This is a genomic window from Escherichia sp. MOD1-EC6021, from assembly GCF_002965245.1.
Classification (GTDB): domain Bacteria; phylum Pseudomonadota; class Gammaproteobacteria; order Enterobacterales; family Enterobacteriaceae; genus Escherichia; species Escherichia coli_F.
This window is the reverse complement of record NZ_PTRU01000032.1, coordinates 1-40628: the sequence shown is the minus strand read 5'-3', so window position 1 is coordinate 40628 and position 40628 is coordinate 1. Positions and strand designations below refer to the sequence as shown.

General features: G+C 49.3%; 39 protein-coding genes, 2 tRNA genes and 1 pseudogene. 27 read left to right on the top strand and 15 right to left on the bottom strand.

The genetic code is table 11. The features are described from left to right. From BEB54_RS23615 to BEB54_RS23595, 5 genes and pseudogenes are all read right to left on the bottom strand, one after another. Nucleotides 1–1094: AIDA repeat-containing protein (locus BEB54_RS23615; protein ID WP_172953788.1), on the bottom strand; the 1094-nt coding region annotated here is incomplete at its 3' end. A 91-nt stretch (nucleotides 1095–1185) separates the two neighbouring features. After that, entirely contained in the window at nucleotides 1186–1278 is a 93-nt protein-coding gene (locus tag BEB54_RS23610) for an ATPase (protein WP_072000982.1), read from the bottom strand. A gap of 265 nt (nucleotides 1279–1543) precedes the next feature. Beyond that, nucleotides 1544–1708, bottom strand: a pseudogene (locus tag BEB54_RS23605) (recombinase family protein); the annotation flags it as partial. Between the two features lie 321 nt (nucleotides 1709–2029). Then, on the bottom strand, nucleotides 2030–3484 hold the full coding sequence (gene ypjCB / locus BEB54_RS23600) for a YpjCB family protein (RefSeq protein WP_105277770.1): 1455 nt from the start codon (nucleotides 3482–3484) through the stop codon (nucleotides 2030–2032). Nucleotides 3485–4235: 751 nt separating this feature from the next. Continuing rightward, a tRNA-Ile gene (locus BEB54_RS23595) sits at nucleotides 4236–4311 on the bottom strand. A gap of 559 nt (nucleotides 4312–4870) precedes the next feature. Between BEB54_RS23595 and BEB54_RS23590 the strand changes: the two genes are divergently transcribed. From BEB54_RS23590 to csiR, 7 genes are all read left to right on the top strand, one after another. Continuing rightward, complete coding sequence (locus BEB54_RS23590; protein WP_105277769.1) at nucleotides 4871–7123, top strand: alpha amylase C-terminal domain-containing protein; 2253 nt, start codon at nucleotides 4871–4873, stop codon at nucleotides 7121–7123. Between the two features lie 334 nt (nucleotides 7124–7457). Beyond that, nucleotides 7458–8435: a glutarate dioxygenase GlaH gene (gene glaH / locus BEB54_RS23585; protein WP_105282300.1), complete on the top strand. Its 978-nt coding sequence runs from the start codon at nucleotides 7458–7460 to the stop codon at nucleotides 8433–8435. Between the two features lie 19 nt (nucleotides 8436–8454). After that, nucleotides 8455–9723, top strand: coding sequence for an L-2-hydroxyglutarate oxidase (gene lhgO, locus BEB54_RS23580; protein WP_105272289.1), 1269 nt, complete (start codon nucleotides 8455–8457; stop codon nucleotides 9721–9723). Between the two features lie 22 nt (nucleotides 9724–9745). Then, nucleotides 9746–11194, top strand: a complete 1449-nt coding sequence (gabD, locus tag BEB54_RS23575) for an NADP-dependent succinate-semialdehyde dehydrogenase (protein WP_046081156.1) — start codon at nucleotides 9746–9748, stop codon at nucleotides 11192–11194. A gap of 13 nt (nucleotides 11195–11207) precedes the next feature. After that, the gene (gabT, locus tag BEB54_RS23570) at nucleotides 11208–12488 is read left to right on the top strand and encodes a 4-aminobutyrate--2-oxoglutarate transaminase (protein WP_105277767.1); all 1281 of its coding nucleotides are present in this window, start codon (nucleotides 11208–11210) and stop codon (nucleotides 12486–12488) included. Between the two features lie 326 nt (nucleotides 12489–12814). Continuing rightward, the gene (gabP, locus tag BEB54_RS23565) at nucleotides 12815–14215 is read left to right on the top strand and encodes a GABA permease (protein ID WP_001295173.1); all 1401 of its coding nucleotides are present in this window, start codon (nucleotides 12815–12817) and stop codon (nucleotides 14213–14215) included. Between the two features lie 20 nt (nucleotides 14216–14235). After that, entirely contained in the window at nucleotides 14236–14898 is a 663-nt protein-coding gene (gene csiR / locus BEB54_RS23560; protein ID WP_000156814.1) for a DNA-binding transcriptional regulator CsiR, read from the top strand. Here csiR and kbp read toward each other — a convergent pair whose 3' ends face one another. Then, the gene (gene kbp / locus BEB54_RS23555; RefSeq protein ID WP_000522415.1) at nucleotides 14899–15348 is read right to left on the bottom strand and encodes a potassium binding protein Kbp; all 450 of its coding nucleotides are present in this window, start codon (nucleotides 15346–15348) and stop codon (nucleotides 14899–14901) included. It abuts the gene before it with no gap. A gap of 83 nt (nucleotides 15349–15431) precedes the next feature. After that, the gene (locus BEB54_RS23550; RefSeq protein WP_000508177.1) at nucleotides 15432–15590 is read right to left on the bottom strand and encodes a YqaE/Pmp3 family membrane protein; all 159 of its coding nucleotides are present in this window, start codon (nucleotides 15588–15590) and stop codon (nucleotides 15432–15434) included. 182 nt (nucleotides 15591–15772) lie between these two features. Between BEB54_RS23550 and BEB54_RS23545 the strand changes: the two genes are divergently transcribed. Continuing rightward, a complete protein-coding gene (locus BEB54_RS23545; RefSeq protein ID WP_000137280.1) occupies nucleotides 15773–16072 on the top strand; it encodes an ArsR/SmtB family transcription factor in 300 nt (99 codons plus the stop codon). 9 nt (nucleotides 16073–16081) lie between these two features. Beyond that, on the top strand, nucleotides 16082–16606 hold the full coding sequence (gene ygaP / locus BEB54_RS23540) for a thiosulfate sulfurtransferase YgaP (protein ID WP_001229453.1): 525 nt from the start codon (nucleotides 16082–16084) through the stop codon (nucleotides 16604–16606). A 46-nt stretch (nucleotides 16607–16652) separates the two neighbouring features. Here the strand turns inward: ygaP and stpA are convergent, their stop codons facing one another. Next, the gene (stpA, locus tag BEB54_RS23535) at nucleotides 16653–17057 is read right to left on the bottom strand and encodes a DNA-binding protein StpA (RefSeq protein ID WP_000115383.1); all 405 of its coding nucleotides are present in this window, start codon (nucleotides 17055–17057) and stop codon (nucleotides 16653–16655) included. Nucleotides 17058–17723: 666 nt separating this feature from the next. Here stpA and alaE point away from each other — a divergent pair. Further along, a complete protein-coding gene (gene alaE, locus BEB54_RS23530; protein WP_000492661.1) occupies nucleotides 17724–18173 on the top strand; it encodes an L-alanine exporter AlaE in 450 nt (149 codons plus the stop codon). 36 nt (nucleotides 18174–18209) lie between these two features. On the opposite strand, the gene BEB54_RS23525 is transcribed toward alaE, so the two are convergent. Then, nucleotides 18210–18554: a DUF2002 family protein gene (locus BEB54_RS23525; RefSeq protein ID WP_000281320.1), complete on the bottom strand. Its 345-nt coding sequence runs from the start codon at nucleotides 18552–18554 to the stop codon at nucleotides 18210–18212. A gap of 151 nt (nucleotides 18555–18705) precedes the next feature. Here BEB54_RS23525 and BEB54_RS23520 point away from each other — a divergent pair, with 151 nt between their 5' ends. Further along, nucleotides 18706–19035: a DUF883 domain-containing protein gene (locus tag BEB54_RS23520; RefSeq protein ID WP_001295174.1), complete on the top strand. Its 330-nt coding sequence runs from the start codon at nucleotides 18706–18708 to the stop codon at nucleotides 19033–19035. 55 nt (nucleotides 19036–19090) lie between these two features. Here BEB54_RS23520 and pdxR read toward each other — a convergent pair whose 3' ends face one another. Further along, nucleotides 19091–20425: a MocR-like pyridoxine biosynthesis transcription factor PdxR gene (gene pdxR / locus BEB54_RS23515; protein WP_105282299.1), complete on the bottom strand. Its 1335-nt coding sequence runs from the start codon at nucleotides 20423–20425 to the stop codon at nucleotides 19091–19093. An 87-nt stretch (nucleotides 20426–20512) separates the two neighbouring features. Here pdxR and BEB54_RS23510 point away from each other — a divergent pair, with 87 nt between their 5' ends. The 16 genes from BEB54_RS23510 to BEB54_RS23425 all read left to right on the top strand — a co-directional run bounded on the left by BEB54_RS23510 (nucleotide 20513) and on the right by BEB54_RS23425 (nucleotide 36667). Then, nucleotides 20513–20944, top strand: a complete 432-nt coding sequence (locus tag BEB54_RS23510; protein ID WP_105282298.1) for a carboxymuconolactone decarboxylase family protein — start codon at nucleotides 20513–20515, stop codon at nucleotides 20942–20944. A gap of 208 nt (nucleotides 20945–21152) precedes the next feature. Beyond that, nucleotides 21153–21398 (top strand): glutaredoxin-like protein NrdH, encoded by a 246-nt coding sequence (gene nrdH, locus BEB54_RS23500; RefSeq protein ID WP_001223227.1) that lies wholly within the window; start codon nucleotides 21153–21155, stop codon nucleotides 21396–21398. Continuing rightward, complete coding sequence (nrdI, locus tag BEB54_RS23495; RefSeq protein WP_000080947.1) at nucleotides 21395–21805, top strand: class Ib ribonucleoside-diphosphate reductase assembly flavoprotein NrdI; 411 nt, start codon at nucleotides 21395–21397, stop codon at nucleotides 21803–21805. Before nrdH ends, nrdI begins: the two co-directional genes overlap by 4 nt. Further along, nucleotides 21778–23922, top strand: a complete 2145-nt coding sequence (nrdE, locus tag BEB54_RS23490; protein ID WP_105277764.1) for a class 1b ribonucleoside-diphosphate reductase subunit alpha — start codon at nucleotides 21778–21780, stop codon at nucleotides 23920–23922. Before nrdI ends, nrdE begins: the two co-directional genes overlap by 28 nt. Nucleotides 23923–23931: 9 nt before the next feature. Then, nucleotides 23932–24891, top strand: a complete 960-nt coding sequence (gene nrdF / locus BEB54_RS23485) for a class 1b ribonucleoside-diphosphate reductase subunit beta (protein ID WP_105277763.1) — start codon at nucleotides 23932–23934, stop codon at nucleotides 24889–24891. A 355-nt stretch (nucleotides 24892–25246) separates the two neighbouring features. Continuing rightward, nucleotides 25247–26449, top strand: coding sequence for a glycine betaine/L-proline ABC transporter ATP-binding protein ProV (gene proV, locus BEB54_RS23475; protein ID WP_000985494.1), 1203 nt, complete (start codon nucleotides 25247–25249; stop codon nucleotides 26447–26449). Next, a complete protein-coding gene (gene proW / locus BEB54_RS23470) occupies nucleotides 26442–27506 on the top strand; it encodes a glycine betaine/L-proline ABC transporter permease ProW (protein WP_000774978.1) in 1065 nt (354 codons plus the stop codon). The genes proV and proW overlap by 8 nt, the downstream gene beginning before the upstream one ends. Before the next feature lie 57 nt (nucleotides 27507–27563). Beyond that, nucleotides 27564–28556, top strand: a complete 993-nt coding sequence (gene proX, locus BEB54_RS23465; protein ID WP_001216531.1) for a glycine betaine/L-proline ABC transporter substrate-binding protein ProX — start codon at nucleotides 27564–27566, stop codon at nucleotides 28554–28556. Nucleotides 28557–28747: 191 nt separating this feature from the next. Continuing rightward, the gene (locus BEB54_RS23460) at nucleotides 28748–29932 is read left to right on the top strand and encodes an MFS transporter (protein WP_105277762.1); all 1185 of its coding nucleotides are present in this window, start codon (nucleotides 28748–28750) and stop codon (nucleotides 29930–29932) included. A gap of 123 nt (nucleotides 29933–30055) precedes the next feature. Next, the gene (ygaZ, locus tag BEB54_RS23455; RefSeq protein WP_000445658.1) at nucleotides 30056–30793 is read left to right on the top strand and encodes an L-valine exporter subunit YgaZ; all 738 of its coding nucleotides are present in this window, start codon (nucleotides 30056–30058) and stop codon (nucleotides 30791–30793) included. Further along, nucleotides 30783–31118, top strand: coding sequence for an L-valine transporter subunit YgaH (gene ygaH / locus BEB54_RS23450; protein ID WP_000119745.1), 336 nt, complete (start codon nucleotides 30783–30785; stop codon nucleotides 31116–31118). Before ygaZ ends, ygaH begins: the two co-directional genes overlap by 11 nt. 90 nt (nucleotides 31119–31208) lie before the next feature. Continuing rightward, nucleotides 31209–31739, top strand: a complete 531-nt coding sequence (gene emrR, locus BEB54_RS23445) for a multidrug efflux transporter EmrAB transcriptional repressor EmrR (RefSeq protein WP_000378442.1) — start codon at nucleotides 31209–31211, stop codon at nucleotides 31737–31739. Between the two features lie 126 nt (nucleotides 31740–31865). Next, nucleotides 31866–33038 carry a multidrug efflux MFS transporter periplasmic adaptor subunit EmrA gene (emrA, locus tag BEB54_RS23440; protein WP_001295175.1) on the top strand — a complete coding sequence of 391 codons (1173 nt, stop codon included), beginning with the start codon at nucleotides 31866–31868 and terminating at the stop codon, nucleotides 33036–33038. A 16-nt stretch (nucleotides 33039–33054) separates the two neighbouring features. Continuing rightward, complete coding sequence (emrB, locus tag BEB54_RS23435) at nucleotides 33055–34593, top strand: multidrug efflux MFS transporter permease subunit EmrB (protein WP_012599898.1); 1539 nt, start codon at nucleotides 33055–33057, stop codon at nucleotides 34591–34593. 257 nt (nucleotides 34594–34850) lie between these two features. Further along, complete coding sequence (locus BEB54_RS23430; protein WP_088542227.1) at nucleotides 34851–35558, top strand: RNA ligase family protein; 708 nt, start codon at nucleotides 34851–34853, stop codon at nucleotides 35556–35558. Next, the gene (locus BEB54_RS23425; RefSeq protein ID WP_105282297.1) at nucleotides 35555–36667 is read left to right on the top strand and encodes an AAA family ATPase; all 1113 of its coding nucleotides are present in this window, start codon (nucleotides 35555–35557) and stop codon (nucleotides 36665–36667) included. Before BEB54_RS23430 ends, BEB54_RS23425 begins: the two co-directional genes overlap by 4 nt. A gap of 44 nt (nucleotides 36668–36711) precedes the next feature. Here the strand turns inward: BEB54_RS23425 and luxS are convergent, their stop codons facing one another. The 5 genes from luxS to BEB54_RS23395 form a co-directional block, all read right to left on the bottom strand. Next, nucleotides 36712–37227, bottom strand: coding sequence for an S-ribosylhomocysteine lyase (luxS, locus tag BEB54_RS23420; protein WP_001130208.1), 516 nt, complete (start codon nucleotides 37225–37227; stop codon nucleotides 36712–36714). A gap of 149 nt (nucleotides 37228–37376) precedes the next feature. Continuing rightward, a complete protein-coding gene (gene gshA, locus BEB54_RS23415; RefSeq protein WP_000611789.1) occupies nucleotides 37377–38933 on the bottom strand; it encodes a glutamate--cysteine ligase in 1557 nt (518 codons plus the stop codon). A 72-nt stretch (nucleotides 38934–39005) separates the two neighbouring features. Beyond that, nucleotides 39006–39434 (bottom strand): YqaA family protein, encoded by a 429-nt coding sequence (locus BEB54_RS23410; RefSeq protein WP_001287462.1) that lies wholly within the window; start codon nucleotides 39432–39434, stop codon nucleotides 39006–39008. Next, a complete protein-coding gene (yqaB, locus tag BEB54_RS23405) occupies nucleotides 39431–39997 on the bottom strand; it encodes a fructose-1-phosphate/6-phosphogluconate phosphatase (RefSeq protein ID WP_032184973.1) in 567 nt (188 codons plus the stop codon). Before yqaB ends, BEB54_RS23410 begins: the two co-directional genes overlap by 4 nt. Before the next feature lie 280 nt (nucleotides 39998–40277). Further along, nucleotides 40278–40354: transfer RNA gene (locus BEB54_RS23395), tRNA-Arg, on the bottom strand. Nucleotides 40355–40628 lie beyond the last annotated feature (274 nt).

Genomic DNA, 40628 nt, shown 5'->3' with positions numbered 1-40628 from the left:
GCCGAACCATATACGTCTAAATGACCACCGTTTTCCAGCAACACATTGTCTGCCACGTTATTGTGAATAGAGAATGCACCTTCACTATTCGTACCGCTCACCGTCGACCAGTCAGTCATTGCTTTTAAAGCCGCGCCATCGTGCTGAGTAACATTTGTTGCCATACCACCTCTAACATCAAGCACGCCACCGGAATAAATTTCAATAACATCCGAGGTGCTGGTGTTATCAACAATTTGCGTACCACCAGAATAGATCTGAGTATTTTTTGCCGTTGACTTACTATTCAGAGACTGAGTTCCGCCTTCAATCGTGGTGAACATAGCCTGGCTGTTATTTAATTGTTGCGTTCCTCCACTCTTAATGGTGGTTATTTCTGCGGTACTTGAATCGACAACCTGTAGACCACCATCTATTGTGGTGTTCAGCGCATGGCTCTTAACTGTTCTTTGCTCGCCTCCATTCTTAATGGTAGTATTTTCTACACTGCTTGAGTCCACATACTGCCACCCCCCATCTATTGTTGTGTTCGTTGCCAGACTTCCTTGCGTAATCTCCTGATACCCGGACATATTTATCGTCGTACCGTCAACACGCCCCTGACTCGATACTGACTGGCTCCCACCATTAATTATTGTTCCATTCGCAGTTCCCCCCATTACTGTTGAACGACCGCTTATTATCGTTGTTGCATTACTGGTACCACCTACATAAACATACTGACTGCCACTCTGGATTATCGTCCCTGTGGAAATTCCCCCGTCCAGAATTGTCTGGCTGCCACCGTTAATGACTGTATTATTGGCCTGCCCCTGATGAGTACCATTGGCTGATACATATTGACGGCCACCAGATTCAATAATACTTCCATTAGATACCCCGCCATAAACATCCTGATAACCGTGGTTGATAATATGAGTGTTATTTGTTGTACCTCGTTCATCCACTCTTTGGACGCCATCTACAGTCTCATCGTTTACCACGCCAATAACGGTTGAAGTAAAAGCTGCCATCCCTGGTGGGGCATATATCAAAGCAGATATCAATAAGGAAAGTACTGAGCGGCGAAAATAATAGGGACTGGTCCTGTTCATAAATTTCATCCTCTGAAAAGTGAATACTGAGTAGCGTTTAAGCAACCTTAGCTCTGCTGCAACATCAGCCCATAGGCACCAGACCAGGGGATTAATCCTGAAGAGACAGCGCAAGTGTATTGTGTTCACCGCTCATCAAAGACATCATGATGAAATGATGATATTCCGCATAAGAAAGAGGCATTTTTTAAACGCAGTGCGCTGAAGTGTGGTTGGATAAAAAAGTCAATCTATTCAGGAAATACGGGCGTATTCTTTTCTTTCGACATTGAAGCCGTCGGAAAAATAAAATGATTTACATAATCGTTTCTGATGAATATCTTCTGCTCACATAAAAATCACGCAATAATATTGAGATTGCAGATTGTTTTACTTTTACAGCTTTCGTCCACCCATTGTTGGGCAAATATTGGTAGAGTCAGAGCACGAAAGTTAATACCACGTTCTCACAGCTCCTCCAACAGCACGGCAAGATGCCGCATACTGTGCCCCAGTCGGTTTAGTTTACAGACTACCAGTACGTCCCCTACCGATAATGTCCTGAGCCGTTTGTTCTGTCCGGGCCTGCTGCCACGGTTATGCGCTGAAGTGGTAACTCTGAGCACGCAGTTCATCAGTCAGGCGTGGTGCACCGTCACCCTATTATTGCTGGGTAAGATCAAAAAACTTTCAAGCGGCTAAGGAAAGTTGAACCAGACATTAGATGAAATATTTCAACCAATTACAGCACCAGTTCAGACACCGCCAACTCATCAAATAAATCAAGGGGTTACGTGAAAGTGTAGCCCCTTTTACTTTGGTAGTGACAGCAAAATGGATGCAGTGTGAAGAATAATCCCGTTTACTCAATCAATAATACATATTATTTCAATCTACGTTATTATCTCTTTGTAAAAATCGCCATTTATTTATCATTGAAAACTGCTTTTAGAACTTTATACAAGGGGCCTAGTCACAACAGGGCTATTCTCAACGGGCTCATCCTCAGAGGAACTATCATCAAAGTCATCATCCATAGATGAAATACCATCGAATGGTGCCACGCCCGTGATCATTTTTATTTTTTTATTACGATCAGATAAGACTCCATTTAAACCGTTTTCGCTCACAGGCTTTAATGATTTTTCATAACTCTCATTGTTAGCAGGCGTATTAAAAATACACGGAGTATCAACATCAAACAATGACGTCCCCCAGTTCACATATTTAATATCATAGTTACTGAAGTTCTGTCCAGAAAAGAAGCACCCCTTAAAGTCCAATCCACCTAAATTATATAAACCCCCCTCTTCTTTTGGGAGAGTAATTTTAATTCTGGCTATCTCCCAGACAAAATTGCCATTTTTGTATTTGAATACCGTTTCAAGATCTCCTCCAGACAGCTTGACTTCTGGAAATAATTTGAAATTAAACCCTACATTATTATGTGTGAACGTAGATGAACAAAAGATGGAAAAAGCTTGCAGTGCTGAATTATAGCTATCGATTTTATCTTGAGGCTGCGCTCTTGGTAAAAACTTATAGCAACACTCATAAAAATTAAGTAGAAACTCTGATGACCTTCCATTTTTATCAAATAATACCCGCTGAAAATGCTGCACAAACTTATTCGTTTTTTCTTGAATATCTATGGTGTGTTCCTTTGACTCTAACAAAGATGAATCCTGTTGAAGTGCATTGCTCATCTGGTTGAGGAACAACTGCATTTCTTTCAACTTATCTCCATAGTGACCTTTAACTTGCTGAGAATTTTTAGTTACAGTTGAAACCTTATCTGTGTGGTTTTCATATAAATTAGGTGATTCCATACAGTCATTTGGCGGCGTTTCTGAAATAACACTACGCGTTCTACCTGGCTGAAGTGAAGCAACATGAAAATCACTTTTTCTTATATTGTCGAATAGGGTCTGTTCATTTCTCTTAGCGCATTCAATAAACTGATCAACATTATTTTTATTAGATGACAGGTTAATTTCAGAAACCGCATTTTCTTTGTTCTCCAGCTTTAGTTTAACGAGAAAGTCTTCCCACACCGTTTTTTTTAAAAATACTACGTCAGGCTCACCATCAGCAACTAACTCTTGATTATTATCAAAGTGTACGTTGTATACTTTTAATTTATTTTCATTAGCATCATATTTAATACGTTTTAATTGTTCTCCGGATCCCATAATGACAAAAGCATTGCCTTCATGATATTTACATTCAGACATCATTTTTTGTAAAATTTCAAGAGCACCGTTATACGTCCCTGAGGCAGCTTCTTTACAAATTAATTTTATAATACTATAAGCTAGTAACTCCATGGATTTAGAAGATTTTCTTTCATTACAATTTCCACTATTTATAAATGTGCTAGTGTTAATTTCGTTGCTTTTACTAACTAACATTGTCTTTTCCTCAGTTAATGTCTACATGACTATTTTTAATGTTATTATTGTTTGTCACTATAAAAAATCGCTCATTTGAGACAATTGCTGGCATTAACAGCTTCATATGCTATACATGGTACTTTTAATTAATTTAGCACAGGAATGTTAAATTTAATAAACAAAAGGTTATTTCGCTGTATGATGAAAACCACCCGTTATAATTTATTTGTGAAAATCGTTTTTCGAGTATTAGAAATTTATATCTAAATAGCGTTGATTAATGAGCAAAGCAAGACTCCTGTAACGCTCACAAGACCCTTCTGCATGCGACGGCGGTTCTAGTCAGTAGTAGATGTTTAAGGCGTGGCAGAGACATTTCATCCTTACTCTACGGCATTGTTCTACATACATTGGTCGTGGTACTCACTCAGCATAAGTGAGCGAACAGAGAATAGTTCAGTGATTTGAGTAATTAACCTGATTAAATGAATGGGTATAATAAATGATAATACTCTGGCTTTATCGTTAATTACTTAATTCCACATGTAAGCAATTTGCCCGCTTGGCATAGCGGGCATTTTTTCCAGGTACTTTTGAATGAGTACTGATGGATAAATACATTGCAGTGGCGTGCCACGTACCAAAACACCAGCCCTCATTCGAAACCACCCACCACACTTCTTCCTTGAAATGGCGTTAGTCGTGAAATATAGACCGCCATCGAGTACCCCTTGTACCCTTAACTCTTCCTGATACGTGAATGCTGATATGGTGGCCCTTGCTGGACTTGAACCAGCGACCAAGCGATTATGAGTCGCCTGCTCTAACCACTGAGCTAAAGGGCCTTGAGTATGCAATAACAATACTTATAAACCACGCAATAAACATGATGATCTTATGATGTAAATAACAGATTTTTATGCGTTCTCATTCATCCTGGGTCGTCATTACCTGCGACATAAAACCCGACACCGCTTCCATTCACAAAGTCGATACTCTCAGTCAACAAGCAGATGCTAATACTTAGCACTATTTATAGTTACCATCGATTCAATGATAGTTTGTAATGATTTTGTATCTAATAATATAACTTTATTACATTAGCTGAAGAGTTTTCGCATCATTATGATATCTGTTACTTTTCACCCCATAAAAATAAACTTCATATAGCAATATATTCTTTCATAGATCTTATTCTGCTAATCATTAGTTTCGTATGAGCGATTTTTGACAGTTGCCTCTCCAGACCACATCGATAATTAAAAAAACAGATTTAAGCATTATCCTTTTCCATATAAATATTGGATAAAAGTAGGACATCTGTTTGCAATTACTTTCACAACAATTAAACATTTTTATGTTTCCGTATACACCATATTACTCTACCATTAGAGGAACTTTATTATGTTTTCTATAAAACCAGGACCAAGAAATTTACCTATCGACAACCCCACATTGTTATCATGGAACATTACTGACGGGGATCTAAATTCCAAATTAAATACATTAGAATATCTAAACTGTATAACAAATATTATTAATTCTTGTGGAGTTTATCCTCAGGATTTAAAAGACAGAGAAATTATATCAACTTTTCACGCAGAAAAAATCATTAATGATCTGTTAAAAAACGATTATAAAATTTCCCTTTTTCCAGATACAACTTACCGAGAGTTGAATAAAGCAGCACAGCGTAGCATTACAGCGCCAGACAGGATAGGAGAAGGAAAAACATGGGTTTATCAACGAGATACAATGATTGAAAGAGGTGATAACAGCGGTGTTCATCAGTATGGTCCAGCTGAACATTTCACTCACATTATATCTGACAAACCGTCTCCAAAAGATAAGTATGTTGCATATGCTATTAACATTCCTGACTATGAACTGGCAGCTGATGTATATAATATTAACGTAACGTCACCTTCCGGCCAGCAAGAAACATTTAAAATATTAATCAATCCAGAACATCTACGGCAAACACTTGAGCGTAAATCTCTTACTGCTGATCAGAAATCACAATGTGAAATCATCACACCCAAAAAACCTGGCGAGGCGATTCTTCATGCTTTTAATGCCACCTACCAGCAAATCAGGAAAAATATGGCCGAGTTTGCACGTTGCCATTATGGTTATATACAAATCCCTCCCGTAACAACTTTCCGCGCCGACGGACCAGAAACACCTGAAGAAGAAAAAGGTTACTGGTATCACGCTTATCAACCCGAAGATCTTTGTACCATCCATAATCCAATGGGAGATTTGCAGGATTTTATCGCATTGGTTAAAGATGCCAAAAAATTTGGCATCGATATCATTCCTGATTATACATTTAACTTTATGGGAATCGGGGGTAGTGGTAAAAATGATCTGGATTATCCCTCTGCCGATATACGAGCGAAGATTAGTAAAGATATAGAAAGTGGTATCCCTGGCTATTGGCAAGGTCAGGTCTTGATTCCCTTTATTATAGATCCAGTAACAAAAGAACGTGACCAAATCCATCCAGAAGATATACATCTCACTGCAAAAGACTTCGAAGCAAGTAAAGATAATATTTCTAAGGATGAATGGGAAAACCTCCATGCATTAAAAGAAAAGCGTTTAAATGGAATGCCTAAAACAACACCCAAAAGTGACCAGGTTATTATGTTGCAAAATCAATACGTTCGTGAAATGCGAAAATATGGCGTACGAGGTTTACGTTATGATGCAGCAAAACACTCAAAACATGAACAAATAGAGAGGTCGATAACCCCACCGCTTAAAAATTATAATGAGCGGTTGCACAATACAAATTTATTTAATCCAAAATATCAAAAAAAAGCTGTTATGAATTACATGGAATACCTGGTAACTTGTCCGTTAGATGAACAACAAATGTCATCGCTGCTTTATGAAAGAGATGATTTAAGCGCCATTGATTTTTCATTGCTCATGAAGACGATACAAGCCTTTTCATTCGGTGGAGATCTCCAAACCCTTGCATCAAAACCGGGTTCCGCAATCTCAAGCATCCCATCAGAAAGACGGATATTGATTAACATCAACCACGATTTCCCTAACAATGGTAATCTTTTCAATGACTTTTTATTTAACCATCAGCAAGATGAACAATTAGCAATGGCATATATGGCCGCTCTCCCGTTCAGCAGGCCTTTAGTTTACTGGGATGGTCAGGTATTAAAATCAACGACTGAGATTAAAAATGATGATGGGTCCACTCGTGTCGGCGGTGAGGCGTGGCTTAATAAAGGTTGCTCTACCTATCAGCAGCTCTACAATGAATTCCACGCATTATATATAGATAAAGAAGGAATATGGAGCGCATTTGAGGGTGTATTTGCAACTAAAAATGTTCTGGCCTTTAGTCGTGGGGATTCTGTGAACATTAATCACTCTCCTCATGATGGACTAGTTATAATAAATAAAGGAAACGAAGAAGTTGAAGGTACCTGGCCTAACAAATTGCAACCAGGAATATATAAAAACATGGGGAGTAATAGCATTACCATTAATAATAATAATACACGCAAAAGTATTCCCCCTGGTAAAGTATTTACGCTTAGAGGCGGAGCTCTAAATATCAATATTCCTGGGCGCAGCGCTCTTCTTTTAGGGAAAACAGGAGAACCGCCGAACTATTTCTATTTGTAATTTAATGTTATATCTGCCCCGCTAAAACGGGGCAGATGATATGTTTAGTTTACTAACGGTCATTTTGCAGTGAAGCCATTTACTGTTTTTTATCGACCAGATAATCTGTTCTCTGATGGTAGCTCTCCCTAACCTGTTGCTTTAGTTATTCATTTCCTGTCTCCTTTGCCTTAATACCCTACATTAAATGTTACTAATTTGTTGCTTTTGATCACAATAAGAAAACAATATGTCGCTTTTGTGCGCATTTTTCAGAAATGTAGATATTTTTAGATTATGGCTACGAAATGAGCATCGCCATGTCACCCTACATCTCATAAGAGGATCGCTTCTGATGAATGCACTGACCGCCGTACAAAATAACGCTGTCGATTCAGGCAAGGACTATAGCGGATTCACTCTCATCCCGTCGGCGCAATCCCCGCGTCTGCTGGAACTCACCTTCACCGAACAGACGACCAAACAGTTTCTCGAGCAGGTTGCCGAATGGCCCGTGCAGGCGCTGGAGTACAAATCGTTTCTGCGCTTTCGGGTAGGCAAAATTCTTGATGATTTGTGTGCGAATCAGCTGCAACCGTTGCTGTTGAAGACGCTGCTAAACCGTGCTGAAGGTGCGCTGTTAATTAATGCGCTAGGTGTCGATGATGTCGCGCAGGCAGATGAGATGGTGAAGCTCGCAACGGCGGTGGCGCATCTGATTGGTCGCTCAAATTTCGACGCCATGAGCGGTCAGTATTACGCGCGTTTTGTAGTGAAAAATGTCGATAACTCAGACAGCTATCTGCGTCAGCCGCATCGTGTGATGGAGCTGCACAACGACGGCACCTACGTCGAAGAAATCACTGATTACGTGCTGATGATGAAAATCGACGAGCAAAACATGCAGGGCGGAAATTCGCTGCTGCTGCATCTCGATGACTGGGAACATCTGGAGCACTATTTCCGCCACCCGCTGGCGCGTCGCCCAATGCGTTTCGCCGCGCCGCCGAGCAAAAACGTCAGCAAAGATGTTTTCCATCCGGTGTTCGACGTCGATCAGCAGGGCCGCCCGGTGATGCGCTATATCGACCAGTTCGTCCAGCCGAAGGATTTCGAGGAAGGCGTGTGGTTGAGCGAGCTTTCAGACGCCATTGAAACCAGCAAAGGCATTTTGTCTGTACCCGTTCCCGTTGGCAAATTCCTGTTGATAAACAATCTGTTCTGGCTACATGGACGCGACCGCTTTACTCCGCATCCGGATCTGCGTCGCGAACTGATGCGCCAGAGCGGCTATTTCGCTTACGCCACTCACCACTACCAGACGCATCAGTAAGCGCAAAGGAATCGAGCGGATGTATGATTTTGTGATTATTGGCGGCGGCATCATTGGCATGTCGACCGCCATGCAACTGATTGATGTCTATCCGGATGCACGCATTGCGTTGCTGGAAAAAGAGTCCGGCCCGGCCTGTCACCAGACGGGCCACAACAGCGGCGTGATCCATGCCGGGGTCTATTACACGCCCGGCAGCCTGAAGGCGCAGTTTTGCCTGGCGGGAAACCGCGCCACCAAAGCCTTTTGCGATCAAAACGGCATTCGCTACGACAACTGCGGCAAGATGCTGGTCGCCACGTCCGATCTCGAAATGGAGCGGATGCGGGCGTTATGGGAACGCACAGCGGCGAACGGTATTGAGCGCGAGTGGTTAAACGCCGAGGAGCTACGCGAGCGCGAACCGAATATCACCGGACTGGGCGGCATTTTTGTGCCGTCCAGCGGTATTGTCAGCTACCGCGAAGTGACAGCGGCAATGGCAAAAATCTTCCAGGCCAGAGGCGGTGAGATTATTTATAACGCCGAAGTCAGCGCCCTCAGTGAGCATAAAAACGGCGTGGTGATACGGACCCGTCAGGGCGGTGAATATGAAGCATCGACGCTGATTAGCTGTTCCGGGCTGATGGCTGACCGGCTGGTGAAAATGCTCGGCCTCGAGCCGGGCTTTATCATTTGCCCGTTCCGTGGCGAATATTTCCGCCTTGGCCCGGCGCATAACCAGATTGTTAACCACCTGATTTACCCCATTCCCGACCCGGCAATGCCATTTTTAGGCGTTCATCTCACCCGGATGATCGACGGCAGCGTGACCGTCGGGCCAAACGCGGTGCTGGCGTTCAAACGCGAAGGCTATCGCAAGCGCGACTTCTCATTTAGCGACACGCTGGAGATTTTGGGCTCGTCGGGGATTCGCCGGGTGCTGCAAAACCATCTACGCTCAGGACTGGGCGAGATGAAAAACTCGCTGTGCAAAAGCGGCTATCTGCGGCTGGTGCAAAAGTATTGTCCCGGGCTTTCGTTAAGCGATCTCCAGCCCTGGCCCGCCGGTGTGCGGGCGCAGGCAGTATCGCCGGACGGCAAGCTGATTGACGATTTTCTGTTTGTCACCACCCCGCGCACGATCCACACCTGCAATGCGCCCTCCCCAGCAGCGACATCAGCAATTCCTATTGGTGCGCATATTGTCAGCAAGGTACAAACGCTGTTGGCAAGCCAGAGTAACCCCGGACGCACGCTGCGAGCGGCACGTAGTGTGGATGCCTTACACGCCGCCTTTAATCAATAACCTTTGAAAACAGGATGTAGCGATGAAACTGAACGACAGTAACTTATTCCGCCAGCAGGCGTTAATTAACGGGGAGTGGCTGGACGCCAACAATGGCGAAGTCATCGAGGTCACTAATCCGGCAAACGGCGACAAGCTGGGTAGCGTACCCAAAATGGGCGCAGATGAAACCCGCGCCGCTATCGACGCCGCCAACCGCGCCCTGCCCGCCTGGCGTGCCCTTACCGCCAAAGAACGCGCCAACATTCTGCGCAACTGGTTCAATTTGATGATGGAGCATCAGGACGATTTAGCGCGCCTGATGACCCTCGAACAGGGCAAACCGCTGGCGGAAGCGAAAGGCGAAATCAGCTACGCCGCCTCCTTTATTGAGTGGTTTGCCGAAGAAGGCAAGCGTATTTATGGCGACACCATTCCCGGTCATCAGGCCGATAAACGCCTGATTGTTATCAAGCAGCCGATTGGCGTTACCGCCGCTATCACGCCGTGGAACTTCCCGGCGGCGATGATTACCCGTAAAGCCGGTCCGGCGTTGGCGGCAGGCTGCACGATGGTGCTGAAGCCCGCCAGTCAGACGCCGTTCTCTGCGCTGGCGCTGGCAGAGCTGGCGATTCGCGCGGGCATTCCGGCTGGCGTATTTAACGTGGTCACCGGTTCGGCGGGCGCGGTCGGTAACGAACTGACCAGCAATCCGCTGGTGCGCAAGCTGTCGTTTACCGGCTCGACCGAAATTGGCCGTCAGTTAATGGAACAGTGCGCGAAAGACATCAAAAAAGTGTCGCTGGAGCTGGGCGGCAACGCACCGTTTATTGTCTTTGACGATGCCGATCTCGATAAAGCCGTGGAAGGCGCGCTGGCCTCGAAATTCCGTAACGCCGGGCAAACCTGCGTCTGCGCCAACCGCCTGTATGTGCAGGACGGCGTGTATGACCGCTTTGCCGAAAAATTGCAGCAGGCGGTGAGCAAACTGCACATCGGTGATGGGCTGGAAAAAGGCGTCACCATTGGGCCACTGATCGATGAAAAAGCGGTAGCAAAAGTGGAAGAGCATATCGCCGATGCGCTGGAGAAAGGCGCGCGCGTGGTTTGCGGAGGCAAAGCGCATGAACGCGGCGGCAACTTCTTCCAGCCGACCATTCTGGTGGATGTTCCGGCCAACGCCAAAGTGTCGAAAGAAGAGACGTTCGGCCCCCTCGCCCCGCTGTTCCGCTTTAAAGATGAAACCGATGTGATTGCGCAGGCCAATGACACCGAGTTTGGCCTTGCCGCCTATTTTTACGCCCGTGATTTAAGCCGCGTCTTCCGCGTGGGCGAGGCGCTGGAATACGGCATCGTCGGTATCAATACCGGCATTATTTCCAATGAAGTGGCCCCGTTCGGCGGCATAAAAGCCTCGGGGCTGGGTCGTGAAGGTTCGAAGTATGGCATCGAAGATTATTTAGAAATCAAATACATGTGCATCGGTCTTTAACTGGAGAACGCGAATGAGCAGCAATAAAGAGTTAATGCAACGCCGCAGTCAGGCGATTCCCCGTGGCGTTGGGCAAATTCACCCGATTTTCGCTGACCGCGCGGAAAACTGCCGGGTGTGGGACGTTGAAGGCCGTGAGTATCTTGATTTCGCGGGCGGGATTGCGGTGCTCAATACCGGGCACCTGCATCCGAAAGTGGTTGCGGCGGTGGAAGCGCAGTTGAAAAAACTGTCGCACACCTGCTTCCAGGTGCTGGCCTACGAGCCGTATCTGGAGCTGTGCGAGATTATGAATCAGAAGGTGCCAGGCGATTTTGCCAAAAAAACGCTGCTGGTGACGACTGGTTCCGAAGCGGTGGAAAACGCGGTGAAAATCGCCCGCGCCGCCACCAAACGTAGCGGCACCATCGCCTTTAGCGGCGCGTATCACGGGCGCACGCACTATACGCTGGCGCTGACTGGCAAGGTGAATCCGTACTCTGCTGGGATGGGCCTGATGCCGGGCCATGTTTATCGCGCGCTTTATCCTTGCCCGCTCCACGGGATCAGTGAAGATGACGCTATCGCAAGTATTCACCGAATTTTTAAAAATGACGCGGCGCCGGAAGATATCGCCGCCATCGTGATTGAGCCGGTTCAGGGCGAAGGCGGTTTCTACGCCGCGACGCCAGCCTTTATGCAGCGTTTACGTGCGCTGTGTGACGAGCACGGGATCATGTTGATTGCCGATGAAGTGCAAAGCGGCGCGGGGCGTACCGGCACGCTGTTTGCGATGGAACAAATGGGCGTGGCACCTGATCTCACCACCTTTGCGAAATCGATCGCAGGCGGTTTCCCGCTGGCGGGCGTCACCGGGCGCGCCGAAGTGATGGACGCTGTCGCTCCGGGCGGCTTAGGCGGCACTTATGCGGGTAACCCGATTGCCTGCGTCGCGGCGCTGGAAGTGTTGAAGGTGTTTGAACAGGAAAATCTGCTGCAAAAAGCCAACGATCTGGGGCAAAAGCTGAAAGACGGATTGCTGGCGATCGCCGAAAAACACACTGAGGTAGGCGACGTTCGCGGGCTGGGGGCGATGATTGCTATCGAGCTGTTTGAAGGTGGCGATCACAGTAAACCGGACGCCAAACTCACCGCCGACATCGTGGCGCGCGCCCGCGATAAAGGCCTGATTCTTCTCTCCTGCGGCCCGTATTACAACGTGCTGCGCATCCTTGTCCCGCTCACTATTGAAGATGCTCAGATCCGTCAGGGTCTGGAGATCATCAGCCAGTGTTTTGATGAGGCGAAGCAGTAGCACCGCACCCATGCCGGAGGCGACGCTTTGCGTCTTGTCCGGCCTACGGAAATGTAGGTCGGATAAGGCGTTTACGCCGCATCCGACATTCGGCGCACCATGCCGGAGGCGACGCTTCGCGTCTTGTCCGGCCTACGAGAATCCAAGTCGGATAAGGCGTTTACGCCGCATCCGACAATCTGTACGTGAACAGGAATAAATCTATGTCGGCCGGATAAGGCGGAGCCGCTCTCCGGCAAAAAGAACCAATAACAATTACACGCGTGACCCGACGCGGGAAATGTCGGGGCGCTCTCCCAAGTGACACACTTTCGAGAGGATTCAGGATGGGGCAATCATCGCAACCACATGAGTTAGGCGGCGGGCTGAAGTCACGCCACGTCACCATGTTGTCTATTGCCGGTGTTATCGGCGCAAGTCTGTTTGTCGGTTCCAGCGTCGCCATCGCCGAAGCGGGTCCAGCGGTATTACTGGCCTATCTGTTCGCCGGATTACTGGTGGTTATGATTATGCGAATGCTGGCGGAAATGGCGGTTGCCACGCCCGACACGGGTTCGTTTTCCACCTATGCCGATAAAGCTATTGGTCGTTGGGCGGGTTATACCATCGGCTGGCTGTACTGGTGGTTTTGGGTACTGGTTATCCCGCTGGAAGCCAATATCGCCGCCATGATCCTGCACTCGTGGGTTCCAGGCATTCCTATCTGGTTGTTTTCCCTCGTCATTACCCTCGCCTTAACTGGCAGTAATTTATTAAGCGTTAAAAACTACGGCGAATTTGAGTTCTGGCTGGCGCTGTGCAAAGTCATTGCCATTCTGGCATTTATATTCCTTGGTGCAGTCGCAATTAGCGGTTTTTACCCGTATGCCGAAGTGAGCGGGATCTCAAGATTGTGGGATAGCGGCGGCTTTATGCCCAATGGCTTCGGTGCGGTATTAAGCGCGATGTTGATCACCATGTTCTCGTTTATGGGCGCAGAAATTGTCACCATTGCCGCCGCGGAATCCGACACGCCGGAAAAACATATTGTCCGCGCCACCAACTCGGTTATCTGGCGTATTTCTATCTTCTATTTGTGCTCTATTTTTGTCGTCGTGGCATTAATACCGTGGAATATGCCGGGACTGAAAGCCGTTGGATCTTATCGCTCGGTTCTGGAATTGCTCAATATTCCTCATGCGAAATTAATCATGGACTGCGTGATATTACTTTCCGTAACCAGTTGCCTGAACTCGGCGCTGTATACCGCGTCAAGGATGCTCTACTCCTTAAGCCGTCGCGGTGATGCACCCGCGGTAATGGGCAAAATTAACCGCAGTAAAACCCCGTACGTGGCGGTGTTACTCTCCACCGGCGCGGCGTTTTTAACGGTGGTGGTTAACTATTACGCACCGGCGAAAGTGTTTAAATTTCTGATCGACAGCTCCGGCGCTATCGCCCTGCTGGTTTATTTAGTCATCGCCGTTTCGCAATTACGAATGCGCAAAATCCTGCGAGCAGAAGGAAGCGAAATTCGCCTGCGAATGTGGCTTTACCCGTGGCTCACCTGGCTGGTAATCGGCTTTATTACCTTTGTGTTGGTAGTGATGCTATTCCGCCCGGCGCAACAGTTAGAAGTGATCTCCACCGGTTTATTAGCGATAGGGATAATCTGTACCGTGCCGATTATGGCGCGCTGGAAAAAACTGGTATTGTGGCAAAAAACACCCGTTCATAATACGCGCTAATAATGATCAGGAGTCACACCATGACCATTACGTCTCTGGATGGCTATCGCTGGCTGAAGAACGATATTATTCGCGGTAATTTTCAACCGGATGAAAAATTACGGATGAGTTTGCTGACATCGCGTTATGCACTTGGCGTTGGGCCGTTGCGGGAAGCGCTTTCGCAACTGGTAGCAGAACGACTGGTCACGGTGGTGAATCAAAAAGGGTATCGGGTGGCGTCTATGTCAGAGCAGGAGCTGCTCGATATTTTCGACGCCCGCGCCAATATGGAAGCGATGCTGGTCAGTCTGGCGATTGCCCGCGGTGGCGATGAATGGGAGGCAGACGTTCTCGCAAAAGCGCATCTGCTGAGTAAGCTGGAGGCCTGTGACGCCAGTGAGAAAATGCTTGATGAGTGGGATCTGCGTCATCAGGCGTTTCATACGGCAATTGTGGCGGGCTGTGGTTCTCACTATTTGCTGCAAATGCGTGAACGGTTGTTTGATCTGGCGGCGCGCTATCGATTTATCTGGCTGCGGCGAACAGTGCTTTCGGTGGAAATGCTGGAGGATAAACGCGATCAGCACCAGACCCTGACTGCGGCGGTACTGGCGCGAGATACCGCGCGCGCCAGTGAGTTAATGCGCCAGCATTTACTGACGCCAATTCCCATTATCCAGCAAGCAATGGCTGGCAATTAACTACTCTTCAGGAATACGCAACACTTGCCCCGGGTAAATTTTATCCGGGCTTTTTAGCATCGGTTTATTCGCTTCGAAGATTTTATTGTACAGATTGGCATTACCGTAGACCTGTTTGGAAATGGCACTCAGAGTGTCGCCAGACTTAACGGTATAAAACTGGCTGGCAGTGGCTGGTGTCGCCGTTTTCACCTGATCATCGACACTGGCAATACCGGAAATATTCCCCACCGCAACAAGGATTTTCTCCTTCGCCTCCTGACTTAAGCCGTCACCAGTGACCGTCGCTTTGCCGTCGGCAATTTGAATATTCACTTTATCGGCATCAGGTATACCGGTTTTGTTCAAATGCTCCTGCACCTTCTTCGCCTGATCGTCTTTATCGTGCTGACCTGTAACCGCGTCCCAGAGTTTTTCTCCAGCATCTTTCACAAAATTGAACAGACCCATAGCTACCTCATTCGTTAACGGAAACACTCAGAAAGTGTAGCAGAGGAACGCGGCGCGTTAACGCCGCGGGGGTGAGGACAGGTTTAATCGCGGGTTTGCACCCAGAACGCGTGAATCAAACCGGGGATATACCCAAGCAGTGTCAGCAGAATATTAATAATGAACGCCCAACCGAACCCTTTACCGAGCAGCACGCCGAGCGGCGGCAGAATGATGGTGATGACGATTCTCCAGAAACCCATATGTACTCCCTATAAGAAAATTACTCATTGTTTAAAAAGAGATTTTATCTCTTAAGCGTAGTAATTTTAGCGGAGCCTGCCAGTTTCAGCTTACGCTTTTACTCTCATTTACGCTGCTGATGCTGGCATATGTTGTATTTTTAGTTTAGAGTTTACTTAATTTAGAAAATACTTAAATAACTATGACTGAACTCGCGCAATTACAGGCCAGTGCCGAACAGGCAGCAGCCTTATTGAAAGCAATGAGCCACCCCAAACGGTTGCTGATTCTGTGCATGCTTAGCGGTTCCCCCGGTACCAGCGCGGGAGAGCTGACGCGCATTACCGGATTGAGTGCCTCTGCGACATCACAGCATCTCGCGCGTATGCGAGACGAAGGGCTTATCGACAGCCAACGGGATGCCCAACGCATTCTATATTCCATTAAAAATGAGGCGGTAAATGCCATTATCGCCACCCTGAAAAATGTCTATTGTCCGTAAGGAGTCACTATGGCTTTGACAACCATTTCGCCGCATGATGCACAAGAATTAATCGCACGCGGCGCAAAGTTAATCGATATTCGTGATGCTGATGAATATCTTCGTGAACATATTCCTGAAGCAGATCTGGCTCCATTATCTGTGCTCGAACAGTCAGGTCTTCCGGCTAAATTACGTCGTGAGCAAATTATCTTCCACTGCCAGGCAGGTAAACGCACCAGTAATAACGCCGATAAATTAGCAGCGATTGCCGCACCCGCAGAAATCTTTTTACTCGAAGATGGGATTGATGGCTGGAAAAAAGCAGGATTGCCAGTAGCGGTAAATAAATCTCAACCCTTGCCGTTAATGCGCCAGGTGCAGATCGCCGCGGGTGGTTTAATATTAATCGGTGTTGTACTGGGTTATACCGTAAATAGCGGTTTCTTCTTATTAAGCGGCTTTGTTGGTGCCGGGTTACTGTTTGCAGGAATTAGCGGTTTTTGTGGGATGGCAAGGTTGTTAGATAAGATGCCGTGGAACCAACAAGCTTGAGAAGCGACGCCGGACGCGCCATAGCAGCGACATCCGGCCTCAGTAATTAGATCAGGAAATCGTCGAGAGATTTACCTTCTGCCAGCGCCTGAGCGATTGGCTTCGGTGTACGGCCCTGACCGGTCCAGGTTTTAGTTTCACCGTTAACATCGGTGAATTTATATTTTGCCGGACGCGGCTGGCGTTTTTTACCAGCGCGTGGTGCGGCAGCAGAGCTATTACCCAATAACTCTTCCGGGTTAATTCCGTCAGCTTTCATCAGCTCCAGCCAGGTACTAATTTTTTCCTGGCGCTCTGCCAGTTCACGCTGCTGCTGTTCTTCTTCTTCACGTCTTTCTTTAGTGACAACCCTGAATTTTTCGAGCATTTCTTCAAGAACGTCAATGGAGAATTCGCGAGCCATCGCACGGAGAGTGCGAATGTTATTTAGACTTTGTAACATTACGGACATAATAAAGGAAACCTTTTAACGCCAAAACAAAAAGTATTTCGTCGCGTAGTGTAAGCGATCACTTATTATATTTCCACAAAATTTAATCTATTTACAGTCCTGCACGAGATTATTTCAGCTGTTATTTTCTGAAACTCTCAGAATAATTTCAAGATTATATATTAGCCAATTTGATGAGTAATTTCGGTTATTGGTGAACAGAGCGGCGCTCTCTGCTCGCTAATTCCGCAAGCCTGATAAAACCAAATCGAATAAAAATGCAATATATACGAATAAAAATAAACATCACTCACTGGTGCTTTCTGCTGTTAATGTACATTGTCTGGCATAAAAAATGCTGAAAATGACCCAGTCACTGCATACACCGAATTCTCTACGCTTATAGCGTTACCTCACCCCCAAACTTTCATTAGTGAAAATAAAGATACGCCCATATCTAATTGATTTAATTAAAAATAAATCATATCAGCATGTAAAAATCCACAATGTACAAAAAACGCGCCGCTACGGAATATTTTATCTACAAAAACAGATTAAATAAAAATTTTTCACTAATTGATTAGTCATAGCCAGCGATATACGCTATGCGAAAATGCAGATGGCAATGAGATCCACTGCTTTCATCTCTATTAACGTCCCATTACGCTTTTATTAAGGAGCATTAGCATGTTCTCACCGCAGTCACGCTTGCGTCATGCAGTTGCAGATACGTTCGCGATGGTTGTTTACTGTTCTGTCGTGAACATGTGTATTGAAGTTTTCCTCTCCGGAATGAGCTTCGAACAGTCTCTTTATTCCAGATTGGTAGCGATTCCGGTGAACATCTTAATTGCATGGCCATACGGTATGTACCGCGATCTGTTTATGCGCGCGGCACGCAAAGTTAGTCCGTCGGGCTGGGTAAAAAATCTGGCGGATATCCTGGCGTATGTGACGTTCCAGTCACCGGTGTATGTGGCGATCTTGTTAGTGGTGGGCGCAGACTGGCATCAGATTATGGCTGCGGTCAGTTCAAACATCGTTGTTTCGATGTTGATGGGGGCGGTTTATGGCTACTTCCTCGATTATTGCCGCCGACTGTTTAAAGTCAGCCGTTACCAGCAGGTAAAAGCCTGACCCTTCTTTTCGCGACTGGCATCGCCAGTCGCGTCTTTAACTGGCTTCGCCAAATAAACCATTCAAATAACGTTCAAGCGCAACACGCGAACTAAAGCCATGTGGGATACCGTAATGCTCATGACGTTCACCCGCTAAATAGAGCGGAAATTGCTGGTAATGGTCGCACGTTTTAATATCGGAAGCGGGTTCAGCCAGTGTTGAACTGCGTTCTTTTAATGTTGGATGAATTACCAGAGCGGTACGTCCCATTCGCGCTTCGCGATTAACATAGACATAATTTTCCCCACGGCGGTAACCATACGCTTTCTGAGTTACCACATCGACAGTAAAACCGACTTTTTCAAGTACGCGCGCCACCTCGTCTGGTCGTAAATACATATTTGATCCTCGTTATTATCAACCGCGGGCCTACCTTACCTGATTGCGCATTCACAACGCTTTCAGAAAAGTCCATAAAGCCGCGATGAACCTCAGTTAAGAAAATTATGGTCTACACTGAAAATTACATCGAATTCTAATGGGGGATCATATGTTTAACCGACCGAACCGCAACGACGTTGATGATGGCGTGCAGGATATCCAGAATGATGTCAATCAATTAGCTGACAGCCTCGAATCTGTATTGAAGTCCTGGGGCAGCGACGCCAAAGGGGAAGCCGAAGCCGCTCGTAGTAAAGCGCAGGCTCTACTGAAAGAAACCAGAGCGCGAATGCATGGTCGTACTCGCGTTCAGCAAGCCGCGCGCGATGCCGTTGGCTGCGCGGATTCTTTTGTTCGTGAAAGACCCTGGTGTAGCGTGGGTACAGCAGCTGCGGTTGGTATTTTTATCGGCGCACTGTTAAGCATGCGCAAATCGTAGTGCAACAATGATAATAAATACGCGTCTTGACCCCGGAACCTGATTTCGGGGTTTTTTAGCTTAAGGCTTTACGTAATTGTTGTGCTACCTGTCGCGCCATACCTTCGTTAACGATATTGGTAAACGAGAGAAGTAATCCACCTTCCCCACTTGAGCGGATACGCCAGTCGCTAAGTGCCTGCACCGCAAGGCCTGCAGCATTGGCTTTACGCGCATGGGCAATATCATCGCCCATCATTCTGATCACCATCTGGATACCACCTTTCTGCGGCACAACCTGAAATCCCTGCTGCGTCAACGCTTGCTCAATCCATTGCCGACGTTGAGCATAATGCTGACGCATTTTCTTCAGATGCCGCCAGAAATGCCCCTCGCGAAGAAAGTCTGCCAGTGTGTTCTGCCATAGAACAGGTACCGCACATGGAGCCAGTGACGCCTGGTGGCGGAATTGTGCAATTTGCTTCACCGGCACCACCAGCCACGCACAGCGCAATGCAGGAAATAGTGCTTTGCTGAATGTTCCGGCATAAATTACCCGCTGCGGTGCATCGAGACTTTTTAACGCCGGTAACGGCTTACCGTGATAGCGAAACTCACTGTCATAATCATCTTCAATAATCCATGCCTGACTACGCTCTGCCCATTCCAGTATCTGATGCCTGCGCGCTAAAGAGAGCGCCACACCCAGCGGGCTTTGGTGTGCTGGTGTTATCAGGGCAAAACACGCATCAGGATAATTTTGTATTCCGCTTGTGATATCCAGTCCGTTGTCATCAACCGGCACAGGCAAAATTTCCACACCGTGGCGAGTGACAATCGGGCGAATCAGTGGAAAGCCGGGATCTTCCATCCACATCCCGTTTCCCGGTTTCGCCAGCGCGTGCAGAATTAAAGCCATTGAGGCCGCATAACCGTGAGTGATAAAGACCTGCTCTGGCTGACAATCAATCCCACGTGAAACGCGTAAGTAATCAACTATTGCCTCACGCAACGCCGCCTCACCGCAGACATCGCCTAACGCCAAATCAAAGCGCGTCTGGGTACGAAGGCGACGCCCCATCACCCGCGCCCACAGCTCTCGCGGAAAGAGATCGAGTGCGGGTAATCCCATTTGAAATGGCAACGGTTGCTGACTTTCACCGGCAAAAGACACAACTTGTACAGTAGATTGTTGCGGATATATCTGCTCACTGACAAATGTGCCAGCCTGTCCCCGCCTGATCAGCCATCCTTGCGCCACCAGCTCAGCATACGCATTTTCGACAGTGGATCGAGACACCCCCAGTTCCTGCGACCAGGTACGACTTGAAGGTAGCCTTGCGCCGGGTTTCAGTTCCCCTTGCTCAATAGCCGTTTTTAACTGACGGGCGATATCCTGATAGCGCGGCATATGGTCTGCTTTTTTAGGTAATTTATGGCTCTCTTTAGCAGTCCATTATAGTGCTACATTGCGGGCGTTAATAAGAGGAGAAACTGTATGACTACATTACGTCAGCCTTACTACGAACTTAGCCCAACGGTATATAACGCGCTGGTGCAGGCCAAAACGGCGCTGGAAAATAGCACGCTGGAAACTACGCTGATGGAGTTAGTTTATTTGCGCGTCTCGCAAATCAATGGTTGCGCATTTTGTCTGGAGATACACAGCAAAGCATTACGCAAATCCGGTGTGCCGCAGCATAAGCTGGATGCCCTGGCAGGCTGGCGCGTAAGCCATCATTTTGACGATCGCGAGCGGGCGGCGCTGGCATGGGCGGAATCGGTGACCGATATTGCCCGAACCCATGCGGAAGACGACGTTTATCAGCCTTTGCTTGAGCATTTCAGCGCAGCAGAAATCAGCGACTTAACATTTGCCATCGGGCTGATGAATTGCTTTAACCGCCTGGCCGTTTCCATGCGGATGTAACTTCCTGATGCCGGGCAATCGCCCGGCAAAAAAACACAAAATCCCCTACCCCGTTGAGCCATTCATCGGTGGTGTAATCAATCTAAAATTCCCATATCTTGTATGGTTGAATCTTTTTTCAACTACATCTAGTATCTCTGTATCAACAGAGAGACAACCCGACGCGTATCATCGCGCCGTATCTTCATTTTAAACGGAAATACGAATCATGCGCATTACTATTTACACTCGTAACGATTGCGTTCAGTGCCACGCCACCAAACGGGCGATGGAAAACCGGGGCTTTGATTTTGAAATGATTAATGTCGATCGCGTTCCTGAAGCGGCGGAAGCGTTACGTGCTCAGGGCTTTCGTCAGTTGCCGGTAGTGATTGCAGGCGATCTTAGCTGGTCTGGTTTCCGCCCGGACATGATCAATCGTCTGCATCCAGCGCCACACGCGGCCAGTGCATGAGCCAACTCGTCTACTTTTCCAGCAGCTCCGAAAATACGCAGCGTTTTATCGAACGTTTAGGACTGCCCGCGGTGCGCATCCCGCTCAATGAGCGGGAACGGATTCAGGTAGACGAGCCTTACATCCTGATCGTGCCCTCTTACGGCGGCGGCGGTACGGCTGGCGCGGTGCCACGACAGGTAATTCGCTTTTTAAACGACGAGCACAACCGGGCGTTGCTTCGCGGCGTTATTGCTTCGGGTAATCGCAACTTTGGTGAGGCGTATGGCCGTGCCGGAGATGTGATAGCCCGGAAATGCGGCGTGCCGTGGCTGTACCGCTTTGAACTCATGGGTACGCAAAGCGATATCGAAAACGTTCGTAAAGGAGTAACCGAATTTTGGCAACGACAACCGCAGAACGCCTGACGCAGGAAACAATGGATTACCACGCCCTGAATGCGATGCTTAACCTTTACGATAGCGCAGGTCGCATTCAGTTCGATAAAGATCGCCAGGCCGTTGACGCCTTTATGGCGACGCATGTGCGCCCTAACAGGGTGACCTTCAGTAGCCAGCAGCAGCGCCTGAACTGGCTGGTCAACGAAGGTTACTATGATGAAAGCGTCCTTAATCGCTACTCTCGCGATTTTGTCATTACGCTGTTTGCCCACGCACACGCCAGCGGTTTTCGTTTTCAGACATTCCTCGGAGCATGGAAGTTTTACACCAGCTATACGTTGAAGACATTCGACGGTAAGCGTTATCTGGAAGATTTTGCCGATCGAGTCACGATGGTGGCGCTGACGCTGGCACAAGGCGATGAAACACTGGCGACGCAACTGACCGATGAGATGCTGTCAGGACGCTTTCAGCCTGCAACACCGACATTCCTCAACTGCGGTAAACAGCAGCGTGGCGAACTGGTTTCCTGTTTTTTGCTGCGTATTGAAGACAATATGGAGTCGATTGGCCGGGCAGTAAATTCCGCACTACAACTGTCGAAACGCGGCGGCGGCGTGGCATTTTTGCTGTCGAATCTGCGGGAAGCGGGCGCGCCAATTAAACGTATTGAAAATCAATCTTCTGGCGTGATTCCGGTGATGAAAATGCTGGAGGACGCATTTTCCTATGCCAACCAGCTCGGCGCGCGTCAGGGTGCTGGCGCAGTCTATTTACATGCCCATCATCCCGATATTCTGCGTTTTCTCGATACAAAGCGGGAAAATGCCGACGAGAAAATCCGCATTAAAACACTGTCGCTGGGCGTGGTTATCCCGGATATCACCTTCCATCTGGCAAAAGAGAATGCGCAGATGGCACTGTTTTCGCCCTATGACATTGAGCGTGTTTATGGCAAGCCGTTTGCCGATATCGCCATCAGTGAACACTATGACGAACTGGTTGCCGATGAGCGAATCCGCAAAAAATACATCAACGCCCGTGATTTCTTCCAGCGACTGGCAGAAATCCAGTTTGAGTCCGGCTATCCCTACATCATGTATGAAGACACGGTTAACCGTGCTAACCCTATCGCCGGGCGCATAAATATGAGCAATCTCTGCTCAGAAATTTTGCAGGTTAACAGCGCCTCAGAGTATGACGAGAATCTCGACTATGCCCGCACAGGCCATGATATTTCCTGCAATTTAGGTTCGTTGAATATTGCCCACACCATGGATTCCCCCGATTTTGCCCGCACGGTAGGGATCGCCGTACGCGGTTTAACTGCGGTGTCAGATATGAGTCATATTCGCAGCGTGCCGTCCATCGAAGCCGGAAATGCCGCCTCACACGCTATCGGTCTGGGGCAGATGAATTTACACGGTTACCTGGCGCGAGAAGGCATCGCCTATGGTTCGCCGGAAGCACTGGATTTCACCAATCTCTATTTCTACACCATCACCTGGCACGCGCTGCGTACCTCAATGTTGCTGGCGCGCGAACGCGGTGAAACCTTCGCCGGGTTCAAACAGTCACGCTATGCCAATGGTGAATATTTCAGCCAATATCTGCAAGGGAACTGGCAGCCGAAAACGGCGAAAGTTGGCGAGTTGTTTGCTCGTAGCAGCATCACGTTACCTACCCGCGAAATGTGGGCGCAACTGCGCGACGACGTGATGCGCTATGGCATATACAACCAAAATCTCCAGGCGGTGCCGCCAACCGGTTCCATCTCTTATATCAACCATGCCACGTCGAGTATTCATCCGATTGTGGCGAAAGTAGAGATACGCAAAGAGGGCAAAACAGGACGCGTTTACTACCCTGCCCCGTTTATGACTAACGAGAATCTGGCGCTGTATCAGGACGCTTACGAAATCGGCGCAGAAAAGATCATCGACACCTACGCCGAAGCGACTCGCCATGTCGATCAGGGGCTGTCGCTGACACTGTTTTTCCCCGATACCGCCACCACTCGCGATATCAACAAAGCGCAGATTTACGCCTGGCGCAAAGGTATCAAAACGCTCTACTACATCCGCCTGCGTCAGATGGCGCTGGAAGGCACTGAAATTGAAGGCTGCGTCTCCTGCGCGCTTTAAGGAATATCAATGAAACTCTCACGTATCAGCGCCATCAACTGGAATAAGATATCTGACGATAAAGATCTGGAGGTGTGGAACCGCCTGACCAGCAATTTCTGGCTACCAGAAAAGGTGCCACTATCGAACGATATTCCCGCCTGGCAGACATTAAGTGTCGTAGAACAACAACTGACGATGCGCGTTTTTACTGGCCTGACGCTGCTCGACACGCTGCAAAATGTTATCGGCGCACCTTCGCTGATGCCCGATGCACTCACGCCCCATGAAGAGGCGGTTTTATCGAATATCAGCTTTATGGAAGCGGTTCATGCCCGCTCTTACAGTTCGATTTTCTCGACGCTGTGCCAGACCAAAGATGTCGATGCCGCCTACGCCTGGAGTGAAGAAAACGCGCCGTTGCAGCGAAAAGCACAGATTATTCAGCAACATTATCGCGGTGATAATCCGCTGAAAAAGAAAATCGCCAGTGTGTTTCTTGAATCATTTTTGTTCTATTCCGGTTTCTGGCTGCCGATGTATTTTTCCAGCCGCGGAAAGCTAACCAATACCGCAGACCTGATCCGTCTGATTATCCGGGATGAAGCAGTCCACGGTTACTACATCGGCTATAAATATCAGAAAAACCTGGAAAAGATCTCCCAGGCACGACGTGAAGAATTGAAGAGTTTCGCCTTCGATTTGTTGCTGGAACTCTATGACAACGAGTTGCAATACACCGATGAGCTGTACGCCGAAACCCCGTGGGCTGACGATGTGAAAGCGTTTCTCTGTTACAACGCCAATAAGGCGTTGATGAATCTGGGCTACGAACCATTATTTCCCGCAGAAATGGCGGAAGTGAATCCGGCAATCCTCGCCGCGCTTTCGCCGAATGCCGATGAAAATCACGATTTCTTTTCCGGTTCAGGCTCTTCATATGTGATGGGAAAAGCGGTCGAAACAGAAGATGAAGACTGGAATTTCTGAGGGTGTTATTTTCAAAAATATCACCAACCACAGTAGGGAAATAATTCCCGCCAAATAGCTTTTTATCACGCAAATATTTTGTGGTGATCTACACTGATACTCTGTTGCATTATTCGCCTGAAACCACAATATTCAGGCGTTTTTTCGCTATCTATGACAAAAAAATATCAACTTTCTCGATTTGCTCTCAGCCCTTATATCATGGGAAATTCCGGCGATTTGCTCGCATCAATATTCATGCCACATTTGCCATCAGGGGTTGCCTCAGATTCTCAGTATGTTAGGGTAGAAAAAAGTGACTATTTCCATTGGGTAATGTATCGACATAAACAAATAACAGGAATCTTTCTATTGCATGGCAATTAAATTAGAAATTAAAAATCTCTATAAAATATTTGGCGAGCATCCTCAGCGAGCGTTCAAATATATCGAACAAGGACTTTCAAAAGAACAAATTCTGGAAAAAACCGGGCTATCGCTTGGCGTAAAAGACGCCAGTCTGGCCATTGAAGAAGGCGAGATATTTGTCATCATGGGATTATCCGGTTCGGGTAAATCCACAATGGTACGCCTTCTCAATCGCCTGATTGAACCCACCCGCGGGCAAGTGCTGATTGATGGTGTGGATATTGCCAAAATATCCGACGCCGAACTCCGTGAGGTGCGCAGAAAAAAGATTGCGATGGTCTTCCAGTCCTTTGCCTTAATGCCGCATATGACCGTGCTGGACAATACTGCGTTCGGTATGGAACTGGCCGGAATTAATGCCGAAGAACGCCGGGAAAAAGCCCTTGATGCACTGCGTCAGGTCGGGCTGGAAAATTATGCCCACAGCTACCCGGATGAACTCTCTGGCGGGATGCGTCAACGTGTGGGATTAGCCCGCGCGTTAGCGATTAATCCGGATATATTATTAATGGACGAAGCCTTCTCGGCGCTCGATCCATTAATTCGCACCGAGATGCAGGATGAGCTGGTAAAATTACAGGCGAAACATCAGCGCACCATTGTCTTTATTTCCCACGATCTCGATGAAGCTATGCGTATTGGTGACCGAATTGCCATTATGCAAAATGGTGAAGTGGTGCAGGTTGGTACACCGGATGAAATTCTTAATAATCCGGCGAATGATTATGTTCGTACCTTCTTCCGTGGCGTCGATATTAGCCAGGTGTTCAGTGCGAAAGATATTGCCCGTCGTACACCGAACGGCTTAATTCGTAAAACCCCCGGCTTCGGCCCGCGTTCGGCACTGAAATTATTGCAGGATGAAGATCGCGAATATGGCTACGTCATCGAACGTGGTAATAAGTTTGTCGGCGCAGTGTCTATCGATTCGCTTAAAACCGCGTTAACGCAGCAGCAAGGTCTTGATGCGGCGCTGATTGATGCGCCGTTAGCGGTCGATGCGCAAACGCCTCTTAGCGAGTTGCTCTCTCATGTCGGACAAGCGCCCTGTGCGGTGCCCGTGGTCGACGAGGACCAACAGTATGTCGGCATTATTTCGAAAGGAATGCTGCTGCGCGCTTTAGATCGTGAGGGGGTAAATAATGGCTGATCAAAATAATCCGTGGGATACCACGCCAGCGGCGGACAGTGCCGCACAATCCGCAGACGCCTGGGGTACACCGGCGACTGCACCGACTGACGGCGGTGGCGCTGACTGGCTGACCAGTACGCCTGCACCAAACGTCGAGCATTTTAATATTCTCGATCCGTTCCATAAAACGCTGATCCCGCTCGACAGTTGGGTCACTGAAGGGATCGACTGGGTCGTTACCCATTTCCGTCCCGTCTTCCAGGGCGTTCGCGTTCCGGTCGATTACATCCTTAACGGTTTCCAGCAATTGCTGCTGGGTATGCCCGCACCGGTGGCGATTATCGTTTTCGCTCTCATCGCCTGGCAAATTTCCGGTGTCGGAATGGGCGTGGCGACGCTGGTTTCGCTGATTGCCATCGGCGCAATCGGTGCCTGGTCACAGGCAATGGTTACTCTGGCGCTGGTGTTAACCGCCCTGCTGTTCTGTATCGTCATCGGTTTGCCGTTGGGGATCTGGCTGGCGAGAAGTCCACGAGCGGCGAAAATTATTCGTCCACTGCTTGATGCCATGCAGACCACGCCAGCGTTTGTTTATCTGGTGCCAATTGTCATGCTGTTTGGTATCGGCAACGTGCCGGGCGTAGTGGTGACGATCATCTTTGCTCTGCCACCGATTATCCGTCTGACTATTCTTGGTATTAACCAGGTTCCGGCGGATTTAATTGAAGCCTCGCGCTCATTCGGTGCCAGCCCGCGGCAGATGCTGTTCAAAGTTCAGTTACCGCTGGCGATGCCGACCATTATGGCGGGTGTTAACCAGACGCTGATGCTGGCCCTTTCTATGGTGGTCATTGCCTCGATGATTGCCGTCGGTGGGCTGGGTCAGATGGTACTTCGCGGTATCGGTCGTCTGGATATGGGCCTTGCCACCGTTGGCGGCGTCGGGATTGTGATCCTCGCCATTATCCTCGACCGCCTGACGCAGGCCGTTGGGCGCGACTCACGCAGTCGCGGCAACCGTCGCTGGTACACCACTGGCCCTGTCGGTCTGCTGACCCGCCCATTCATTAAGTAACTCTGCACTTGCCCGGTGACGCCGGGCATTTTCACCCTGCCAAAAAAAGGAATAACAATGCGACATAGCGTACTTTTTGCGACAGCGTTTGCCACGCTTATCTCTACACAAACTTTTGCTGCCGATCTGCCGGGCAAAGGTATTACTGTTAATCCAGTTCAGAGCACCATCACTGAAGAAACCTTCCAGACGCTGCTGGTCAGTCGTGCACTGGAGAAATTAGGTTATACCGTCAATAAACCCAGCGAAGTGGATTACAACGTTGGCTACACCTCACTTGCTTCCGGCGATGCAACCTTTACTGCGGTGAACTGGACGCCGCTGCATGACAACATGTACGAAGCTGCCGGTGGCGATAAGAAATTTTATCGTGAAGGGGTATTCGTTAACGGCGCGGCACAGGGTTACCTGATCGATAAGAAAACCGCCGACCAGTACAAAATCACCAACATCGCGCAACTTAAAGATCCGAAGATCGCCAAACTGTTCGATACCAACGGCGACGGTAAAGCGGATTTAACCGGCTGTAACCCAGGCTGGGGCTGCGAAGGTGCGATCAACCACCAGCTTGCCGCGTATGGACTGACCAATACCGTGACGCATAATCAGGGGAACTACGCAGCGATGATGGCTGACACCATCAGTCGTTACAAAGAGGGTAAGCCGGTGTTTTACTACACCTGGACGCCGTACTGGGTGAGTAACGAACTGAAACCGGGGAAAGATGTGGTCTGGTTGCAGGTGCCGTTCTCCGCACTGCCGGGTGATAAAAATGCCGACACCAAGCTGCCGAATGGTGCGAATTACGGCTTCCCGGTCAGCACCATGCATATCGTTGCCAACAAAGCCTGGGCCGAGAAAAACCCGGCGGCAGCGAAACTGTTTGCCATTATGCAGTTGCCAGTGGCAGATATTAACGCCCAGAACGCCATTATGCATGACGGCAAAGCCTCAGAAGGCGATATTCAGGGCCACGTTGATGGTTGGATCAAAGCCCACCAGCAGCAGTTCGATGGCTGGGTGAATGAGGCGCTGGCAGCGCAGAAGTAATTTTTATTCGGGCGGATAAGGCGCTTTTGCCTCATCCGCCGCTCTGTACACAATGCCTGATGCGACGCGGCCGCGTCTTATCATGCCTGCAAACCACACCGCACATTTCAACAATCTATCTTTCATCCCATATTCATCAACATCCGCTATTATTGATTTCCAGATTAATCATCACCTGATGAACAAAAATAATGACTAAACCTAATCATGAGCTTAGCCCGGCACTGATCGTGCTGATGTCTATCGCCACCGGTCTGGCGGTAGCCAGTAACTATTACGCCCAGCCATTACTCGACACCATCGCGCGTAACTTTTCCCTTTCCGCCAGTTCGGCGGGCTTTATTGTTACCGCCGCGCAGTTGGGCTATGCCGCAGGTCTGCTGTTTCTTGTTCCCCTCGGTGATATGTTTGAACGCCGCCGCCTGATTGTCTCGATGACCTTACTGGCAGCGGGCGGTATGTTGATTACCGCCAGCAGTCAGTCGCTGGCGATGATGATCCTCGGTACGGCATTAACCGGTTTATTCTCGGTCGTGGCACAAATTCTGGTTCCGCTGGCAGCAACGCTGGCTTCACCGGACAAACGCGGCAAAGTGGTCGGCACCATTATGAGCGGGCTGCTGTTGGGGATCTTACTGGCACGAACCGTTGCCGGGTTGCTGGCAAACCTCGGCGGCTGGCGCACCGTCTTTTGGGTTGCCTCGGTATTAATGGCACTGATGGCGCTGGCGTTATGGCGCGGCCTGCCGCAGATGAAATCAGAAACCCACCTCAACTATCCACAGTTGTTAGGTTCCGTTTTCAGTATGTTTATCAGCGATAAAATTCTGCGCACCCGCGCGTTGCTGGGCTGCCTGACCTTTGCCAACTTCAGCATTCTCTGGACCTCAATGGCCTTTTTGCTCGCCGCTCCACCTTTTAACTACAGCGATGGCGTCATTGGTCTGTTTGGACTCGCGGGAGCTGCCGGAGCGTTGGGCGCTCGTCCGGCGGGCGGTTTTGCCGATAAGGGCAAATCGCACCACACCACAACTTTCGGTCTGCTGCTGCTGTTACTTTCATGGCTTGCTATCTGGTTTGGCCACACTTCCGTACTGGCCTTGATTATCGGCATCCTGGTGCTGGATCTCACCGTGCAGGGCGTGCATATCACTAACCAGACGGTAATTTATCGAATATACCCTGATGCGCGTAATCGCCTGACCGCAGGTTACATGACCAGCTACTTTATTGGCGGTGCTGCCGGTTCGCTAATTTCAGCCTCAGCCTGGCAACATGGCGGTTGGGCTGGCGTTTGTCTGGCTGGCGCGACGATTGCCCTGGTTAACTTACTGGTCTGGTGGCGAGGTTTTCATCGTCAGGAAGCCGCAATTTAAGCAATCAGCAACCGTTTTCGTGGCTTTACACTTATAAGGGTGTTAAGAAGCCCATCAGTCTGATAAGGTTAAGATATTCATTCAGTCTATTTATAATATTAACAGTCGTTAAGCGTACACTCTATGGAAAGCCCTACTCCACAGCCTGCTCCTGGTTCGGCGACCTTCATGGAAGGATGCAAAGACAGTTTACCGATTGTTATTAGTTATATTCCGGTGGCCTTTGCGTTCGGTCTGAATGCGACCCGTCTGGGATTCTCTCCTCTCGAAAGCGTTTTTTTCTCCTGCATCATTTATGCAGGCGCGAGCCAGTTCGTCATTACCGCGATGCTGGCAGCCGGGAGTAGTTTGTGGGTTGCTGCACTGACCGTCATGGCAATGGATGTTCGCCATGTTTTGTATGGCCCGTCACTGCGTAGCCGTATTATTCAGCGTCTGCAAAAATCGAAAACCGCCCTGTGGGCGTTTGGCCTGACGGATGAGGTTTTTGCCGCCGCAACCGCAAAACTGGTACGCAATAATCGCCGCTGGAGCGAGAACTGGATGATCGGCATTGCCTTCAGTTCATGGTCATCGTGGGTATTTGGTACGGTAATAGGGGCATTCTCCGGCAGCGGCTTGCTGCAAGGATATCCCGCCGTTGAAGCAGCATTAGGTTTTATGCTTCCGGCACTCTTTATGAGTTTCCTGCTCGCCTCTTTCCAGCGCAAACAATCTCTTTGCGTTACCGCAGCGTTAGTTGGTGCCCTTGCAGGCGTAACGCTATTTTCTATTCCCGTCGCCATTCTGGCAGGCATTGTCTGTGGCTGCCTCACTGCGTTAATCCAGGCATTCTGGCAAGGAGCGCCCGATGAGCTATGAGGTTCTGCTGCTTGGGTTACTGGTTGGCGCGGCGAATTATTGCTTCCGCTATTTGCCGCTGCGCCTGCGTGTGGGTAATGCCCGCCCAACCAAACGTGGCGCGATAGGCATATTGCTCGACACCATTGGCATCGCCTCGATATGCGCTCTGCTGGTTGTCTCTACCGCACCAGAAGTGATGCACGATACACGCCGTTTCGTGCCCACTCTGGTCGGCTTCGCGGTACTGGGTGCCAGTTTCTATAAAACACGCAGCATTATCATCCCAACACTGCTTAGTGCGCTGGCCTATGGGCTCGCCTGGAAAGTGATGGCGATTATATAACCCACAAGAATCATTTTTCTAAAACAATACATTTACTTTATTTGTCACTGTCGTTACTATATCGGCTGAAATTAATGAGGTCATACCCAAATGGATAGTTCGTTTACGCCCATTGAACAAATGCTAAAATTTCGCGCCAGCCGCCACGAAGATTTTCCTTATCAGGAGATCCTTCTGACCCGTCTTTGCATGCATATGCAAAGCAAGCTGCTGGAGAACCGCAATAAAATGCTGAAGGCTCAGGGGATTAACGAGACGTTGTTTATGGCGTTGATTACGCTGGAGTCTCAGGAAAACCACAGTATTCAGCCTTCTGAATTGAGTTGTGCTCTTGGATCATCCCGTACCAACGCGACGCGTATTGCCGATGAACTGGAAAAACGCGGTTGGATCGAACGTCGTGAAAGCGATAACGATCGTCGTTGCCTGCATCTGCAATTAACGGAAAAAGGTCACGAGTTTTTGCGCGAGGTTTTACCACCGCAGCATAATTGCCTGCATCAACTCTGGTCCGCGCTCAGCACAACAGAAAAAGATCAGCTCGAGCAAATCACCCGCAAATTGCTCTCCCGTCTCGACCAGATGGAACAAGACGGTGTGGTTCTCGAAGCGATGAGCTAACGCGTCATCTCGCTCAAAAATCCAGATTTATAAAAGAAAAAATGACTGGCCAGCATCGCAACATGCTGGCCTTTTTGGCAAGCAGGTCGGCTCAGCCGATGAGTTAAGAAGATCGTGGAGAACAATATGAGCGCAAATGCGGAGACTCAAACCCCGCAGCAACCGGTAAAGAAGAGCGGCAAACGTAAGCGTCTGCTCCTCCTTCTCACCTTGCTCTTTATAATTATTGCCGTAGCGATAGGGATTTATTGGTTTTTGGTACTGCGTCATTTCGAAGAAACCGATGACGCATATGTGGCAGGGAATCAGATTCAAATTATGTCTCAGGTGTCTGGCAGCGTGACGAAAGTCTGGGCCGATAACACCGATTTTGTAAAAGAAGGCGATGTGCTGGTCACTCTCGACCCGACAGATGCTCGCCAGGCGTTTGAAAAAGCCAAAACGGCACTGGCTTCCAGCGTGCGCCAAACCCACCAGCTGATGATTAACAGCAAACAGTTGCAGGCGAATATTGAGGTGCAGAAAATCGCCCTTGCGAAAGCACAAAGCGACTACAACCGCCGTGTGCCGCTGGGCAATGCCAACCTGATTGGTCGCGAAGAGCTGCAACACGCCCGCGACGCGGTGACCAGTGCCCAGGCGCAACTGGATGTCGCCATTCAACAATACAATGCCAATCAGGCGATGATTCTGGGGACTAAACTGGAAGATCAGCCTGCCGTGCAACAGGCTGCCACCGAAGTACGTAACGCCTGGCTGGCGCTGGAGCGTACCCGTATTGTCAGTCCGATGACCGGTTATGTCTCCCGCCGAGCAGTACAGCCTGGGGCGCAAATTAGCCCAACGACGCCGCTGATGGCGGTCGTTCCAGCCACCAATATGTGGGTGGATGCCAACTTTAAAGAGACGCAGATTGCCAATATGCGTATCGGTCAGCCGGTCACCATCACCACCGATATTTACGGCGATGATGTGAAATACACCGGTAAAGTGGTTGGTCTGGATATGGGCACAGGTAGCGCGTTCTCGCTGCTTCCGGCGCAAAACGCCACCGGTAACTGGATCAAAGTCGTTCAGCGTCTGCCTGTTCGTATTGAACTGGACCAGAAACAGCTGGAACAATACCCGCTGCGTATCGGTTTATCCACGCTGGTGAGCGTCAATACCACTAACCGTGACGGTCAGGTACTGGCAAATAAAGTACGTTCCACACCGGTCGCGGTAAGCACCGCGCGTGAAATCAGCCTGGCACCTGTCAATAAACTGATCGACGATATCGTAAAAGCTAACGCTGGCTAATCCAGAGGTGCGTGTGATGCAACAGCAAAAACCGCTGGAAGGCGCGCAACTGGTCATTATGACGATTGCGCTGTCACTAGCGACATTCATGCAGGTGCTGGACTCCACCATTGCTAACGTGGCGATCCCCACTATCGCCGGGAATCTGGGCTCATCGCTCAGCCAGGGAACGTGGGTAATCACTTCTTTCGGGGTGGCGAATGCCATCTCGATCCCGCTTACCGGCTGGCTGGCAAAGCGCGTTGGGGAAGTGAAGCTGTTCCTCTGGTCGACCATCGCCTTTGCTATTGCGTCGTGGGCGTGTGGTGTCTCCAGCAGCCTGAATATGCTGATCTTCTTCCGCGTGATTCAGGGAATTGTCGCCGGGCCGTTGATCCCGCTTTCGCAAAGTCTATTGCTGAATAACTACCCGCCAGCAAAACGCTCGATCGCGCTGGCGTTGTGGTCGATGACGGTGATTGTCGCGCCAATTTGCGGCCCGATCCTCGGCGGTTATATCAGCGATAATTACCACTGGGGCTGGATATTCTTCATTAACGTGCCGATTGGCGTGGCGGTGGTGTTGATGACACTGCAAACCCTGCGCGGACGCGAAACCCGCACCGAACGGCGGCGGATTGATGCCGTGGGGCTGGCACTGCTGGTGATTGGTATCGGCAGCCTGCAGATTATGCTCGACCGTGGTAAAGAGCTGGACTGGTTCTCATCGCAGGAAATAATCATCCTCACCGTGGTGGCGGTGGTGGCTATCAGCTTCCTCATTGTCTGGGAACTAACTGACGATAATCCGATAGTCGATCTGTCGTTGTTTAAATCGCGCAACTTCACTATCGGCTGTTTGTGTATCAGCCTCGCGTATATGCTTTACTTCGGCGCGATTGTTCTGCTGCCGCAGTTATTGCAAGAAGTCTACGGCTATACAGCAACCTGGGCGGGGCTTGCCTCTGCGCCGGTAGGGATTATTCCGGTGATCCTGTCGCCGATTATCGGCCGCTTCGCGCATAAACTGGATATGCGGCGGCTGGTAACCTTCAGCTTTATTATGTATGCCGTCTGCTTCTACTGGCGTGCCTATACCTTTGAACCGGGTATGGATTTTGGTGCGTCGGCCTGGCCGCAGTTTATCCAGGGCTTCGCGGTGGCCTGCTTCTTTATGCCGCTGACCACCATTACGCTGTCCGGTTTGCCACCGGAACGACTGGCGGCGGCATCGAGTCTCTCCAACTTTACGCGAACGCTGGCGGGATCTATCGGCACGTCCATTACGACGACTATGTGGACCAACCGCGAGTCGATGCACCACGCACAGTTAACCGAGTCGGTAAACCCGTTTAACCCGAACGCTCAGGCGATGTACAGCCAACTGGAAGGGCTGGGGATGACGCAACAACAGGCATCAGGCTGGATTGCCCAGCAGATCACTAATCAGGGGCTGATTATTTCCGCCAATGAGATCTTCTGGATGTCAGCCGGGATATTCCTCGTCCTGCTGGGGCTGGTGTGGTTTGCTAAACCGCCATTTGGCGCAGGTGGCGGCGGAGGCGGTGCGCACTAAGGTTGTCAAAGGGAGCTGCGGCTCCCTTTTTATTTGCTCATTCTGTAAACGGTTGTTTTATCATCTCAAACGGTGTATCTTTTCGCCGCCCCAAACTCTTCCATTCACCATTAATCGGTTCTGAGCATTCGCTCAGGTTGTTAACTCTCTTTTTTCTTCGCCCTCGCTTTCGCGGGTGATACTCACATTTTTCTTTTAACCCCATAACTCGCACCCACGCGGGCGTACATTTATTACACACAAAATAATGGATTATTATGATTATCCAACGTAAATACGGGAGAACCTGGCATTATCCCTTCTCCCCTGGCACCACCAGCGATGACCGCATTAACGCCAGTTACTGGCAAGATATGCAGGCAATTTCGCAGTTGGTACATACTGAAAAACTCGACGGCGAAAATAACTGTCTTAATCGCTTCGGCGTGTTTGCCCGTTCCCATGCCGCGCCAACGGAATCGGCATGGACCTATAAAATTCGCCAACGCTGGCAATCGCTGAAAAACGATCTCGGCGATCTGGAGTTGTTTGGTGAAAATCTTTATGCCGTTCATTCGATTGAATATCGCGCCCTGGAGCAGGATTTTTATCTGTTTGCCGTTCGCTGCCAGGATATGTGGCTGAGCTGGGAAGAGGTGCAGTTTTACGCCGCTCTGTTTGATTTCCCCTGCGTTCCCGAAATCTCCGGCCCGCAGCCGGGGAATGATGAAAAAAGCTGGCAACGTGATTTTCTGGCGCTGACCAATGCGCGCGGCGCGTTCGATCCCTGGGATACGCAAACCGGGCAACCCTGTACGCTGGAAGGCATTGTCAGCCGGAATAGTGATGCGTTTTCCGTCGCTGACTTTTCGCATAACGTCTTCAAGTATGTACGCAAAAATCATGTCAAAACCACCGAGCACTGGAAACGCCACTGGCGACGGGCGCGGATGGCCCATGAGTTCGCTTATGGAGAACAGTCATGATTTGGCAACTTACCGACGACAAACGCTGGTCGACGCTACGCCAGCGTTTTAGCTGGGTTGAGGATATGCATAACACGCCGCAAGACCCGGAGCATCATGGTGAAGGCGACGTTGGTGTGCATACTGAAATGGTGCTGAACGCACTCGTTGCGATGGCTGAGTTTCAGCAACTCCCCGCTCAGCAGCAGGAAATTTTATGGGCGGCGGCGTTATTGCATGACGTTGAAAAGCGCAGTACTACCGTGCAGGAAAACGGACGTATTCAGTCCCCTGGTCATGCTCGTCGGGGTGAATTGACGGCCCGACAAATTTTATGGCGCGATATCCCGACACCGTTCGTGCTACGCGAGCAAATTGTTGCACTGGTGCGTCTGCATGGGTTACCGCTATGGTTACTGGAACGTCCGGAACCGGAGCGTTTGCTGCTCACGGCTGCAATGCGTATCGACACGCGTCTGCTCGCTTTGCTTGCTCGTGCCGATCTGCTTGGTCGCCATTGTCATGATCAGCAATCAATGCTGGAACGCATCGATCTGTTCAAGCTATTTTGCCAGGAGCAACAATGCTGGGGAAAAGTGCGTTCATTCGCTTCGGATTCCGCACGCTGGCATTACCTGACCCATGAACAAAGTTCTCCTGATTTTGTTCCCTGGGAGGCTGAATCTTTTGAGGTTATTTTGCTGTGTGGTTTACCGGGTATGGGCAAAGATCGCTTTATCAGTGAACAGTGCCAGAGAGTGAACGTTATCAGCCTTGATGATATGCGGCGGCGAATCAATGCCAGTCCGGACGACAAAACCGCCACCGGGCGTATTGTGCAACAGGCAAAAGAAGAAGCGCGCGTTTTTTTACGCCAGAAGAAGCCGTTCATCTGGAATGCAACGAACATTACCCGCCAGTTGCGTAGCCAGCTCATCAGTCTGTTTACGGCTTACGGTGCACGAGTAAAAATCGTTTATCTGGAAGTACCGTGGGCGCAATGGAAGCAGCAAAATGCCAGGCGCGAGTATGCCGTTCCTGAAGCGGTCGTGATGCGGATGGCCTCAAGGCTGGAAGTTCCTCAACCTGATGAAGCACATAGCGTGGAATATCGGGTGACTGACAGGTAATAAAAACCGGGCGGTGATATCACCTGCCCGGCCTCTTCAATTGACTAGATGTGCAATTCCTGCAACTTTTCTTTCGGCAGCGCCAACTCTTCGTTGCTGTTGATGCGTACGTCACGTTCCAGGATATTACGCGCAATATCCTGCGCTTCCTGCAACGAATGCATCTGATAAGTACCACACTGGTAGACGTTCAGTTCCGGGATCTGATTCTGATCCTGCACTTTCAGCACGTCTTCCATTGCCGCTTTCCAGGCATCAGCAACACGCTGCTCATCTGGCGTACCAATCAGACTCATATAAAAACCGGTGCGGCAGCCCATTGGCGAGATATCGATAATCTCAACGCCATTACCGTTAAGATGGTTACGCATAAAACCAGCAAACAGGTGCTCCAGGGTATGGATCCCTCTTTCTGGCATCACTTCTTTGTTCGGCACGCAGAAGCGCAGATCGAACACGGTGATTGCGTCGCCATGCGGGGTGTTCATTGTTTTCGCCACCCGAACTGCAGGCGCTTCCATCCGGGTATGATCGACTGTGAAGCTATCTAACAACGGCATTTAGCCACCTCCGGTAATTTTTTTAAAAATTTTCTGAACTCTTTCTTCCCAGGCGAGTCTGAGTATATGAAAGACGCGCATTTGTTATCATCATCCCTGAATTCAGAGATGAAATTTTGGCCACTCACGAGTGGCCTTTTTCTTTTCTGTCAGGCGTGTTTTTCCAGCCACACCGCAAACGGTTCGGTATCAGCGGCTTCCATTTCCTGCTGACGGCGTACAGACGCCTCGCGCTCGGCTACAAAATCCTCTTCACGCAGAATTTCCAGCGGCTCTTCACGCAGCAGATTACGGTACGCTTCAGCAAACGCTTTACCTGTTCCGCCAATACCAGTATCAATCATAGACCTTAAGATACGGGCAGAGAAAGTCAGATCGGGATTATCGAAGCAGGCGACCAGTTCATCACACACTTTCTGGTACGCTTCGCCGCCGTTAATGCTATCCAGCGTTTGCGCCACGCGTTTCAGATCGCGGAACAAATCTTTCCCCACCTGCGGCAACGGGAACTGCGCGGTTTCGCAGCCGATACCCAGCGTCAGGCCCGGTTTGCGACCTTCGAGGATCACCCGGTTCCAGTTAACGCGTGTACAGGCAAGTTCGCTACTGCTCATTTCCGGTGCATCAGCCAGCGCACACCAGACCATAAACAGATCGAGGAATCGCACCTGTTGTTCATCTACACCAATCGGCGAGAACGGGTTGATGTCCAGCGAACGCACTTCAATATATTCAATGCCGCCACGTAACAACGCATCAGAAGGCGACTCGCCGCTGTGGGTCACACGTTTTGGACGAATCGGCGCGTACAGTTCGTTTTCAATCTGCAGCACATTGCTGTTGATTTGCAACCGCTTACCGTCTTTCTCAATACCAATCTTTGCGTACTCTTCCGATGGCGTTTTGATTGCCTGTTTAAGGCCCGCTACGTACTCGTAGAGATCGTTAAAGGTGATACCAAGATTGCTTTGCGATTTGTTGGTATAGCCAAGATCGCTCAAACGAAGAGAGGTCGCATACGGCAGGTAATACATACCGCACTCAGTTTTCTCAAACGGCAGCGACGTTGGTTTTCCTTGCAGGAAAGAAGAACAAATCGCCGGAGACGCGCCAAACAGATAAGGAATGACCCAACCGAAACGATAGTAATTGCGGATAACGCGGAAATAGCCCGCAGAAATTTTCTCTTTGGCATCAGCGCCCGAGATATCACCACACTTCGCTTGCCAGAATGCCATTGGCAAAGAGAAATTGTAGTGCACGCCGGAAATGGTTTGCATCAGCGCGCCGTAGCGATTTTTCAGCCCTTCACGGTACAGCGTTTTAAAGCGTCCAGTGTTAGAAGTGCCGTACTGTGCCAGTTCGATGTCCTGACCTTCTGCGATGTAGCATGGCATACTTAACGGCCACATCCGCTCATCTCCCATATTGCGCGCCGTATAACGATGCAGATCGCGCATAAAGGTCAACATATGTTCAATATCACCATCCACTGGTGTAATGAATTCCAGCAATGCTTCCGCAAAATCGGTAGTAATCCATTTGTGCGTCAGTGCGGAACCTAATGCTTCAGGATGACCTGTTGTTGCCAGTGTTCCATCAGCATTAACACGCAAAGTTTCGCGTTCCAGCCCACGCTGTATCCCCTTTAACGCCTGAGGATGTTTTTCCAGCCAGGCCAGCGCCTGTGATACGTCCGGGATCAAATTGACCTCCCGCCTGTCAAAATCGTTTTAATTAGCATAACTGTAATGGTGACCATGTGTGCAGGCCTACAATTAGTGCCACCACATCATGCCCTGAACGGTCGCTGCTGCAACTGCAACATAGCGTAACGCTTTACCAAGGCACAAAAAAAAGATTACTGGCCCCCAGGAGATGCGCATCCATCCCGCTAACAGACACAGTAAATCGCCAACCACGGGCATCCAGCTTAATAATAGCGTGACTGCACCATAGCGTTTCAGCCAGCCGGTAGCTTTCTCTTGCCAGCGCGATGTTTTACGCAATGGAAAGAAACGCCCAAGGATAACGTTAGTTAACCCTCCAAGGCTATTACCCATTGTTGCTGTTAAAACTAAAACCCAGGGATGACTTACCCCGGAAAGCAACATTGCAACCAGCACGACTTCGGAATTACCGGGTAATAGTGTAGCGCTGAGGAAACTACTGGCAAACAACGAGAAAAGCGATAAAGCTTCACTCACAGCAAGCGAACATCCACAGCGTCCATGCCTGCAGCACGGGCCGCCTGAATACCGAAATCGGCATCTTCAAAGACCACACACTGCGTTGGTTGCACGCCCATACGCTGCGCGCACAATAAAAATGTGTCTGGCGCAGGTTTATGATGTTTGACGTGATCGGCAGCAACGACGGCGTCAAAATAACGGCGTAATCCCAGGTGCGTTAGCAGTGCCTCAGCGATGGCGCTTTCACTCCCCGTTCCTACAGCCATTGGTCGACGTCCGTGCCAGCTTTTCACCACTTCAACAAGGGGGAGTGGTTCGACGCTATCGAGTAACATGCTTCTGACTGCTTCTGTTTTTTCACGCGCCAGCGCATGCGGGTCGAGATCGGCCTGATTAAGCTCAATAATCGCCTGAGCAATGCGCCACGTGGGCGAGCCATTAAGCGCAATCATCGCCTGAACATCGTATTGAAGACCGTAGTGCCCTAATACTTCGCGCCACGCTTTACGGTGCGTAGGCTCCGTATCCAGGATTGTGCCATCCATATCAAAAATTAAACCTGCATAACGCTCGTACATGGTCTTCTCGCAAGTCGAAAAATATGACGCTACTTTAGCGTAATTGCTTGATTTTGTCGCTGATGGCGAAGGAGAAGAATATTCAGGAAATGGATAAAATAGTTATTTAGAAATGAAATATTTTTGAAGGGGATTTTTTGGAGAAGATGGTGCATCCGGGAGGATGACTCACTGCCGTTCGCCCTTCGGGCCGTTGCTGCCGCAACGTTATCCTCCCTGGAGCAGACGGTGATTACCATCGCCTCTTCCATACCATCATCGCTGAAGATTACGGAGAATATGGTGCATCCGGGAGGATTCGAACCTCCGACCGCTCGGTTCGTAGCCGAGTACTCTATCCAGCTGAGCTACGGATGCATCGGGAGAACTTACTTTACTGCTGATATTGATACCGCTACTAAAGCCATATCAAATAAGAGATGGTGCATCCGGGAGGATTACTCGCCTTGCGGCTCGCCCTTCGGGCCGTTGCTGGCGCAACGTTATCCTTCCTGGTGCCTGCGGTTAATTCCGCTACCTCTTCGATATCTTCATTGCTGAAGATTTCGGAGAATATGGTGCATCCGGGAGGATTCGAACCTCCGACCGCTCGGTTCGTAGCCGAGTACTCTATCCAGCTGAGCTACGGATG

Bases quoted from the DNA above. Each gene is read 5' to 3' on its own strand.
- BEB54_RS23610 (WP_072000982.1), bottom strand. From the start codon at position 1,278: ATGCCTCTTTCTTATGCGGAATATCATCATTTCATCATGATGTCTTTG.
- ypjCB (WP_105277770.1), bottom strand. From the start codon at position 3,484: ATGTTAGTTAGTAAAAGCAACGAAATTAACACTAGCACATTTATAAAT.
- BEB54_RS23590 (WP_105277769.1), top strand. From the start codon at position 4,871: ATGTTTTCTATAAAACCAGGACCAAGAAATTTACCTATCGACAACCCC.
- glaH (WP_105282300.1), top strand. From the start codon at position 7,458: ATGAATGCACTGACCGCCGTACAAAATAACGCTGTCGATTCAGGCAAG.
- lhgO (WP_105272289.1), top strand. From the start codon at position 8,455: ATGTATGATTTTGTGATTATTGGCGGCGGCATCATTGGCATGTCGACC.
- gabD (WP_046081156.1), top strand. From the start codon at position 9,746: ATGAAACTGAACGACAGTAACTTATTCCGCCAGCAGGCGTTAATTAAC.
- gabT (WP_105277767.1), top strand. From the start codon at position 11,208: ATGAGCAGCAATAAAGAGTTAATGCAACGCCGCAGTCAGGCGATTCCC.
- gabP (WP_001295173.1), top strand. From the start codon at position 12,815: ATGGGGCAATCATCGCAACCACATGAGTTAGGCGGCGGGCTGAAGTCA.
- csiR (WP_000156814.1), top strand. From the start codon at position 14,236: ATGACCATTACGTCTCTGGATGGCTATCGCTGGCTGAAGAACGATATT.
- kbp (WP_000522415.1), bottom strand. From the start codon at position 15,348: ATGGGTCTGTTCAATTTTGTGAAAGATGCTGGAGAAAAACTCTGGGAC.
- BEB54_RS23550 (WP_000508177.1), bottom strand. From the start codon at position 15,590: ATGGGTTTCTGGAGAATCGTCATCACCATCATTCTGCCGCCGCTCGGC.
- BEB54_RS23545 (WP_000137280.1), top strand. From the start codon at position 15,773: ATGACTGAACTCGCGCAATTACAGGCCAGTGCCGAACAGGCAGCAGCC.
- ygaP (WP_001229453.1), top strand. From the start codon at position 16,082: ATGGCTTTGACAACCATTTCGCCGCATGATGCACAAGAATTAATCGCA.
- stpA (WP_000115383.1), bottom strand. From the start codon at position 17,057: ATGTCCGTAATGTTACAAAGTCTAAATAACATTCGCACTCTCCGTGCG.
- alaE (WP_000492661.1), top strand. From the start codon at position 17,724: ATGTTCTCACCGCAGTCACGCTTGCGTCATGCAGTTGCAGATACGTTC.
- BEB54_RS23525 (WP_000281320.1), bottom strand. From the start codon at position 18,554: ATGTATTTACGACCAGACGAGGTGGCGCGCGTACTTGAAAAAGTCGGT.
- BEB54_RS23520 (WP_001295174.1), top strand. From the start codon at position 18,706: ATGTTTAACCGACCGAACCGCAACGACGTTGATGATGGCGTGCAGGAT.
- pdxR (WP_105282299.1), bottom strand. From the start codon at position 20,425: ATGCCGCGCTATCAGGATATCGCCCGTCAGTTAAAAACGGCTATTGAG.
- BEB54_RS23510 (WP_105282298.1), top strand. From the start codon at position 20,513: ATGACTACATTACGTCAGCCTTACTACGAACTTAGCCCAACGGTATAT.
- nrdH (WP_001223227.1), top strand. From the start codon at position 21,153: ATGCGCATTACTATTTACACTCGTAACGATTGCGTTCAGTGCCACGCC.
- nrdI (WP_000080947.1), top strand. From the start codon at position 21,395: ATGAGCCAACTCGTCTACTTTTCCAGCAGCTCCGAAAATACGCAGCGT.
- nrdF (WP_105277763.1), top strand. From the start codon at position 23,932: ATGAAACTCTCACGTATCAGCGCCATCAACTGGAATAAGATATCTGAC.
- proV (WP_000985494.1), top strand. From the start codon at position 25,247: ATGGCAATTAAATTAGAAATTAAAAATCTCTATAAAATATTTGGCGAG.
- proW (WP_000774978.1), top strand. From the start codon at position 26,442: ATGGCTGATCAAAATAATCCGTGGGATACCACGCCAGCGGCGGACAGT.
- proX (WP_001216531.1), top strand. From the start codon at position 27,564: ATGCGACATAGCGTACTTTTTGCGACAGCGTTTGCCACGCTTATCTCT.
- BEB54_RS23460 (WP_105277762.1), top strand. From the start codon at position 28,748: ATGACTAAACCTAATCATGAGCTTAGCCCGGCACTGATCGTGCTGATG.
- ygaZ (WP_000445658.1), top strand. From the start codon at position 30,056: ATGGAAAGCCCTACTCCACAGCCTGCTCCTGGTTCGGCGACCTTCATG.
- ygaH (WP_000119745.1), top strand. From the start codon at position 30,783: ATGAGCTATGAGGTTCTGCTGCTTGGGTTACTGGTTGGCGCGGCGAAT.
- emrR (WP_000378442.1), top strand. From the start codon at position 31,209: ATGGATAGTTCGTTTACGCCCATTGAACAAATGCTAAAATTTCGCGCC.
- emrA (WP_001295175.1), top strand. From the start codon at position 31,866: ATGAGCGCAAATGCGGAGACTCAAACCCCGCAGCAACCGGTAAAGAAG.
- emrB (WP_012599898.1), top strand. From the start codon at position 33,055: ATGCAACAGCAAAAACCGCTGGAAGGCGCGCAACTGGTCATTATGACG.
- BEB54_RS23430 (WP_088542227.1), top strand. From the start codon at position 34,851: ATGATTATCCAACGTAAATACGGGAGAACCTGGCATTATCCCTTCTCC.
- BEB54_RS23425 (WP_105282297.1), top strand. From the start codon at position 35,555: ATGATTTGGCAACTTACCGACGACAAACGCTGGTCGACGCTACGCCAG.
- luxS (WP_001130208.1), bottom strand. From the start codon at position 37,227: ATGCCGTTGTTAGATAGCTTCACAGTCGATCATACCCGGATGGAAGCG.
- yqaB (WP_032184973.1), bottom strand. From the start codon at position 39,997: ATGTACGAGCGTTATGCAGGTTTAATTTTTGATATGGATGGCACAATC.